This window comes from uncultured Draconibacterium sp. (assembly GCF_913060805.1).
Classification (GTDB): Bacteria; Bacteroidota; Bacteroidia; order Bacteroidales; family Prolixibacteraceae; genus Draconibacterium.
Map to the genome: position 1 here is coordinate 57,672 of NZ_CAJXTC010000005.1, position 57,671 is coordinate 115,342.

A 57,671-nucleotide genomic window follows, 5' to 3' on the forward strand; every position below is an offset into this window, starting at 1 on the left:
TGTATGGAGCGTTGGCACCTGCCGTAGCCAAAATTGGAGCTTCAAGCAACCAGTCTTTTGTGCTTTTGTTGTACCAGTCGAAATTAATACCCAGTTTGCTGTCGATCATTCGGGCATCGAAACCAAGGTTGGTTTGTTCCGATGTTTCCCAGATTAAGCTTGGGTTGGCCAATCGACTTGGATAAGCTCCCGGAGTATTTCCGGCGGCATCGAAATCGGCCGTACCAAAGTAATAGTTGGTATTCGAAGTGGTGATAGGTGCCAAATATTGCCATGCACCAATACTTTGGTTACCCACCTGTCCCCAGCTGGCACGTAGTTTAAAGAAATCGAGCACATTGCTGGTTGATTCCATAAAATCTTCGTTCGACATTACCCAGCCTAACGATACCGAAGGGAAGTTACCCCAGCGGTTGCTTTCTTCGAATTTCGAAGAACCATCGCGACGGAATGTAGCGTTAAAAAGATATTTCTCCTGGTAGTTATAACTTAAACGGCCAAAATACGAGAGTAGCATTGATTCGTCGAATGGCCCGCCACCGTAACCTAATAAAGTAAGGTCGGTATTGGTGGTATTGTCGATATAAGCATGATCAAGGTCTGAAATAATCAGGTCGGAGTTACTGGCATTTACCCACGAACCGCGGTTGCGGTAAGCTGATGTACCAACCATTGCCGAGAATGAATGATCGTTAACACTGTAGTCGTAAGTTAAAATGTTATCCCAGGTTAAAGCTAATCCTTTGCTCATGCTTTGGCTGGCGCCATCGTGCAAGCGGAATGCGTAAACAGATAGTTCATAAATTGGTCGGTAAGAACGACCTTCACTTACGTAGTAATCAAAACCTAATGTGGTTTTATATTTCAGGTTTTTCAGTGGCTGAAATTCGAAATAGATATCACCAAAAACTTTCTGGTTATTGTTTTTGCTTTGGTTATTCAGCATCATTCCTGCATAAGGGTTGCTTTCGCCAATCGCCCATGGTTCCCATACTTCTCCGTTATACATTACATTGGCACCTTCGGTATTGTTAAGGTAGTTGCTATCGTCGTCGTACATTGGTAGGAAAGGACTAACGCCAAATGCGCCGCGCAATGTGTTGTTGTACTGGTTTCCAACGCCAATTCCGTTGCTTTCAACATAACTCATGGTAAGGTGCTGACCAACTTTCAGAAAACCTTCGTACAATTTATGTTCTGAATTGATACGTAAATTATAACGTTCGTAATCCGAAACATCAGGTCCGCCTACAATTCCTTCCTGTTCAGTGTACGACATTGAAACAGAGTAAGTCGAATTATCATTTCCACCGTTTAAACCAAGGTTGTAGTTTTGTGTAACTGCGTTTTCGTAAAACATTTCATCCATCCAGTCGGTACCTTCGCCCATTGCAGCAACCTCGTCGGCAGTGAAATAGGGAACTTTACCCGAGTTAATGGCGGTTTCGTTCATGATTACTGCATATTCCTGCGAATTCAGCAGATCAACTTTACGAGCAGGATTTTGAACTCCATAATAAGCATCGAACGAAATTTGTGCTTTTCCTTTCGATCCCGATTTGGTAGTAATAAGTACAACACCGTTCGCTGCCTGCGAACCGTAAATAGCTGCCGAGGCTGCATCTTTTAATACGTCGATACTTTCGATGTCGGCGTTGTTCAAATACGAAATGTCTCCGGTTTGAACACCGTCAACTACATAAAGAGGTCCTGAATTACCAATGGTACCCAAACCACGAATGGTAACTTTTAAACCCGCACCCGGTTGGCCCGAAGTAGAGGTAATTTGTACCCCCGGAGTTTGTCCCTGCAAGGCTTGCAAAGCACTGGTGGTATTCCTTTTCTGAAGATCTTCACCGTTTACCTGAACGGTAGCACCGGTCAATAATTTCTTTTTCTGTACACCGTAGCCAACCACAACAACTTCTTCCAAACCAACAACGTCGGCTTCTAAAGCAATGGTGAAATTGGTTTTTCCGGCAACCGGAATTTGCTGAGGAACAAATCCTACAAATGATACTTGCAGGACATCGTCTTCTTTAACTGTCAGATTAAAAGTTCCGTCGATTGAAGTAACCGCTCCGTTAGTAGTTCCCTGTACAACAATTGAAACACCGGGAAGAGTTTCGCCGGATTCAGCTTCGGTCACTGTCCCTGAGATTTGTTTCTCATTGGATTGGGCCAGCGCTTGATTTGCAAATAAAATAGCTAAAACCAACAAGCTTGTACTGAGCAGTACTTTTGCTGATTTCGCCACGGAGTTCACTGTAAAACTCCAGTAACTGCATGTCTTGTTCATACGTCTAGATTTAATTTATTAAAGTTTATTGATCGCGATCAGCATTTCAGACTTTCATCGTCGTGCCGATTAAAATTTAGTTCAGCGTAAAAGTAGATTGGAAGAAAAAGTAAAGCCTGCAAAAATGTTTTGGTTGTGTGTTCAATTTGTACATAGCTACTGTGCGGAATGTTAAAAATAGCTGTTGGGTTTGTAAATGGGTGGTTGTAAAAATGGCTTTAATATGTTGTTATGTAGGGTGTTATGATTTGTGATTTTAATGTTGTTCTTCAAGTGTTTTAATAGGGTGGAAGTGAGTAATGTTTTTAACTGATTTACAATGCTGGTGAATAAATGATGAGGTTGGACATGTACTTGAACAGTTTTATTTGGGATTCAAAAGTGAAGATTGAAATCGAGGTATGCGAAAAAAATAAAATTAGCGAAGGTGATTTAAGCTCCGGGCAGGCCAGTGTAGCCTGCCCGAAGTGACTTAAATCTGTAGAAAACATCTAACTAACTAACTAACTAACTAACTTATATCTAACTAAACTATTTTTTAGTCGTGAACGAGGTAAGATCTTCTGTTTCTAGAAATGATCTGCGGCTAAATTCAATCTGTGTTTCGATTCATTAGTCGATCATTTTTTCTTGTCTTACTAATCTGAATGTAAAATTATGTCAATAATTGCAAGGGCCGTTAAAAAATGTATCGGAAGACGATATGACTTGTTAAAGGAATTGTTCGAATGTTAAAAAGAGGTGTTTTGTTTGTTTCATAAAAGTGGTGGCGATTTAGCATCGATTTTAGAAGGAATTTATCAACGAGTTTATTATCAGTATTTTAATTAAGGTGTTTTGACAGATGGCAACAAAACAGTAACATTTTTATTTTTTACGATAGTTCATCAAAAAATTGAAGGACAATTCTTGATTCTATTCGGGCAAAAAAGAAAAACTGATAATAATCACTTTCAATGTGTCGTGATAACATAAAAATTTTATATTTGTAATGAACTACTCATCTATCTAAACTGAATATGAACGTAACGGACGATCATGTACTGGAATTGGTGAACCTCAAAAAGAAAGACGGCTACAAATATTTATACGATTCTTTCTTCCCTTCTTTATGCCGCTTCTCTTATCGAATTACAAAAAACATATCGGAATCTGAAGATTTGATTCAGGAACTATTTGTTCGAATGTGGAAAAGCGATGTAAAGTTTTATTCCAAACGATCGTTGGTTGCCTATCTGTATTTATCGGCAAAAAATGCCAGCTTAAATGCACTTCGAAATAATAAGTTTGACAATAAATCCGAAAATCCTGAATTAAAACAACTGAATGTTGCCAATGGCGATCCGTCAATTCAGCAAATTATGGTGGAAGAAGAAGTGCACCGGCAGGTTTACATGGCCATAAAAGCACTTTCGCCCGAACGCCGAAATATTATTTTAATGAGTATGGAAGGTCTCACTAATTCAGAAATTGCAAAAGTTATCGGTGTTTCAATAAATACGGTAAAAACTTTAAAACTTAAGTCGTACCGCACCCTTCGCGACAGTTTGCGCCCTGCTTTTTACACCTTGTTTTTTTAAATTCCGAAAAAAATTGATGTTGGTGTCACCCGCTTAATTAGGGTTTGGTGTTATACAATTAACAGCTTGCCAAAATAGCAAGTTACTAACTACACTAATCTAATTAAGTTGAGGATGAACGAATTCTTGCAAGGACATACTATTGCCGAAATTATTCTTGCCGAAAAAGAACGACCGCTAACTGAAAAAGAACAGCAGCAGTTGGAGGAATGGTTCAGACAGGATTCCCGCAATTATTTATTATACGAAAAACTCAAATACGGCGAAAATCTCTCACAAAGTTTAAAAGACCTCGGAAGCTATAATACCGAAAAGGCGTTTATCGGATTTCAGAACAAAATTAACCAAACCAAAACCCGGAAATTAAACCATATTTTGGTACGAGTTGCTGCCGCTGCAGTTTTGCTTTTTGGTGTATACTATTTTGCGCATCAGCAGTTTGTTGCCATCGATGAAGAGCCTTTACAGCAGCTGGCCATTAATCCCGGAACAAGCAAAGCCATTTTAAAATTGGCCGACGGAACTGTTGTAAACCTTGAAAACAAAAGAACAGAATTTACAGAGTCGGACGGAACAACCATTTCATCCGATACAAATAAGGTTGTTTACCAACCGAATAAAAAGCGCGTTAAACAACGCCAGCTAAAATATAATACCATTGAAATTCCGCGTGGTGGCGAGTATCAACTCACTTTGTCCGACGGAACCAATGTTTGGCTAAATTCCGAAACAACCATAAAATACCCGGTAGTTTTTGCCGAAAATAAACGCGAGGTATTTATCGAAGGCGAAGCATTTTTTGATGTGGCACACAACGAGGAAGTACCTTTTATTGTAACCACTGCCGATATGACTGTTCAGGTGTTGGGAACAGCTTTCAACATTCGGGGCTACCGCAACGAAGAAACTGCAACTACAACTTTGGTACGCGGAAAAGTAAATGTTACAAGTACCACAACCGATCAGACCTTTTTATTAAAACCCAGCCAGCAATTTATTACCGAAGAAGGAAATTCGGCAGTGCGGCAGGTTGATGTTAACCAGTACATTGCCTGGAAAGAAGGACGTATTTTGTTCGAAGACAACACCTTAAAAGAGATTTTTACAGATGTTGCACGGTGGTATAACATTGATGTGGAATTTGCCAACCCGGCGCTGGAAGAGTTACGCTTTTCGGTTGATGTAAAACGTTACGACGAAATAAACGAAATAACAAAAATTATAGAACTAACTAAAAAAGTAAAATTTGAACTAACCGATGAAACCATTACGATTGTAAACTTTAAAAACTAAAACGGGAAATACGCCAATATCTCCCGTTTTGTAATAGTTACATATTTCTGTTGCTGCAGAAATAAATTTAATAAACTAAAACTGTGTAAACTTATGAAAAAAAGTAACGTAACTGAAATTTTTCGGTACCGCGAAAAGTTTCGAAAATTATTGCTGATTATGCGACTAACCTTGGTGTTAATTTGCTGCATTATTCTTCAGGCAACAGCTAGTTCGTATTCGCAGACTACTCGTTTAAATGTGAATATTGAAAATGGCACACTGCAGGATCTTTTCAAAGACATAAAGGAGCAAAGCGAATTTACTTTCGTATACAATGTCGACGATATTGAAAAGCTGGGAAACATTAATTGCAGTTTTACAGAAACAACAGTCGAAGGAATCCTTAATGAGTGTTTGGAAGGAACAAATATGACTTACGAAGTTCGCGATAAAGTCATCGTTATCGTTCCGGCCGATTCAACAAAAGTAGAACCGGATATTCTTGATGAGCCTGTTCCACAAAAAAAGACCATTAAGGGTAATGTAACCGACGAAAACGGTGAAGGATTACCAGGCGTATCGGTAGTGGTAAAGGGTACTACCGTTGGTATCATAACTGATATCGACGGTAATTATACGCTTGAAGTAGACGAAGATGCTGCGATTTTGCAATTTTCGTTTGTGGGAATGAAGATGCAGGAAGTTCCTATTGGCAACCAAACGGAAATTAATGTGGTTTTGGAAAGTGATGTTGTAGGTATTGAGGAGGTTGTAGCCGTTGGTTATGGCGTTCAGAAGAAGAGCGTTGTAACGGGATCGATCTCAAGTGTTAAAACCGAAGATCTGCAAAATCAATCCATTGCAAGGGCAGAACAGGCGTTGCAGGGAAGAACATCAGGAGTTCAGGTTATCCAAAACTCGGGCGCGCCTGGTGCTGCAATGAATATTAGGATTAGGGGATATGGCTCTAACCGTTCGTCAGAACCTATTTACATTGTTAACGGTACAAAAGTTCCGGATCTGAGCTCGATTGATCCAAATGATATTGAAAATATTGAAGTGTTAAAAGATGCAGCTTCAGCTGCGATATATGGTGCCGAAGGTGCCAACGGTGTTGTTCTGGTAACAACAAAAACCGGACGTGCAGGAAGAGGTCGAATAATGTACGAATTTCAGCACAGCATTCAAACACAGGCTCGTAAAGTTGATGTGTTAAATGCCGCTGACTACAAAACCTATATGACAGAAGCAGGTACATTACCAGAATCGGCATTAAACGATCCGTATGATACCGATTGGCAGGATGAAATTTTTGAACCATCACCAACCGAAAAACATTATTTATCGTTTACCGGTGGTAGCGAAAGAGGTTCGTTTATGCTTTCGGCTTCGTATCTCGATCAGGATGGAGTTGTTGTTGGAGACAAGGATAATTTTAAACGTTACACTTTTACTTTCAACTCTGATTATAAAATTAATGAATGGGTAAAAGTTGGACACAACGTAACATTCTCAAAAACAAGTCTAAAATCGGTTGCAGAAAACAGCGAATACACTTCGGTTATTACCAGTGCATTAATGCTCGATCCGTTAACCCCGGTTGCCTATCAAAGCGAAAGTGAATATCCACCAATTGTACAGGAAAATATTGATAACGGATACAAATTCTTAAAAGATCCTGACGGAAATATTTACGGTGTATCTCAGTATGTTACCAGTACCGCAAACCCGTTTGTTACAAGAGATGCAACTTATCCTTTAACTGAACGTAACAATCTTTTCGGAAACGTTTTTGTTGAGTTTTCGCCCATTGACGGTTTAAACATTACCAGTAGATTTGGTGGAAATGTTACCGGGATACGAACTCATAATTACAGCCCGGTTTATTACTACGATGCACAAACCAATAATTTGATATCGAGCGTAAGCGAAGCTACAATGATGACAACTTACTGGCAGTGGGAAAACTTTGCGATTTATAACAAAAGAATCGACAAGCATAACATGACCGTTCTGGCAGGTATGTCATCCGATCAGAACCGGTTAAATAATTTAAGTGCCAGTGGTAGTCCGCTAACTCAAGACAGTCCGTTATATGATGATCTTGAATTTTTGGCAGCCGATCCAACTGACGATGTAAGCAGTTCAAGAACACTTACCCGTAAAGTATCGTACTTTGGTCGTGTTAATTACGAATACGATGACAAATATTTATTCCAGGCCAGTTTGCGCCGCGACGGAGCAGGATCTGATATTCTTCCAATAGATACCCGCTGGGGTGTTTTCCCTGCATTTTCTGCCGGATGGGTAATCTCCCGAGAAAATTTCTTTCCGGAAGGAACTCCAATAACTTTTGTAAAACTGCGTGGTAGCTGGGGACAAAACGGTAGTTTATCAAACCTTGGAAGTTATCAATATGGTGCACCTCTTTCAACAACAGGATCTTATCCATATTGGGTGAGTACTGAATCTACCAGCATGGGAACCGGAACCGCTCCGGCAAACCTTAGCAACGCCAGCCTGCAATGGGAAACCAGTGAGCAAACCGATATTGGTTTGGAAATACGTGCTGCACAGGATCGTATTTCTTTTTCTGCCGACTATTACATAAAAAAGACCAAAGACCTTTTAACAACCGGAACGCCTCCGCTTATTGCCGGGAATGCTGCAACAACAGTTAATGCAGGTAATGTTGAGAACCGTGGTTTCGAATTCGATTTGAGTTACCGCAACAACTTAGGCGATTTTAATTACAATATCAGTGGTAACCTGTCAACGCTTCATAACGAAGTAACTTACATGAACCCTAACCAACCTTATTTAACAGGAGCTTCGATAAACCTTGAAACAGCTACCCGTTTTGATGTTGGTAACCCGATTTGGTATTTCTATGGATATAAAACAAACGGAATTGATTCGGAAACAGGAAATCCGTTATACATCAACAAAGACGGAGAAACTGTTAAAACAGTTTCGTCAGAAGATAAAACCTACATAGGAAGTGGTATTCCAACTTTAATGTATGGATTGAATCTTGACTTCTCGTACAAAGGATTTGATTTTAAAGCCTTTTTGCAGGGAGCATCAGGACACGACGTAATGTTGGGAATGGTACGAACCGACCGATTGAATTTTAATAAACTTCAGGTTTATTTCGACGATCGTTGGACACCAAGTAACACCGACGCAACAATGCCGGGTGCCGCAACCGAATCGAATGCATGGCATAGCGATTTAATGGTATTTGGAGGAAATTACCTGAAAATAAAACAAGTACAGCTCGGATATACACTGCCTAAAAACCTTGTTAGTAAAGCGTTTATTAACAGTTTAAGGTTGTATGTATCTGTTGAGAATCTACACACTTTTACAAACTATCCGGGAGTTGACCCTGAAGTTGGAGCTTCTACCGTAAATAGTCTTGGTATCGACAGGGGAATGTATCCATTCACCAGAACGTATTTATTCGGTGCAAATATTACATTTTAATTATTCTAAAATTTATGCAAATGAAAACTATGATATATAAATTTTCGAAGATCTTCATTGTACTTGTTCTGTTGTCTTTTGGATGTTCAGAAGATTTTCTGGAATACGATCAAAGAGGAGTACAAACAGTAGAATCATTTTACCAAACCGATGACCAGGTTTTTGAAGCACTTATGGCTGTTTTTGATGAATGGCAAGGAGGAATGGGATTTAACCATATTTATATGCTGAATGCCTTATCAGACGAATCATATGCCGGAGGCGGTGCTCGTGGTGATAATGGAGGAACATTGGAAGAATTAAATGAATATCGCTATACTCCAACAACTTCAGCAATTAGAGGCTATTACGAATGGATGTACAATTGTATAAACCGATCGAATTTGGTTATTAATAATTCGGCGGTTGATACAGAAGAAAAGGCAATGTTTGTAGCAATGGCCAAAGCTTTAAGGGCCTATGCATATTTTTATTTAACCAATTTGTGGGGAGAAGTTCCGCTGGTTTTAACTCAACTGAGTCCTGAAGAATATAATCAGCCACGCACTCCAATGGCAGAAATTAATGCTCAAATTGAAGCCGATCTTACCGAAGCAATTGCCGCATTACCGGTAAGAAGTGCAATGCCTGCACAATACCAGCAGTTGTTGAGTAAAGGATCTGTTCAGGCCATGTTGGGTAAACATTACCTGTTTAAAGAAGATTTTGACAAAGCTGCCGCAACATTCGAACAGGTTATCAGTTCGGGCGAATATGGCCTTTTCCCTGATTATGCAAAGGTATTAAGGAAGGATTCGGAGCACGGCGTTGAGTCTGTTTTTGAACTGAATTATGCCTCCACCTTAAGTTATGCCGATCCGTTTGCCGGTGCTTTTGGTGGAGAAAGTGGTCTGGGTGGCTGGATTGTGATGAATGGTCCGCGTCCGGAGTATTTACCTGCACCTACATTCTTTATGCTTGATCTGTTTCCATTGTCATGGGGATTTATCAACCCGCATAAAGAAACATACGATTGGTTTGTTGAGGAAGGTGATGATGTTCGATTAGCAGCAACAATAATAGGTCCTGATGAATTGGCGGCTATGGGAGCATCTTACGAAACTCCTGCCGGATTTGTTCCTTACGGATCAGATGGTTACCTGGATATGAAATATCTCGGTTTTATGTCGGAAGGTGGTGGCGCTGATCCTTGGTCACAATTTTCGAATGTTGGTACCAACGTAAGAATGATCCGTTATGCTGATGTACTTTTAATGGCTGCAGAAGCACAAAATCGTAAAAGTGGAGCTGACGATGATAAAGCCAGATCTTATGTAAATATGGTGCGCGAAAGAGTAAGTCTTGATCCTGTTTCATCGGGTGGCAGCGCTTTATTTGAAGATATTAAAACTGAAAGAAAACTTGAGTTTTCTTTTGAGATGGTAAGATACATGGACCTTCAGCGCTGGGGTGATGCCTATGAAGCGCTTAAAGATCAGGGTAAAATGGTGCCGAATGGTTCTGGTGGTTACTACGAGCCGCAAGGAGCCGGTTACGAACAAGGTAAAAATGAATTATTACCTATTCCTGAATACGAAATGACCGTGAATACAGCTCTGGAAGGAGCCCAGAATCCGGGGTATTAATAATAGAAAAGAGGATTGATCCTGAAAATGGTTTTGTCGCATTAAAAGGATCAATCCTTTTTCCCTTCTTAAACAAAAGCTCATTTAAACGTAAATGCTTCTGTTCTATTTATTTGTTTCCGGTTAAACATTGACGAAGTGTTGGTGCAAAAAACAACAAAATTTTTGTGTTATTAAAAAGTCTGATTTTTTTGAATATTTTTCAATGTGTCATTTAAACGTATTGACTATTTTTGAGTCAAAAGAACTATTCCAAAAACAAAAATGTCTTGATTGACCAATTTTTTAAAAAACAAAACATGAAAAAACGATTTAATTTGCTTGTGCTGGTGTTTATTTTTACCTGTGTTTCATCGTATGCACAACAAGCCCTGTTCGGAGGACAACCGATTGTTTCACCTGAAATTAATGCCGATAACTCGGTTACTTTTCGCGTACTTGCTCCCAATGCCGAAAAAGTATTGGTAACCGGCGATTTTCTTCCAACAGAAAAAGTGCAATCTCCGATGGGAGAAATGGAAGCTCCGGGAAAAGCGGAAATGACAAAAGATGAAAAAGGCGTGTGGTCATTTACTTCCGAGCCGTTAGAATCAGAATTGTACGATTATTCGTTTGTAATTGATGGTTTTACAACTACCGATCCAAGTAATCCATACGTAATCCGAGATATAGCTTCAATCACCAATTATTTTATTGTTGGCGGCGGCAAAGCTGATTTGTACATGGTACAGGATGTTCCGCACGGAAGTGTAACTCGTCGCTGGTACGATTCGCCGGGATTGAATATGGATCGTTGCGCGGTAATTTATACACCTCCGGGTTACGAAAATTCAACCGAAAAATACCCTGTGCTTTATTTGCTTCATGGTGCCGGTGGCGATGAGGAAGCATGGTTTGCCCACGGAAAAGCAACCCGTATTTTGGATAACCTTATTGCAGAGGGAAAAGTAAAGCCAATGATTGTGGTTATGCCAAACGGAAACGTAATTCAGGATGCTGCACCGGGCGAAGGTCGTGATAACTTTGTAACGCCTGCATTTATGATTCCGAATACCATGGACGGAACTTTTGAAGCCAACTTTATGGATATTCTGAAATTTGTGGAAAGCAACTACCGCGTTAAAGCCGATAAAGCCGACCGTGCTATTGCCGGACTTTCAATGGGTGGATTTCACTCGATGCATATTTCAAGGTATTACCCAAATACATTCGATTATGTAGGGCTGTTCTCGGCAGCATTGTTGCCACGCGAAGATGCCACCGGAAAGGTGTACAGTAACATCGATGAAACCTTGAAACAACAAAAGAAAAACGGCTATAAATTGTATTGGACAGGTATTGGTAAAACCGATTTTCTGTACGATGCAAATAAAGAATTCAGAGCAAAATTAGACAGTATTGGCATGGAGTATACCTACATGGAAACCGACGGTGGCCATATTTGGCGCAACTGGCGGATCTACCTGTCGGAATATTTGCCATTGCTTTTTAAATAACGATTACTTCTCAATCCAGTTGCAACAGTCGGTTAATTAGCGGCTGTTGCAGTTGTATAAACTTAAACGAATGAAGAACCTGATAAAACTGTTTCCGCTTGTATTGCTGATTTTGGTTGGCTCGCGTTTAGCGGCTCAAATGCCGGGAGCGGGGAGAGTGGAATATCTTACTATGCCGTCCGAAATTCTTAATGAGGACCGTGAATACTCCATCTTTTTACCGGCCGGTTACGAACAAAATACCGATAAATCATATCCGATTTTGTATTTACTGCATGGTGGTGGTGGAAGTCATAAAGACTGGCCAACCCAGGGGAATCTTGCTGCTGTTGCCAACCAGTTGATCGCCTCAGATGAAGCAGTTGAAATGATCATTGTTTGCCCTGAAGCAGGGAAAACTTTCATGAATTATTTCAATAATCCGGATTGGCGTTACGAAGATTATTTTTTCGAGGAAATGATTCCGTACATCGAATCAAACTACCGTGTTATTGCCGATAAAAAACACCGTGCTATTGCAGGCCTTTCAATGGGTGGACAAGGTACAGTTGTTTACGCTTCGCATCATCCCGAGTTATTTTGCGCTGCTTATGCCATGAGTGCTTATTTGTACGCCATGGATTTGCCGTTTATCAATCCGGATGATGAGACGATGCAAAAGCTGCAAAAACTGGTAGACAATAACAACTGTATCAACTATTTGGCCAATGCATCAGAGGAAAAGGTTAATGAAATGAAATCGCTGAAATGGTTTATCGATTGTGGCGACGATGATTTTACTTTTCCATTGAATATGGAATATGTTGCAGAGATGCAAAAACGCCAAATCCCTTACCAGTTGCGTGTTCGCGACGGCGGCCACACTTGGGAATACTGGCATTCGGCATTGTACATCGCACTGCCTTTTATCAGTAACTGTTACCGAGATAATTAAAAAACAGAGAGTTATAATTCAAATAAACTAAAACCAAAAAATAAACAAAAAATGAAAAACCTATTCTTATTAATCGCAACAATGCTTGGCTCGTGTGCCATTGCATTTGGGCAAAGTGCCGAAAAAGTAACCCGTCAACCTGTTATCGATATGCACGTGCACGTTTCAAAGGTTCGACCCGGTTCCGGTCCCTTGTGCCCGTGGTTTTTAAGCGATATGCCCGGCGCCGATCCGCACGAAGAATTCGGTATGGGAGATGTTATCAATTCTGATTGTTTGGATCCGCTTCCACCTGCAACCAGCGACGAAGAGTTGAAGATGGAAATTACAGGCCGTATTAAAGATATGAATATGACAATGGTTTGTTTTGGCGATCCCGGAGTTATCCGCAGCTGGATGGCCGAAGTTCCTGAAGGTCGGATCATCCCCGGAATCAGTCCCGGACAACTGACAGTTGAGCAATTCCGCGATTCACTGGAAAGTGGCTTTTATAAATACATGTCGGAAGTGGCACCTCAATACCAGGGAAAATCGCCAAGCGATATGTCGCTCGATCCTTATTTTGCTGTTGCTGAAGAGCTGGGTATTCCTGCCGGAATTCACATGGGAACAGGTGGTAACGGAATGACCAACATTAACAATCCAAATTATCGTGCATCACTCGGTGATCCTTTCCTTTTGGAAGATTTACTAGCACGTCATCCAAAACTGAAAGTTTGTGTTCAGCATGCTGGTTATCCGATGATCGACAACATGCTGGCTTTAATGGGAGCCAACGCGTACGTTTATGTTGATATTTCGGGAATGATCTGGAGTTACCCGCTTGATGATGTGAAAGAATACATCAGAAGATTGGTTCAGGCCGGATTTGGTAAACGAATTATGTACGGAACCGATTTTATGACCTGGCCACGAATGATCGAAACTTCGATGGGCGTGATAGAGCACTCACAGTTTTTATCTGATGATCAGAAACGTGATATTCTGTTTAATAACGCTGCCCGCTTTTTCCGTATGGAAAAAAATGATTTTGACTGGCCGGTTGCCCAGAAATAATTGAGTTAGCTGTGGATATGAAAAAACTGAAGTTCTCGATATTATCACTCATTTGTTTTGCTCTGTTTCCGGTAATTGCCAGTGCCCAGTTTCAGCGCGGGCCGGTAATTATTTCGCCGGAGATATTGCCAAACAATACAGTTACTTTTAAAATTAATGCACCCGAAGCTACCTCGGTAAAACTTGTCGGCAACTGGATGGCAAATCCTTTTGCAGGCGAGAGCATGACCAAAGATGCAGACGGCATCTGGTCAATAACTACAGATCCATTGAAACAGGATTTTTACCAATATTCATTTCAGGTGAATGGTGTAACGGCAATCGATCCGAGCAATGTAAAAGTTTGCCGCGATGGAAGTCGTTTTACCAACTATTTTGTTTTGCCGGGTGATCAGTCGAACTTGTATAAAGTGCAGGATGTGCCACACGGAACGGTTTCAAAAGTTTGGTACGATTCACCCACGTTGGGAATGAAGCGCCGCATGTTTGTGTATACTCCTGCCGGCTACGAAGGCAGCAATGAAAAATACCCGGTTTTGTATCTGTTGCACGGTATGGGGGGCGATGAAGATGCCTGGTCGTCGGTTGGAGCGGCAGAAAATATAATGGACAACATAATTGCAAAAGGACTGACCAAACCAATGATCGTGGTTATGCCCAACGGAAATTACAACCAAAGTGCTGCACAAAATATTCTTTCGCCCAAAACAAATTTTATGGCGAGCTATGATGAAAATGCCGGTAAATTTGAAGAAAGCCTGGTGAAGGATATTATTCCTTTTATCGATGGTAATTACCGCACTTATACCGATTCAAAAAATCGAGCAATTGCAGGCCTTTCAATGGGAGGCGGACAAGCAACTTATGCGGGATTGACGAATGTAGATAAATTCGATTACATCGGCTCTTTCAGCGGTGCCTTTGTTATTTGGCCAAACGTACGGCCGGCTCCCGGAGTTAACGATTTGAATATGGAGGCAGTGGAAAATATTGTTTTCCCCGGTTTGGATTCAGGTGTGAATTCAAAAATGAAACTGATGTACCTGGCAATTGGTACCGAAGATCCTTTGATCGATCCGCAACGCAAATTCAAAGACTGGCTGGACGAGAAAAATATTCAATTTGAAAATATTGAAACACCGGGTTATGCCCATGTTTGGAGCCTTTGGCGAATGAACCTTGTTGAATTTGGTTCGCAGTTATTTCGATAAGCGCTTTAGTTCTTTAAAATCTTGTTACTGAATGAAAAATGCCGGCTTGTTCGGCGAAAATTATAAAACCGACCGTGTGTTACACACGCTATGGTCTGTTTAGTTAGATCGAAGATCCGGCCAATACCCGGATCTTCATATGTATTAAATCTTAAAGTAAACCAATAAACAAAAAAATGAAGAAAAAACTTTTCCTTGCACTATTTTGCTTTCTCGTAGTACTGGGCGCCAACGCTCAGGAATTGGCAAATTTTATGGGACGTGCGCCCGTAATCTCTCCTGAATTTGGAGAAGAGACAGTGACTTTCCGTATTTCAGCACCCGATGCCAAATTGGTGCGCCTTTATGGCTCGTGGATGGAAGCCCGAAATTCGTCTGTTAACATGATGAAAGACACTGCCGGCGTTTGGTCGGTGAGTGTTCCGACTCCATCGCCTGAATTGTATACCTACAATTTTATTGTAGACGGTTTGGTTGTGAATGATGCGCTTAACGTATTTATGCAGCGCGACGGTACCCGCTACTTAAGTGTATTACTTGTTCCGGGCGAATTGACTGAGAATTATTTTGAGGCCAACGAACACGGAAACCTTTCGAAAGTTTGGTACGACTCACCAACATTGGGTATCAACCGCCGCATGTTTGTTTACACGCCGTACGGTTACGAAACCAGTGGCGAAGATTACCCGGTATTATACTTGTTGCACGGTGGTGGTGGCGACGAAGATGCGTGGAGCACAATGGGACGTGCCCGTCAGATTTTGGATAACCTGATTGAAAAAGGGCTGGCAAAACCAATGATCTGTGTTATGCCAAACGGAAATCCTGGTCAGCAGGCAGCAAGAACACAAATGTTGGAGGAAAAGCCATTTGATTACCGCAACGAAGCAACTCGCAATGATTATATCAATAGTTTGGTAAAAGACATTGTTCCTTACATCGAAGGTCATTACCGCGTAATTGCCAAGCCAGAGGCCAGAGCAGTTTCCGGTCTTTCAATGGGTGGTGGACATACAACTTCAGTTACTGTAAATTACCCCGGAGTTTTCGACTACATTCTTCCATTAAGTTCAGGAATGAGAGGCGAACCTGAAGTGATCGATCCTCAACTTCAGAAAATTAAAGAGGCCGGATACAAATTGTACTGGGTTGGTTGTGGAAAAGACGATTTCCTTGCCTACCAAAGCAGTGTTAATTTGGATGCAGCACTTACCCGCAACGGAATGGAACATACATTTTTTGTTACCGAAGGCGGTCATACATGGGCAAACTGGCGAATTTATCTGAATACTTTTGCTCCGCTGCTATTTAAATAAACTTCTAAATCAATCAATTAATAAAGATGAAAAAATATATAATCTCATTAATAGCCCTGCTGCTTTGTGCAGGTGCATTTGCCCAGGAAATAGGCAACTTTATGGGCCGCGAACAGATCGTTTCGCCCGAAATCAAAGATGATGGAATTACATTCCGCTACTCGGCTCCTTATGCCGAGGATGTTAAACTTACCGGTGGTTTTGCGCCAACTGTAAAAAGAGAAACTCCGTTTGGATCTATGGATATGCCGGGAAATATCGATATGGTAAAAGGCGAAAACGGATTGTGGTCGGTAACCGTACCGCTGCCCGAGCCGGAACTTTATACTTACAGTTTTATTGTTGACGGAGTAAGTGTAAACGATCCCAACAATATTTTTATGCAACGAGACGGTACTCGTTATCTGAGTGTGTTGCTGGTTCCGGGAGAATTGACTGAAAACTACTTCGAAGCCAACGAACGCGGTAACCTTAACCAGGTTTGGTACGAATCGCCTACATTGGGAATGACCCGTCGTTTGTTTGTATACACTCCTTATGGTTATGCCGACAGCAAAGACAAATATCCGGTGCTTTACCTGTTACACGGTGCCGGTGGCGACGAAGATGCATGGAGTACCATGGGACGCGCCTGCCAGATTTTGGACAACCTGATTGAAAAAGGATTGGCTAAGCCGATGATTTGTGTAATGCCAAACGGAAACCCAACTCAATATGCTGCACGCACGTTGATGATTGATGAAAAACCAAGAGAAAATAACGGTCCTGGCGCAGGAATGATGAGCAACGATTACCCAAAAAGTATTGTGGAAGACATTGTTCCTTTCATTGAAAAAACTTACCGCGTTGATGCCAAACCAAAATCGCGTGCCATCGCTGGTCTTTCAATGGGGGGCGGACACACTATTGCCACTTCGTTGATGTATCCCGGATTTTTCGATTACATCTGCCCATTGAGTATGGGAATTGGTGGAATGCGTTTTGGCAACAGCGAAGTTGATGAGGAAGAAATGATGAATAATTATAAAAAACAATTTACGGCACTAAACAAGGAAGGCTACAAATTGTACTTCCTGGCTTGTGGCGACTCTGATTTCCTTTTTGAATCAGCAAAAAATCTCGACAAAATGCTTACCGATACCGGTTGTGAGCATACGTTTTTTGTAACTCCGGGTGGACATACCTGGTCGAACTGGCGGATTTACCTGAATACTTTTGCGCCAAAGCTTTTTAAATAATAAACTTTGAAAGACTTCTCAAGACAAATATGAAAAGAATGCCACGATCTGGCTTTCTCGTTCTGCGGGGAAGCACGGTCGTGGCTGATTTTCTTTAACAAATTATTGAAACATAACCTGAATTTTGACAACAATGCTTAATAAACATCTCATCTTATTTTTTCTCCTGCTTGGTGTATTTCAATTGAATGCCCAGCAGGCGCATATAAACCTCGATTGGGCACCACAACGAGCAGGCGGTAGCCTGACACCGTTTATGGCCAATACAATTTCTCCCGAGGTTTCTGACGATCACATGGTCACTTTCCGTTTGAAAGCTCCTGAAGCAAAGGAAGTAACAGTTTCAGGAACCGTAATGCGCGGTTTGAAAAGTAACGATCCAATAAAACTTACCAAAGGAGCCGACGGTTTATGGAGTGCTACCGTTGGGCCGGTAACGCCCGAAATTTACAAATACAACTATGTTGTGGATGGCGTTCGCATTGTTGATCCGGCCAACACCTACGTTGGATTTGCCAACCAGCCGGGTTACAGCGTTTTGGTTGTTCATGGCGACGGACCGGCCTGGTACGATGCCAAAGATGTTCCGCACGGATCGATAACACGTCATATTTATAAATCGGATGTAACCAACGGACAGCGCGAAATGTATGTTTACACGCCTCCGGGCTACGACAAATCGAAAAAATACCCCGTGCTGTATTTATTCGGAGGCTCGGGAGAAGAAGCTTCAACATGGATGTTAACCGGCCGCGTGAATTTTATCATGGACAATATGATCGCTGACGGAACTGCAGTGCCAATGATCATTGCCATGCCGAATAACCAGGTGGTGCACCGCATGGATCCGAAGCACACCGAAATAAGTTTTCCAAGATTTAACGACGAGATGCTGCAGGAAGTAATTCCACTGGTGGAAGCCAATTACAGCGTAAAAGCCGACAAACATAACCGGGCTATTTCCGGTTTGTCGATGGGCGGACGCCATGCACAAATCATCGGTTTAAATAACCTCGATATTTTTGGATCGATCGGAATTTTAAGTGCTGCAGAGTCACTTGATCTTATAAAACCGGGAGTACTCGATGATCCAAAAATCAACGACAAAATCGATTACTTATTTGTTGGTGCCGGAACCCATGAAACGACTCCGGAATCGCGTCAAACGCTAATGCACCAAACATTTGAAGAGAAAAACATTGAGCACGAATTTTATGTGGGTAGTGACGGCGCACACGATTTCATCACCTGGAAACATTTGTTGTACTACAAGTTCCTTCCAAAACTCTTTAAAACGAACTAGATGGAGGACTACTGGAGATAAAACCAGTTGTTTTCATAACGAAGATATTTAAGAGAACTAACACTGAACCTATAAAACCTTAAAATTTAAAAAGATGAAAAAAGTAAACGTTATTCTAAGCCTCCTGTTCGTAATTTTGATTGTATTTAATCCGGAGATTACAAATGGCCAGCGATACAAAGCGGGGCCGCAGGATATGACTTTTTTCTCTTCGGTTGATGAGTCCAATCAACCTTACGCACTTTATATTCCTGAGAATTTTGATGAGACCAAAGAATACCCGCTTGTGGTATTTTTGCACGGTGCGTTGTCGAATCATCGTTTGGGATTACGCCGGGTTTTTGGTAAAGGAAATTTGCAGGGACCTGAATTTGGAACGCCCGGTTTTGTGCCGCCGCAAAACGATTTAGAAGTAACACGTTTTTACCCCGAACTGAAGTCGGTAGATTATATTGTTGTCGCTCCATTTGCACGGGGAACAGCGGGTTATGTCGGAATTCCGGAGCAAGATGTTTTTGATATGCTGGCCGATGTGAAAAGTAAATTCCGCATTGATGAAAACCGCATGTATCTCACCGGTTTGTCGATGGGCGGCGGCGGAACACTTTGGGTCGGATTAAATCATCCCGATATGTGGGCTGCAATTGCACCTGTTTGTCCGGCACCTCCGGCAGGCACCGAAAAACTGGCTATGAACGCCTTTAATTTTCCCGTGCATCTGTTTGTTGGCGATCGCGACGGCTTGATGTCAAATTCGGATGCTTGGAATAAAATGTTCAAAGAAAACGATGTTGATGTTGAATATGTAATTTACCCTGGAATTGCCCATAACAGCTGGGAATATGCTTACGACAAAGGATTTATATTTGATTGGTTTGGTCAGTTCGAACGAAATCTGTTTCCTATAGAGGTTCGTTTTACAACCAGCACTTTCAAATACAACAAATCATACTGGGTGAATGTCGACAAACTTACACCGGGAGTACAGACTTCCATTGTTGCTAAATTCACCGGTAAAAACGAAATCGAAGTTACCACCTCAGAACTTTTAGGATTTACACTAAATCTTGAAGGACATCCACAGTTTGATGCAACTTCAAAAGTTAATGTAACTATAGACGGAAAAACATTTTCAATGAAATCTCCTGATGCCGTTTCGTTCTTGATGGAGGACGGCGAGTGGGTAAATAAAAAATTCACTCCAAACCGATTTTCAAAACAAAAAGGAGCGGAAGGTCCACTTGCTGAGGCTTTAACCGACAACCATATTTATGTGTACGGAACGCAGGGAGAACCTTCGCCGGAAGAGCAGCAGGCAAGAATGGCACTGGCAACTTATGCATCCGACTGGGCATATCAGCGCGCTTTTGGTGGACGGATTATGATTTTTCCGAGAATGGTTGCCGACAACGGTGTGCGCCAAAGCGATTACGAAACATCAAACCTGGTGCTATTTGGCACTGCCGCAACAAACAGTATCATAAAAAAATACGAAGACCGGCTGCCGGTTCAGCTGAACGAAGATGCGGAAGGGTATGGTTTGGTTTTCATTTACCCGATGAATGGACATTATGTAGTGGTGAATTCGGGTTTGCCTTGGTGGACTCCACCAGCACAAGCCGAACAGGCCGGTGGCATGCGGTTATCTTCCGGCAAAGGAAGTTCTCTTGATGCATATCCCGATTTTATCCTGTTTAAAGACACGCCCGATAACGTGATCAGCAAAGGATATTTTGATGAGAATTGGGAAATTCCCGAAGCTGAGAAATCAAAATTAAAAGCATCGGGAGTTGTAACACTGAAATAGATTTTAAACCTAAAATAAATTGAAAATTAGTTAGAATGAAACACAATTTTACAATCAAACAACTGCTTGTACTGGCTTTGGGAGTCTTCTTAATGTCAGCTGTTCAGGCGCAGGAAATACAGCAGCGGAGGGGAGTGCAGGTTGTTTCTCCGGAAATTGGAGGCGACAATACAGTTACTTTTCGGCTTTATGCTGAAGACGCTCATTCGGTAACAGTTAGTGGAAGCTGGCTGGGTATGGGCGAAAACCTTGAAATGAAAAAAGGCAGCGACGGTGTTTGGTCGGCAACAACAAAGGCTTTGGAACCGTCCATGTATCACTACAATTTTATGCTTGATGGTGTAAGCATTCTTGATCCACGAAATCCGAAAGCATTGCGCGACGGAACACGGTACGCCAGTACTTTGATCGTTCCCGGAAAAGCATCGGATGTTTTTGAAGTTCAGGATGTGCCGCACGGTACCATTCATAAAGTTTGGTACGATTCACCAACACTCGGTTTATACCGCCGCATGTTGGTTTACACACCTGCTGGTTATGAAGACAGTAAAGAAAAATATCCTGTTTTATACCTGCTTCACGGTGGTGGCGGCGATGAGGAAGCCTGGTCGTCGCTTGGTCGTGCCAACAATATTCTCGACAATCTGATTGCTGCAGGAAAAGCTAAACCGATGCTGGTTGTAATGACTAATGGTAACGAGCTTCAAACATCGTCGGTAACTGAGTGGCCAACAAATACAAATGTTGTTGATCGTGGCCCGGCTCGTGGCGGTGAAACTCGTGAACAAACTGTTGACCGTGTTACAAAATTCCCCAACAGTTTGGTGAATGATGTAATTCCTTACGTAGAAAAACATTTCCGAGTAATTGCCAACAGCGAAAATCGTGCAATCGCAGGTCTGTCGATGGGATCGATGCAAACGCAGATCACCACTATGACCAATCCCGGATTCTTTGAATACATTGGATGCTTCAGCCTGGGAATTCACTTTAACGATCAGTTTGAGATCGTTTCCAATGAAATCCTGATTCCGGGTTACGACAAGTATCTGGAAACAATGGATAACAAACTGTTTTACACAGGTTGCGGAACAGAAGATTTCTGCTACGAAGGTGTACAAACACTGCGGAAAAAGCTCGATGAGCACAACTTCGAATACGTTTATAACGAAACCGGCGGCGGACATACCTGGGCCAACTGGAGAACCTATTTATCAGATTATGCACCCCGTTTATTCAAATAAAAAACTTTCAAAATTTAACTCATGAAACCGAATTATAAACAAATCGTTTTATCAGTCTTACTGATTTTTGTGATAAATATCTTTAGTCTTAACGCCCAGGAAATTCAACAACGACGCGGTGTGCAGGTTGTTTCTCCCGAGATTAACGGAGATAACAGTGTGACTTTTCGCTTGTATTCTGAAAATGCCCAGTCGGTTGCCGTTAGCGGAAGCTGGATGGGATTTGGCCAAAACCTCGAAATGACAAAAGGTGATGATGGCGTGTGGTCGGCAAAAACGGATGTGTTGGAACCATCGATGTATCATTACAACCTGATCCTCGACGGAGTAAGTATCCTCGATCCACGCAATCCAAAAGCGATGCGCGACGGAACACGTTATGCAAGTACGTTGATTATCCCGGGAGAAGGCTCTGAAGTGTTTGAGGTAAACGATGTTCCTCACGGTTCGATTAACAAGGTTTGGTACGATTCGCCTTCATTGGATCTCACACGCAGAATGTATGTTTACACACCTCCGGGGTACGAAGACAGCAAGGAAAAATATCCTGTTTTATATCTGCTGCACGGTGGTGGTGGCGACGAAGATGCATGGAGCTCGTTAGGACGTGCAAATTATATTCTCGACAACCTGATTGCAGAAGGAAAAGCAAAACCAATGATTGTGGTGATGACCAACGGAAATCCAAATCAAAAAGCGGCTATTACCGAAACGCAGCCTATTCCATCGGATAATCCGCTGATTATTGCTACTGCAAAATTTCCTGAAAGTTTGGTAAATGATGTAATTCCTTACGTGGAAGATCATTACCGCGTAATTGCAAACAGTTCGAATCGCGCCATTGCCGGTTTGTCGATGGGATGTTTGCACACGCAGATCGCCTCGTTAAACAACCCTGAAATGTTTAAATATATGGGACTGTTCAGCCTGGGTTTACATCCAAACGATCCTAACCTGGAAGAAATTATGAAGCCGTTAATTGCAGCTTACGATAAAAATCTGGAGACTTTGAAAAAGAATTACAAGCTTTTCTACATTGGTTGTGGTACTGAGGATTTTGTTTACGACGGCGTTCAAATTCTTCGTAAAAAACTGGACGATAATAATTTTGAATACCTGTATAACGAAACTGGCGGCGGTCATACATGGGCCAACTGGAGAACCTATTTGTCGGATTACGCTCCGCGTCTTTTTAAATAAACCGAATTACATAAATAGAAATGAAGAATTTAAAATCAATAGTACTGCTTGGCTTTTTAGCCGTATTTTTTACTTCGGCCGTTCAGGCCCAATTTAATCGTACGCCAACTCCAAATGATAATTTGCAATCCACAAAAGTTTTGGAAAATGGCGATGTTCAATTTCAGATTTATGCTCCCGACGCGGAAAAAGTGACTTTGGGTGGCGATATTGTTCCGTGGGGGACAGACCTGAAAAGTGAAAAAGCCGAAAATGGCGTTTGGACAATCACCGTTCCGAATGTGAAGGCCGGAACTTATCGTTACAATTTTGTGGTCGATAATGTGAAAGTTTACGATCCAAAAGCTCCGGATGCCTATAAAACATCGGCGCTAGTTGATGTGCTGCCAAACGGTGGGGACGAGTTTTTTGCAGTACGAAAAGATGTTCCTCACGGTGCTGTTTCTGCTATTCAGTATTACTCGGAAACTACCGGAACAATGCGCAACATGCAGGTTTGGACACCTCCGGGTTACAACGCCAAGAACAATAAATTGCCGGTATTCTATTTGATTCATGGTGGTGGCGACAGCGAATTGGCATGGCCGGGAGTTGGACGTGCAGGAATTATTATGGACAACCTGCTGGCTGAAGGAAAATGCAAGGAAATGATCGTTGTAATGCCCGACGGAGGAATTGATGTAAACCTATTCGTTAAAGATTTTGTAAACGACATTATTCCTTACATCGAATCGAATTACAATGTGTACACCGATGCCGATCATCGTGCGCTGGCCGGCCTTTCAATGGGAGGTTTGGAAGTGTTGGAGTCGTTTATGGCACACCCCGATTTGTTTGCTTACATCAACGTGATGAGCTCGGGTTGGTTTGCCAACAATAAGGAAATGTACGAAACAGGTGACAAACGTCTGAAAGAAATTGCACCAACTTTAAAGAAAACGGTAAAACTCCTGAAATTTACTCAGGGAGGACCGGAAGATATAGCTTATGCAAACGGCAAAGAAATGTTGAAGGTATTCGACAAAAACGGGATTGATTATGAATTCAGTGAAATGCCCGGCGGCCACAGTTGGCTGGTTTGGCGGAACGATCTTCATAGTTTTGCTCCTGTATTATTTAAGTAAAACAAGGCTACAAAAAGTACATCATTCGTGGTGTGCTTTTTTTGTTTTTCACGAACTAACAATACTTAAAACCAATAAAATGACCATAAAAAAATACTTGCTTCGATTTTTTAGTTTGGGGTTCATCCTGCTGATCACTTTGAATGTTTTTGCCCAATTCGGGCCGCGAATCAAATCACCGGTGGTAAACGATGATAGCAGCGTTTCTTTTTCGATTAAAGCACCCGATGCAAAGGAAGTTTCGGTGAACATTCAGATGCAGAATTACCCGATGGAAAAGGATGCTGAAGGCGTTTGGAGTGTTACTGTTGGGCCGCTTGAACCGGAAGGTTATACCTACGCTTTTTCGGTTGACGGATTAAAAGTGCTCGATCCTGCAAACCCGGCAATGCAAATCGGCCAGGCGCCGTCGTGGAGTTTGCTTACTGTGCCCGGAAATCCGGCTCGTTTTTATGAACTGCAGGCTGTTCCACACGGCACTATTCACATTCATAAATATTTTTCTACTGCGCAGGACATAAACAGGGAATTGTATGTGTACACACCTCCCGGCTACAATCCGAATAAAAAGTATCCGGTGTTAAATCTGCGTCATGGTGGTGGCGATAACGAAACTGCCTGGTACGTGGTGGGCGATGCGGCCAATATTATGGATAATTTGTTGGCACAGAATAAAATTGTGCCCATGGTTGTGGTAATGACCAATGGCAACGTAGAAAAGCAAACCGAAGGCGGAGCTTATGGTGAAGAAGGTGTGCAAATAATGGCCGATGAGTTGTTTAACGATGTGCTTCCGCTGATTGAAAAAGAATATTCAGTTTATACCGACCCGAAACACCGGGCGATTGCAGGCCTTTCGATGGGAGGCGGACAATCGTATTATATCGGTTTGGCAAATGTGGATAAATTTGATTGGATAGGCTCTTTTAGCTCAGGAATTTTTGGAGGAATTCCCGGTGTGAATTTCGACCCTGAAGAACGAAACCCGGGTATTCTGACAAAATCAGCAGATTTCAATAAAGAATTGGATTTATTCTACTTGTCGTGTGGAGAACAGGATCCGCGCGTTGAGTACACTCAAAAAGTAGTTGATACCTTTAAGGAAAACAACCTAAAAGTGACTTACGAAACTTTTGAAGGAACACACGAGTGGAAAGTGTGGAAGCATTCGCTACGGAATTTCGCACAGATGCTGTTTAAATAGTTGTTTAGTTCGACTTTGAAGCAAAGGGAATATGCTTAACACCGTCCTTCAGGGCGGTGATGGTTAAAAGTTATAGTAGCCCGGATTTTGAAGAATTTTGTAAATTAATAGAAGTCAAAATTTATCAAAATCCTTTCAGTCGAAGAGCGTTTTCCGTCATATAGATAGCAGATCAATAAACGTAGTACTGCAAAATTTTTAAAACCTAAAATAAACCAGGATATGAAAACGAACCGAAGAAATTTTTTCCAGACATTAGGAGCGGGAGCTGCCGGGATTGGCATCTCTTCATCTTTCCCAAAAACAGCGATGTCAACTCCTTCAGAACAAGCTGCTGAAAATGATGAGCAGGTCCTTTTTGTTGGCGACGATATTGCACTTGCCGATACGGAGTACGGAAAAGTTAAAGGATACATTCTGCGTGGTATTAATTATTTTCTGGGTATTCCATACGGTGCGCCAACATCGGGGAAGAATCGTTTTATGCCTCCGCAAAAGCCGGAGCCGTGGGATGATGTTTTTCCTGCAGTTTGGTGGGGAAATTCTACCCCTCAAAATATCGAAGGGCAATATTCCAATTCCTATTCGGCCTTTGTCGATCACTGGAATTACGACGATATCAGCGAAGACTGCCTGCGTTTGAATGTGTTTACACCGGGAATTGCAGATGGGAAAAAACGGCCTGTTTTGGTTTGGTTTCATGGAGGTGGTTTTACTGCCGGAAACGGTATTGAGCAAGATGGCTACAATGGCGAGAACATTAGTCGAAAAGGCGATATCGTATTTGTTTCGTTGAATCATAGATTAGGCCCGATGGGATTTTCAAATCTGGCCGGAGTGGGCGGAGATAAATTTGCTGATTCTGGTAACGTTGGTATTCTCGATTTGGTTGCTGCGTTGGAATGGGTACGTGACAATATCGAAAACTTTGGAGGTGACCCCGGCAATGTAACCATCATGGGACAGTCGGGTGGTGGCGGAAAAGTTAAAGCCATTACCGGAACTCCAAAAGCAAAAGGTTTATTCCACAAAGCAGTTGTTTTAAGCGGTTTCATTCGCTTGTGGGGCGAAAAAGATACCACCGAAAAAGTGGGTGAATACATTCTGAAAGAAGCAGGATTAACAAAGAACGAAATAACCAAACTGCAGGAAATGCCCTGGAAGGAATATTATGCGCTGGCTAATCGTGCTGCTGCAAAATTCGCACAGGAAACCGGTGAAGAAATTGGTATGGGAGGCTTTGTACCTGTGGTAGGAACTGATGTTATTCCGGCAGAACCTTATTTCCCGGAAGCTACTCCGCTAATTGAAGATATCCCAATGATTTTCAGTTCTACTACCGAAGAAATGTCGCCAAGCAGAACAAATCCGGAGCTGGAAAATATCACGCTCGAAGAGGTGATTGAACAGCTAAAAGTGCGGGCAGGTTTTGAAGCCGGTTTGGGCGACAAAGCAGAGGAAGTTGTTAAGGCGTATGCAAAAGCATTTCCAGATAAACGCCCGGTTGAAATTTGGGCCTTGGTAAGTGCAAGCCGAAAGGGAAATGTTGCGTTGGCCGACTCGAAAGTGAAACAAAAAGCACCTGTTTATATGGCGTGGTTCGGATGGCAACCACCGTTGTTTAACAACCGGATGCGGGCTTTCCACTGCCTCGATATTTGTTTTTGGTTCGATAACACCGATGTGATGTACACGCACACCGGAGGAGGAAAACGTCCGCGTGCACTTGCTGAAAAATTATCAGGATCACTGATTCAATTTATGAAAACCGGAGACCCGAATGGTGGCGGTTTACCCGAATGGCCGAAATACACCTCTGAAAAGGGTGAAGTAATGGTTCTGAATGATGTTTGCGAAGTGAAAAACGATCCGGACAGGGAAGCCAGAGAGGCCATGTCTTAAATCTAAATTGATAAATCTTAAAAATTGAAATATGAAAAAAACAGTTCTTACAATAATCACACTGATTTTTACAACAAGTCTTTTTGCTCAGTTCGGTGGACCTCCACGATTGGTGTCACCGGAGATTGATGGCAATAATATTACCATCCGTATTCGTGCCCCAAAAGCTATAAAAGTGGAACTGAACGGTGCTTTTTTACCGGTTCAGGTGGTTGAAACACCAATGGGACGAATGCCGAGAACAATGCCGGTGGAAATGAAGGAAGGCGAAGACGGTGTTTGGGAATATACCGCCAAAGATGTAGTGCCCGATTTTTACACGTATACCGTTTCTGTTGATGGCATTCAGATGCTTGATCCGAATAACCTGAAGGTAATTCGCAACGGGCGGAATATGAGCAATTACCTGATTGTGCCGGGCGAGAAAAGTAATGTATTTCTGGAAGCCAAAGAGCACAAAGGAACGCTGTCGAAAGTATGGTATCCTTCTGCTGCCTACGGTGCCGAATGCCGAATGTATGTGTACACCCCATACGGCTATGGTGAAACCAACAAAAAATACCCGGTATTGTATCTGCAACACGGTGGCGGCGGCGATGAGGATGCATGGTCTTCTTTGGGCAGAGCTTCACAAATTATGGATAATTTGATTGCCCAGGGCAAAGCAGAACCTATGATTGTGGTTATGCCAAATGCAACTCCTAACCAACTGGCTTCGCCGGATGTTTTGGATCCAATTGAAGGTTCAACTGACTTGTTCAGCATGGATATGGAATCGGATGAATTTCATTCCGGTGGCGTATATACCAAAAGCCTGGTTGAAGATATCATTCCTTATGTGGAATCGCATTATAGTGTAATTGCCAAAAAAGAAGGACGTGCACTTGTCGGTCTTTCAATGGGTGGAATTTACACGCTTTATACCACTGCCCGAAATCCCGAATTATTCGATTATATTGGTGTTTTGAGTATGGGATTTACTCCCGGTCGCGATGCAAAAGCAGAATTAACGCCAATAAAAGAGGCCGGTTACAAATTGTACTGGGTGGGTTGTGGCGAAACCGACATGGCGTATGATAACGCTGAAAGGTTGCTAAATGAGCTGGATGAACTGAATATGGAATACACCTATTTCGACAAAGTTGGCGGTCACACCTGGGACACGTGGCGTGTTTGTTTAAAAGAAATGGCGCCCTTATTATTCAAATAAACTAAACTTTAAAACTTATAACAATGAAAACTAATCGAAGAGACTTTTTTCAAACGATGGGAGCCGGAGCAGCCGGATTTGGATTGGCTACAACACTTCCTCTTGCTTCATGTGCCGCTCCGGCAGAATCGGCAGCAGCTGAAGATGACGAGCAAATACTTTTTATTGGCGACGATATTGCCATTGCAGATACTGCTTACGGTAAAGTGAAAGGATTTATCCTGCGTGGAATTACGCAGTTCAGAGGCATTCCTTATGGTGCCGACACCAGTGGCAAAAACCGCTTTATGCCACCTCAAAAACCTGAACCATGGAGCGATATTAAGCCTGCAGTTTGGTGGGGAAATACAGCTCCGCAGTTAATGGATGGCCGTTATGCTAATGCCTATTCTTCGTTTGTTGATCATTGGAATTACGACGATGTAAGCGAAGATTGTTTGAAGTTGAATGTATGGACACCTGCCATCGATAGCAATAAACGTCCGGTTTTGGTTTGGCTGCATGGTGGCGGTTTTACCAATGGAAATGGTATTGAGCAAGACGGTTATATGGGCGAGAACCTGAGCCGCAAAGGAGATGTGGTATTTGTTTCTATTAATCACCGCTTGGGGCCGATCGGCTTTTCTGATCTGTCGGGTGTTGGTGGAGAAAAATACAAAGATTCCGGCAACGTTGGAGCGCTCGATATGGTTGCTGCCTTGGAGTGGGTGAACGAGAATATTGCCAATTTTGGTGGCGATCCTGATAATGTTACAATCATGGGGCAATCAGGTGGCGGTGCCAAAGTTTGCACAGTGGCTGCCATGCCGGCTGCAAAAGGATTAGTTCATAAAGCTGTTCCTTTAAGCGGTTCTACAACTCAGGCTATGGATCAGGCTTATGCACAAAAACTGGGCGAGTATGTGCTGAACGAAGCAGGTTTAAAACCTTCAGAAATTGATAAACTACAGGAAATCCCCTGGAAAGAATACATTTTAATTGCAAACAAAGCCAGTCAGAAAATGCGTGAAGAGCAAGGCGGAAGCGGATTGATGCGTATGGGTTTTGCCCCGGTTGCTGATGGTGTGAATATTCCAAAAGGTACTTTTTATTCTGAGTCCGGCGGCATTTCATCCGATGTGCCGATGATGTTGTCGACAACTTTCCACGAGTGGGGAATGTCGCGCACCAATCCTGAATTGGAAGCAATTACTGAAGAGGGAGCCAAGGAAATGATGAAGGACAGAGCCGGTATCAGAGGCGGTTTTGGAGATAAAGCCGCTGAAATTTATGATGCTTATGCAAAAGTTTTTCCAGATGCTAAACCCATTGAAATCCTCACTTTGGCAGGAAGTAACCGTAAAAGTGTGGTTGAAACAGCCACCGCTAAAATCAATCAGCCGGCACCAGTTTATGTGGCCTGGTTTGGTTGGGAACCACCAATGTTTAACGGACGAATGCGGGCTTTCCACTGTTCCGATATCTGTTTCTGGTTTTACAATACTGACTTAATGCTGACGCACACCGGAGGCGGCGCCCGTCCGCGTAAGCTTTCCGAAAAAATGTCGGATGCATTACTGTCATTTATGAAAACCGGTAATCCGAATTGCGAAACCTTACCTGAATGGCCACAATTCTCGGCCGAAAATGGCGAGGTAATGATTTTAAACGACGTTTGCGAAGCGAAAAATGATCCCGACCGAGAAGCACGACAATTACTGTAAAGCTAAATTATAACAGGATAGAAATTAGAGCAGAAGGGAACTTTGTTTCCTTTTGCTCTATAAAATTACTGCACTTTAAAACCTGAAAAGAACCAAAAAATAAACTGCTATGCCACCAAGAGTTTGCTTGAAACTTATCCTCGTACTTTTTCTATTTCCCGGATTTTCCGAAATCAGTGCACAGGAAACAATCGATGTTGGAAAAACCGGTTGGGATGTTAAAAGGCCCGTAGTTGCAGGTGCTTGTGAAGCCAGTTGTCCGTGGGGCGAACTGGCCGATTTTGTTCAGCAGGCGATGGAGCCAATGGGATATTCGGTAATTATTTGTCGCAACTGCAACCGTATGCATGGCCCGCGATTGGTTTCCGAGGCCAGCTATCCGCCACCACTTGATGAGGCGAATTTAGAAGACGGCACTATTTACCGTATCAATGCAAAAGTTGATTTTGGAATTACGTCGAGTGCTTTTTTGGCCAACGCTTACAAAGAGAGTTTTTTTGGTGGCGGGCCGTATAAAAATCTGCGACTGATTGCCAAAGTGGAAGATCCGTTTTATTTTCTGATCGCTACAAAAAAGGAGAGCGGAATAGAAAGTCTGGAACAGGTTCGTGAAGAAGGACTGCCGGTGCGTATTTTTGATACTGACGGAAGTATGGCGACAATTCTGGATTATTACGGAATTACTTCGGACGAAATTGAAGGTTGGGGAGGCAAAAGACGGGTGTCGTACGACGAAGCGTTAAAAGGCGAGTTTGATATAATTGCCGGCTTTTTAGCTACGCCGAGTAATAACATCGAATCGTCGTACTGGACTGCGCTGAGTGAAAAATTCGATTTGCATTTTATGGAACTTCCTAAAGATTGTCTGGATAGAATTGCCGAACAAAATGTGGACGCTGAACCTGTTGTTGTGCAGAATGGTTTTCTTCGCGGACTCAACCGCAGAATCAAAACATTGGGACGATCGGGTGAGGCATTTTTTGCCCGCGACGATACACCCGAGCAGGCTGCTTACGACATTGCAAAAGCAATTGATAAAAACCGGGGAGGATTAAAATGGTTTATCCGGATTTATTCCTACGATTCCAACACGGTTTGGAGTAATTTCGGCGTTCCCTTGCATCCCGGTGCCGAACGCTATTACCGCGAAGTTGGCTACATAAAATAGAATATAAGAGGGATTTAAAATTTTACCATATATCATTATTTATAGAAAGAAGCTTCGGCTTCTTTTTGTTTTTATTACAATAAGTTATTCCGTTTGGTTGATCTAATTTTTATCTTTGGGCTTAATTTAATCAAAACGCTTGTTTTGGTGAGTTGAAAGGAATCAAAAACATAAACGTATAAATCAAACCAAATGAAGAAGTTAATACTGCTTTTTTCGCTATGTATTTTTGTTTTGGGCGTAACCAATGCTCAGACCAGTTCAATCAAAAAATCGCATAAGTTAGAGGAGATGGCACCCGCAAGTGCCGGCATTTCTTCTGAACGATTGGCACGCATCGATAAAATGTGCGAAGAAGAAGTTGCCAAAGGAAATCTTCCGGGAATTGTGTCGCTGGTCGCAAGAAACGGAAAAATCGTGCATTGGAAAGCCTACGGAGTAGCCAACGAAGCCGGCGACAAAATGGAGCGAGATGCTATTTTTAGAATTGCATCACAATCAAAAGCGATTACTTCAACAGCGGTAATGATGCTGTGGGAAGAAGGTAAGTTTCAGTTGGATGATCCCATTTCAAAATATATTCCTGAGTTTAAAGGTCAGCAGGTTCTTACAAATTTCAGATACAGCGATACTACCTGGACAGGAGTGCCTGTAAAAAATGAAATTACTATTCGTAACCTGTTGTCGCATACTTCAGGCATTGGTTATGGTGCAATTGATGGAGACGAGCGTTTTCAGCTATTGTACAAAAAAGCCGGAGTTACCGACCTGTTCACAACCAAAAATATTACCATTGAAGAGAGTGTGAAAAGGCTGGCTAAAATGCCGCTGCATCATGAACCTGGAACACAGTTTACCTACAGCGAAGGATTGGATGTGTTGGGTTATTTCATCGAGATCGTTTCGGGAATGCCGTTTGATCAATACCTGAAAACACATATTTTCGATCCGCTGGGAATGGAGGATACCTGGTTTTACCAACCTGCAAAAAATATCGATCGTGTGGTTGAGGTTCAACATCCTGTAAATGGCGGCTGGGAAAAATACCCTGTAACTTTTTACGATACCGACTACCCGATAAAAGGAGCCAAAACATTTTTCTCGGGAGGCGCCGGTTTGTCGAGCACAGCAAAAGACTATGCCATTTTTCTGCAAATGTACCTGAACGGCGGAGAATACAACGGAGTTCGCCTGTTGAGCCGCAAAACGGTTGATGTAATTTTATCGAATCAGATTGGAGAAATTCACGGAGATTCGGATACCAAATTTGGTTTGGCCTTTGAGCTGGTAACAGAAAAAGGTCAGATTAAAGGTGGTTTAGGAAGTGAGGGAACTTTCAATTGGGGTGGTTATTTTAATACCCAGTATTTTGCCGATCCTGAGGAAAACGTGATCGGTATAATCATGAAACAAACACAAGGTCCGGTTAACGATGTTACCGGTTGGAAATTCCGCCAGATGGTGTTTCAAACCATCGATGACTAGAGCTTAAAACAAGGCTGAAAATATTAATTGAAGAAGCAGTAAGTTGATCTTGATTGAGGTCTTTTTACTGCTTTTTTTATTATTCGAAGGAATGTGCAAAGAAGATTCAAATTTGTTACCTGTTAAATGGGTGTTAATACTTCTTAAGTTGTATTTATTGTTCAATTAAAATAGTACTTTTAAAAACAAAACAACCGAAATTAACTGTAATTCAGTTCCTTATGAAACAAATGTTCAAAATTTTAAGGAGTATGTCTCCTTTATTTGTATTACTATTTATCCTGTCGGCCTGTTCTACCAATGAGTGGCCACAATTATTTGGTCCTAACTCAAATATGGTCATCCAGGCAAAGGATTTACCAAGCGAGTGGAATGATAGTTTAAACATCAGGTGGACAGCCAATTTGGAAGGTGAGGGATGGTCGTCGCCAATTGTACTGGGCGATAAAATTTTTATCACATCATCGGTATTGGTGAAGGAAGCTGAAAAGCCGGAGCCAAAAGAAGAAACCGAGCAACAGGGAGATCAACTGGCGGAGGAAGACAAAAGTTTTGAAACCGCTGTTTATCGCTGGCAACTCTCGTGCCTTGATGCGAAAACCGGGAAAGAACTATGGAAACAGGTTTCTTTTGAAGGCAATCCTCGAATTAACAAACATGTTGGAAGTACCTATGCCTGTGAAACACCTGTAACCGATGGAAAATATGTTTACGCCTATTATGGTATGGTTGGTGTATATTGTTACGATCTGGCCGGAAACCTGATTTGGGAAAAAGACCTTGGCGCATACCCAATGCTTAACGGCTGGGGAACCGGATCATCGCCGCTGGTTTACAATGGAAATTTATACGTTCAGGTGGATAATGAAGAGAATTCATTTTTGTTTGCACTGGATGCTGCGACGGGTGATGAAAAATGGAAGGTTAACCGCGATGAAAAAACGAACTACTCTACTCCTGTTATCTGGAAAAATGTAAATGGTGACGAGTTGATCGTGATGGGATTAACAATTCGTTCCTATAATCCGGAAACAGGAGATTTGATCTGGCAGTTAAAAGCCGGAGGAAATTATGGAGTTCCTTCTCCTGTATTTGATGCTGAATACATTTATTTGGGAACTGCAGCAGGTCCTGGCGAATCAACATCGTTATTTGCAGTTAAAGCCGGTGCCAACGGTGACATTTCTTTAGCCGAGGGCGAGACATCGAACGAGTGGGTAGTTTGGAGTAATCCGAACACCGGTCTAACAAATTCGTCACCGGTATTATACAACGGCCTGATTTACGTTGTTGCCAGCCGAGGAGGTTTGGTAAGCTGTGTTGATGCTGCAACCGGCGAGCTGTATTACCAGGAAAAGATGAGCAAAGTTGGCGCGTGCTGGGCATCGCCGTGGATTTACAACGATCAGTTGTATTTTTACGATGAGCGCGGCGTAACGCGTATCCTAAAAACAGGAAAAGAGTTTGAACTGTTAAGCGAAAATTCGCTGGATGATAAATTCTGGGCATCAGTTGCGCCAACTTCGGATGCTTATATCTTTAAAGGAGTGAAGAAAATATATTGTGTAGGTAAATAGTCTGCACACAAAAACGAAAAAAGCCTCGCAATTTTGCGAGGCTTTTTTGTTAATTCATTTTTGATTTTTATGCCAGGAATGATTCCAGCATCCAAATTTCTTTTTCAGTATGTCCGATCCAGTCGCTCATCATTGCGGCTGTGCCTTCATCGTTGTTTTCTCCTGCAACTTCAAGAATTTCGTTAAAGCTTTTCAGGAAATAACGCTGGCTTTCCAATACACTTTCAACAGCCGGTTTAGCCTCCGAAACATTGGCTACTACACCCAGTTGTGCAGTTTTTGTGTAGTCTTCGAAAGTATGTAACGGCTGACCACCCAACATTAAAATACGCTCTGCAATTTCGTCTACAACTTCGGCTGCCTGGTTGTAATACTCTTCGAAACGGGCGTGTAATGCAAAGAATAACTGGCCTTTAATGTTCCAGTGCAAACCGCGCAGGTTTTGATAATGAATTTGGTAATCTGCTAATAACTGATTCAATTTCTCTACTGTAATTTGATTTTTTGCTTTCATAATATCTAATTTTTAAAGTTTTAATTATTTCTCTTTTGTTTCAACACTTCAAAGATACTATTAGTGGTATTTATTATATTTATAGCATTATTAGTAATACTTATGCTATGAATATTGCACAACTGGAGTATCTGAAAGAAATTTATGTATGTGGTTCGTTTTCTCTGGCTGCCGACAGGCTGGGAGTTACGCAGCCCGCATTAAGTCTGCAAATACAGAAACTGGAGGAAGAGCTGGAGTTTAAATTAATCGACCGTACCAAACGACCCTTTCAATTCACGGATGAAGGAAAGGTGTTTTACGAAAAATCGCTGGAAATTTTAAAGCAGATCGAAGCGTTGAAACAGATTTCGGTCAACATTAGCGAAGAAGTGAGTGGTAATCTGAAAGTAGGGATAATACCAACCCTCGCACCTTATCTCGTTCCGCTTTTTATTCATCAGTTGGGTAAGGATTATCCGGCTTTGCAGCTGGAAATATACGAGCTAAAAACCGAGGAGATCATTGATGAAATAAAAATGGGTGATATTGATTGCGGCATTATTTCCACTCCGGTTTCCGCTACAAATATTACTATAACGCCACTTTTCTACGAACGTTTTTATGCCTATCTCTCCGAAGATCACCGTTTGTTCGAACAGGATTCCATCGATATCAAATCAATTGAAGAGGGTGAAATCTGGTATCTTGAAGAGGGGAATTGTTTTCAGAACCAGGTGAATTCCATCTGTCAGCTAAATCCGCAAAAGAAGAACAAACAACGGCTGGTGTATCACAGTAATTCTATTGAATCATTAAGGCGTATTGTGGAGTACAAAAGTGGCCTGACTTTTATTCCCGAGTTGGCTACCATTAATATTCCGGCCGAGCAGGAAGAGCTGATAAAAGAAATTGTGCCGAATGAACCGGTTCGCGAGATTAGCCTGATAACTGCCAAACGATTTGCCAAAGAGCGTCAGGTTGATGCTTTGCAGAAGGTCATAAAAAGCAGTATTCCGGCCCGCATGCTTAAACAACCCGAAAAGGGAATTGTGGATACGCTCTTATAAATTGTAGTGATACTCTCACTCAAAGTGAGGGTATCACTACTTTTAAATCACCACTTATTGGGATTGATTTGTATTTCGCAACGGGCTTACTTTGTGTTGTATCAAAAAAAGCTCAGAAAATGGAAATACTTATAGAAACCCAAAATGGAAAGATTTTTAAATGCGCAAAATGCGATGCCGTGCATGTTGAGTACAAGAATCTGAACTTCAATTTTAAATAACAAGACTTCCGGAAATTTGCCGATTATATTCAAAATCTGGATGGCGAAGAGTGGACATTGCGAAACAAAACATCAAATTTTAAGCGAAAAATTATTATTCCGGTTGGCAGCCAGATCTTAAATGCTTTGTTGGATGCAAAGGAATTGAACGAACTGAGAAGCCTTCTAAATTTTAAGAAAGACAACGCTTATTTTCAGCAAACGATAAAAGCGGGAGGTCTGGAATTTACCTCGCATTTAAACTAGTTTGAATACGGACCTAGCGAGAAGCTTTGATGTTACTATTTCTCTTTTGCATAGGCATACCAGTATAAGGTGCCAACAAAAAAGCCACCTCCAACAATATTTCCAAGTGTTGCCGGAATCAGGTTTTTAACCACAAAGGTTGCCCAGCTAATATCAGCTCCTTCGAAAATGGCCAGCGGAATAAAGAACATGTTGGCAATACTGTGCTCAAAACCCATGGTAACAAATGCCATAACCGGCCACCAGATACCTAAAATCTTTCCGCTGGTGTGTTGTGCCGACATGCCCATCCAAAGCGCTAAACAAACCAGCCAGTTGGCACCAATACCTTTTAAAAATGTGGTGAAAAAAGGATTGGAAGTTTTCCCCACCGCAATCTTTTCAACTGTATTTATCCAAGGCTCAGCGTTTACCAAATGCGTGAGGTGAACTAAAAAATAGGCAACAAACACAGCACCAACAAAGTTGCCCACATAAACCAACGACCAGTTACGAAGCGGAGCAGTCCAGCGTTGTTTGCCTCCCAGTACATTGGGCATAAAATAGGCACTGTTACCGGTAAAAAGTTCTGCTCCGGCCATAACTACAATCATCAGTCCAACGGGGAACATGGCACCCATAAGAAACTTCGGGATGCCGGGATTTTCAGCGCCAATTCCCGGAACACCTCCGCCAACCAAAATGGCCAGCAAACCACCAAAAGCAATGTAGGCGCCGGCCAAAAATGCCAGTGTCAATATCTTTTTTGCGGAGTAACTGTCTTTTGCAATGGCCAGCTTCCCGGCTTCGTTAATTATTTCTTTTGGTGAATATAAACTCATTGTTATTCTTTTTGTGATACTAGATACTTGATGTTTGATACTAGATACTTGCAACTCGAAGCTATTTACTTCACAATTATGTCTTTAAAATGCGGTTTCAGCATTTCAAAAGCACGGTCGATCTGTTCGGGAGTGTTTTCCTTTACGTCCTTAAACTGGTAGTCCATTCCCAATGATTCCCATTTGTAAGTTCCCAGTTTGTGGTAGGGGAGTATTTCAAACTTTTCGAGGTAGCTATTTTCTGAGAAAGTTTCGATCAACCACGTTAACGATTCATCGCTATCTGTGTAACCCGGTACCAGCACATAACGCAGCCAATACGGTTTTTGATTTTGCTCGCGAAGTTGAATATTCTCCAACAAACGATCAAGTCCTTTTGCTCCTGTAATCGACTTGAAACCCTCTTCTGTGGTTGCCTTTACGTCGAACATCACCAGGTCGGATAATGCCGAAATTAAATGTTGTGCTTCTGGTGTTCGAATCAACCCGTTAGTATCAATATTTGTATGAATACCTTCTTCTTTCAAAGCTTCAAAAAAGGGAATCAGTGCTTTACTTTGCAACATCGGTTCTCCACCTGAAACTGTAACTCCGCCATCATCACCAAAATATGTTTTCATATTTCCGGCGCGTTTTACCAGGCTCTCAATGTCGGTTGGTGTTCCGCCTTTTAAAGCAATGGTATCTGCATTCTGACAGTATTTACACTGCAGGTTGCAGCCCTGTAAAAACACGACCAAACGAATTCCGGGACCATCGTGTGTGCCAAATGATTCGATGGAATGGACGATTAATTTATTTTCAGTTGGAGACATATTGTTTAACAAAAAAGCATGCCAGCCAGTTTAGACCGACCGGCATGCAAAAGTAGTATAATGTATGATTACATTGTTTCGTGGAAGGATCGCGTAAGCACTTCCTGCTGCTGTTCGCGTGTTAAACGAACAAAATTTACGGCGTATCCCGATACCCGAATTGTTAACTGCGGGTGATCTTCAGGATGCTCCATAGCATGAAGAAGCGTGTCGCGGTCGAGCACATTTACATTTAAGTGCTGTGCGTTGCAACCGAAATATCCGTCGAGTGTGCGAACCAAGTTTTCAATTCGCATTTCAGGTGTTGCACCCAACGATTTTGGAACTACCGAAAGTGTATTTGAAATACCGTCTTTCGAGTCTTTATAATCGATTTTAGCCACCGAATTCAACGACGCAATTACACCGTGTGTATCACGTCCGTGCATCGGGTTGGCGCCCGGTGCGAAAGCAACTCCTTTGGCTCGCCCGTCGGGAGTAGCTCCAGTTTTCTTTCCGTAAACCACATTCGAAGTAATGGTTAACACCGACATAGTTGGCATGGCATTTTTGTACACCGGAAGTTTTTCCAGCTCCATATTAAAATGCTCCACCACATCGCGCGCAATGTGGTCAACACGGTCGTCGTCGTTTCCATATTTTGGAAAATCGCCTTCGATCTGGAAATCAACGGTCAGGCCATTTTCATCACGAATTGGTTTTACTTTGGCGTGTTTAATGGCCGAAAGCGAGTCGGCAACAATCGATAATCCTGCAATACCGTATGCGATATTAATTTTTGGATTGGTATCGATAAGCGCCATTTGAGCTTTTTCGTAGTAATATTTGTCGTGCATAAAGTGGATGATGTTCATCGCTTCGTTGTATACACGCGCCACTTCTTTCATGGCTATTTTAAAGTTGTCAATTACTTTGTCGTAATCCAGGTATTCCTCTTCAATGAAGGGAATTCCATCCACCATTTGTGTTCCTGTATTTTCGCATCGACCGCTGTTAATAGCCAAAAGCAGTGTTTTTGCCAGGTTGGTACGTGCACCAAAAAACTGGATGTGTTTACCCAACTCCTGCATCGATACACAACATGCAATTCCATAGTCGTCGCAATTTGAGCTGGTACGCATCAAATCATCATTTTCGTACTGAATTGATGAGGTTTCGATAGATACTTTCGCGCAATAATCTTTAAAACCTTTTGGCAGGTTTTTCGACCAAAGAATGGTAATATTTGGCTCTGGCGAAGGCCCTAAATTGTATAGTGTATTCAGGAAACGGAACGAAGTTTTGGTTACTTTGCTGCGTCCGTCGATCAAAAGACCACCAATACTTTCGGTTACCCATGTTGGATCGCCGGCGAAGATCTGGTCGTAAGCCTCCATACGCAGGTGGCGAACCATTCGTAGTTTCATAACAAACTGGTCGATGTATTCCTGAGCGTCGGTTTCAGTAATTTTTCCATCCTGAATATCTTTTTCAATAAAAATATCGAGGAACGAAGAAACACTTCCCAACGACATGGCAGCACCATCTTGTTCTTTAACCGCTGCAAGGTAGGCCATGTAAGTCCATTGAACCGCTTCGCGGGCATTTTGTGCCGGGCGCGAAAGGTCAAGACCGTAAATGGTTCCCATTTCAATCATGTCGCTCAAAGCACGGATCTGCTCCGAAACTTCTTCGCGCAAACGAATGGTAGCATCACTCATCGGACCGGTGATTTTTTGCAGGTCTTCTTTTTTACCTTCAATCAGACGGTTGATACCATACAAAGCTACACGGCGGTAGTCGCCAATAATTCGTCCACGGGCATAATTATCGGGTAATCCGGTAAGAAATCCCAGCGAGCGGAATTTCCGGATCTCATCGGTGTAAGCATCAAAAACACCATCGTTGTGGGTTTTGGTGTACTTACTAAAACTCTCGTGAACAACCGGATTGGGTTTTAAACCGTGTTCCGATAAAGCTTTTTTTACCACATTGTAACCTCCGTAAGGTTTCATGGCACGTTTTAGTAACTTGTCGGTTTGTAAGCCAACAATCACTTCGTTTTCCTTGTCGATGAACCCGGCCTCGAAAGCCGTCATTCCCGAAACGATATTTACATCAACATCGCGTAAACCGTTGTTCTGGCGCTCTTCTTTCAGGGCCTCTTTACAAAGGTCCCATAATTTGCTGGTGCGCGCTGTCGGGCCTTCCAGAAATTTGTGATCGCCGGTGTACGGGGTGATATTTAAAGTCACAAAATCTTTCACTTCAATGGCTTTGCACCATCGTCCTGTTTTGAAAGTGTTTTCTAAATCCATAAACTTTTACCTTTTTCTAAATAAACTCTTACTAAACCAATTTGTTTGCAAAAGTAGTTCTAAATAACAATTCTTTAAATCCCTATTTATGGGGATTTTTATTAAACTATAAATGCAGATATTTGTATTAATTGAAAACTGAAGAATAATGGCAGATCATCATCACGATCATGGGCATCATCACGATCATGGGCATCATCACCATCATCATCACGAAATACGAGGGAAGAAATTACTGTGGGTAACGGTTCTGAATCTTTCCATTACCATTGTGCAGATTATCGGTGGAATTATTTCGAATAGTTTGTCGTTACTGTCTGATGCACTGCATAACCTCGGCGATTCGTCGGCAATTTTTATCGCATTTTTGGCGGGTAAACGAAGCCGCAAACCTTCGGATGAACAAAAGACCTTTGGCTATAAACGTGTTGAAATTCTGGCTGCCCTTTTTAACGGAGTGGTGCTGATCGGGATTTGTTTGTACCTGTTTTTTGAGGCCTACGAACGTTTTGTAAATCCTGAGCCCATTAAAGGAAAGATCATGTTTATTGTGGCAACATTTGGTTTGCTGGCCAATCTGATTTCGGTTTTTGTGCTGAATAAAGATAAAAACCACAACCTGAATGTGCGTGCTGCTTACCTGCATTTACTGGGTGATACATTTTCGTCGGTAGCCGTGATTATTGGTGGTATTGCCATTTGGAAATTCGAGGTTTTCTGGATCGATCCGCTGATTACTGTTTTGGTAGGTATGTACATTATTTACCATACCTGGGGAGTTGTAAAAGAAACTGTTGATATTTTAATGCAATCGACACCAGATGATATCGACCTTAACGCAATAAAAGAAGAAGTGGAGAAGATTCCGGAGATCGATAATATTCATCACATTCATGTTTGGAAACTGGATGATACACAAATTCATTTGGAGGCGCATATAAACATGGAAGCCAATATTAGCATGTTGGAATTGATGGGAGTTCGTGCGAAAGCCGAAAAACTGCTTCACGATAAATTTGGCATCGAGCACATAACGTTGCAGGCCGGTTACGATTGTTGCGACAACAATTCCGAACTGCTTGCGCATTAAGAGACCGAATTGTCTGAATTCCCCTTTTCATGGGAGTACCCTGAAATAAAATCATCATTTTACGCGATTGTCAGCCCGGTAAAAAACACGGAATTTTACACTGGTAATTTTAAATGACAAGCGTATGATTTTTTCATTTATTTCATCACTCACCGTTAGCTCATCGCAAAATGAACTGGTGTCGTCGGTTTTTATCGACTTTTCATTTTATCTCATCATCGCCGGATTGATCGGCTGGGTTTTATTCCGAAAAGAAAAAGGAAAATACATTAGCAAGGCCTTAATGACCTTAATGATCGTGGCGCCTTTACTGTTTCTTATTTTAAAACTTGGAAAATAATGTGGCTGCTATTCGGTAAAGCTATCAACATCGATTAAACCGTTGGCCACGGCATAAATAACAAGCGCGGCTGTCGATTTCACACCAATTTTGTTACTGATGTTTTTGCGGTGCGAAATAACCGTGTGGATACTGATAAAAAGTTCTTCAGCAATTTCCTTATTCGATTTTCCGGAGGCCAGCAGTTTCAATACATCAATTTCTCGTTCGCTCAAAGTATTATCGATGTCGTTGGTTGCGGCAGGCGTGGTATTAAAGTGTTTCGAGATGATCTGTGTAATGGTTTCGTGCCTGTCGGTAACAAAAATATTATCGGCAAAATTATCTGAAAGATTTCGATCATAATGATTCGAAATTAGCCCAACAACATTGGTTTTATTATAAAGTGTGAGCAGGTTGTTCAGGTTCTTTTTCGAGTTGTTTAGCGTAACCGGGTTAATGATTACAATCTTGAAAAGCTCGGATTGCCCAAACTTCAAGGCCTCTTCAAGCGTGTCGGCAAACGACAGTTCAACGCCGTCTTTCATTTGTTGCAAAATGGCAGCAATTCCTTCGCGAATAATTACCGAAGGTTCGATGATCAGTATTTTACAGCGCGTTCCCAATTATACGAGGCCTTGTTTTTCAAATTGTTCCACCTGCGGAATTAAAATCTCATTCTCGATTTTCGAATGCGTTTGCAGATCCGCATCCAAATCGAACAGCGCAAATAATATCTTACGCCTCAGGTTATTGTCTGCTTTTTGCGGAAGATGCTCGATGAGCAGTTTTTTTACATCGTCGAGTTTTTCCTGAATATCGTCGTGATGCTCGCGGTAATCGATCACCGAATAATTTTCGGCAGCGTTGGCATCAATCAGGTTTAAAATGTACGGGAAAACGGTGTGGTTCTCGTAATCAAAATGCTGGTCTACTTCGTGTTTGTAACCATTGAAAAAACGCTCAACCAACTGCATTTCGGGCTTTTGGCTGAATTCGCTCATCAGGTGAATGTTCTGGATGATTTCCGGAAAAACCTCTGCCGAATAATAAGCGTGCGATTTCATCAGGTAATTTACGATCTGTTTTATTTCCTGAGCACTAAAATCCAAATCCTGGTGATACGAACTGTCGATGTTAAGATTGGCGACCATTAAAAATACCTTGGGGCTGATATTATTTTCAAGGCAAATCTCCTCAATTGTTTTTTCGCGAACGCCCAACTTTATTCCAAACCGCTCCAGCACAAGAATTAACTGCGGGTGGCTGAAAAGCAGTTTCGACATTTTTATGGTTTTCTGAACTTGTTCCTGCTTTGATCCCATGGATAATAATTTGAGGGCAAAATTATAAATTTTATTTAGAAGGAATCAAAATAAGACGCTTTTCGATCATAAAGCGTTTATAATCTTTACATACAAAAGATTGTAATCGGGGTACGAAGCAGGTATTTATTCCGCCGGTGGCGTTTTTTACAGGCTGAATTTGTACGAAAGGCCAACAATATTCCGGTTGCTTTTGTCGCTGTTCAGGTAGTGGTTTACGCGGAAGTAGGCCCCAATTTTATGGTGTTTGTTCACTTTATACTCAAGGCCTCCCTCGTAGCGCGACTTGCTAAAATCTTTGGCATCCAGATCGTGATACAATTCGGTTAAGACGTACGGTTCCAGGTCGAGCTTTTTAATTTTATACTCCAGCTCGAAACGGTAACGGAGGTAATTGGTGATTTCGTTGTCTTCCGAAAAATCGTCGGAATTGGTAAAACGTAACCTGAATTTTGGCGTGAAATTGTTCCATTTTATGCCGGTTTTTGCATCCACATGAAAACGCCCGAACGATTCGTGCTCATCGTCGCCATTAATGTTGTAGCCAAAACGATAACCCGCACCCAACGAAAAATATTTGCAGAATTTGTATTCCAGCCCCGATTGCAGAAAGTACTCTTTCATCTCAAAATTTTCTTTAAAACGAACGTTTGGCGATACGGAAAATTCCAGGTCTTTTACAATTTCGCCGGTAAGTTCGGCATCAAACCACGTGCGTTGCGAGTAAGCTTGTTGACATGCAAATACGATTGCAATTAGTAGAAGTAATTTTCTCATTTTAAAAAGTGTTATTCTCGCCGTTATTATCGTTTATATCGTGGTAAACCTTAATTCGTGCCACATCGCGCAAATAGTTAATCTCTTCAATTTCAATGCGTTTTACTTTTATCCCGGTGCGCTCCTGAATATCGGCATACAATTCCTCTTTCCGTTTAATGTTAATGTTCTCGATGTTTTCGTAATTGATAACCAGACAGATTTCCTGTTTTAACAGCAGAATTTTCTCCAAAACCCACATGGTAAGAATTATTGCCGCGTTGGTAAAAAGTAGCTCAAAATGACTTACTTTTTGATTGGATAGCGCGTTGATTACCGAAATTCCGATGATAACGAAAAGGTAGGTCATTTCTTTAATGGGGATGGGGTCGGTGCGGTAACGTATAATACCAAAAATGGCAAACAAACCAAAGGCAAAACCTAATTCCAGTTTTACGCTTTCGAGCAGCGAGCAAAGTACAAAAATGGTAATGCTTATCGAGAAGTAGCTGAAGTAGAAGTCTTTACGGTTGCTGTTTTTCGAGTAGATATAATTTACTACAATAAAAATAACCAGCAGGTTAAGTAAAAAAGTGGCAATTAAGCGGGTAAAGTCATCCGGATTAATGACGTTAATACCCAGCCATTTTAGCGGTTCGTTTATGATTGTATCTTGAATCTGATCCATGTTTTTTGTCTTGGTTAAATGTTGATGTTGAGTTGTTTACAGGTGAAATTGCAATTTGGCCGTTAAACTGTTTTTTTAGCCAGATCAATTTTTCCTTAAAAAGGTTTTGTTTTAACCGGGGCTCCAGAAATGCGCGTCCAATGCAATATTTACTAAATCCGGTTTGTTTTATTTCACATTTTTCGAGCTGTTGCGCCAGTACCGTTTTTTCGTTTAAACTGCTTTGTTTTAGTTCAATAACGGCCATGTTTCTCATTGCCACTTTTTTGTTGCTGGAATAAGAAACCAGCTTGCGGTCGATGGTGCATCGCTCCGAAAGGTCTTTGTTCACCAATGTGATACGCTCGAACGAATTGGTATTTTTTACGGGCAACGTTTGTTTCGAGAGGCGGAACCCAAAATCGGTATTCTCCGATAAAAACTCCAATTCTTTTCCCGTAAAACCAGCGCCGTTATTTTCTGCGATCATCCGAAGTTTCCTGGTCTTGCTTTTGTTGTTTTTGTGCTTTATTTCCAGAAATGCAAGATCCTGGTCGGCATAAATACGCTTCCTTATTTTTATGCGGTTTAGTTTGCCGTTATGATGTTTTTTGTACAATTCATCTTCGCGCGTATCGTAATAAATGGTGTTGTAATTATGTGTTCTGGATTGTTTTATTTCTAAAATATAATAGTCGTTTTTAATGGCATTTAACACCTGAATAAGGTTGTCTTCGTCGAGTTGATATTTTAAATCAAAGCGGTTGAGAAGCGCCACTTCATCCATCTGACTTAGTGAAATCGAATCAAATTGTTCTAATACAGATGAAATTTGTGACATAAATAAAGGCAGTGTTTATATTCGTAATAAGAGTGGCAAAATAGAAATCAAGTAGACTTTGTTCTATAACTATTGTTTGCATTCTTATAAAACATGTGTATGATTATTACGAAATGTTGATTATGTGTAGCAATTCTACCGCACAACCAAAATTGTGATTACAAAAGGTGCGAATGCGCCTATTTACAATAAAGAAAGAGGTGTTTCAATGATTTAGTAGAAACCTGCTAAAGGAAATTGTTCTTTACAAAATTGTTGAAAACTTCTTTGTACTGCTCGCTAACCGGAATGTAAACTTTGCCAAAAACAATTCGGCTGCGTTCGATGGTATCGATTTTTTCGAGGTTTACGATAAACGAACGGTGAACGCGCATAAATTTCTCTTCAGGAAGTTTGGCTTCAAGCGCTTTTAACGAACTTAACGACATAATCGGTTTTGGCTCGTCTTTCAGAAAAACCTTTACGTAGTCTTTTAATCCTTCAATGTAAATAATATCATTAAAATTGATGCGGCGGATTTTGTATTCTGATTTCAGGAACAGAAATTCGTGGTTCGAATCCACTTCGTCGCCTTTTTTCTCGGCACGTTCGTAACCGATCTGTTTTTTTGCTTTTTCGGTGGCTTTGTAAAACTCTTCGTAGCTGAATGGTTTTAACAGGTAATCGATGGCATCGAGTTTAAAACCCTGCAGTGCATATTTCTCGTAGGCTGTTGTAAAAATTATTTTGGGTTTGTTGGTCAGAATTCGCGTGAATTCAAGCCCGTTTAAATCGGGCATTTCAATATCCAGAAAAATTAGATCTACCTCATTCTGGTCCAGAAATTCCATGGCATCGATCGGGTTATCAAAAGCACCTGCTAACTCTAAAATTGGAGTTTTATTCACATATGAAGTTACCAACTGAAGTGCAAGAGGTTCGTCGTCGATGGCAATGGTTCGTATCATTTGGCAGTATCAATTTCAAGTTTTACGCTAAATATTTCCGGTGTCGATTCGATGTTCAGATCATATTTTCCGGCAAACAACAAGTTGAGTCTCTTTTTTACATTTTCAAGTCCGATGCCCGAATGGTTCTCATCGCGTTTTTCTACTTTTTCTTTGGCCACGCTGTTCTCGCACATGAAAAATACCTTTTCAGCCTCAGTTTTCATTTCCACCTTAATAAACGATTTGTCGCGGTAGCTGATGCCGTGTTTAAAAGCATTTTCAATAAACGGGATAAACAGTAAAGGTGGTATTTTAAGGTCGTTCTGGTTGTCAGGTAAATCAATCTGAATATCTACTTTTTGAGAAACACGAAGTTGCATTAAATCAATGTAATTCCGCATAAATTCAACTTCGGCCGAAAGTATTGTTTCGCCGTGCTCCGATTCGTATAAAAGGTAACGCATCAATTTCGATAGTTTCAGAATAGAGGCCTGTGCATCGTCGGTATTAATGGCCACCATTGAATAAATATTATTCAGCGTATTAAAAAAGAAATGCGGACTCACCTGGTTTTTCAAAAATGCGAGTTCCGAATTTAGTTTCTCTTTTTCCAGCTCCTTTTGACGTTTCTCGCTGGCCGTGTATTGTTCAATGGCCCGCAATCCAATTGAAAAACCAACAATAACGACAGAGAGAAGTGTGTAGCCATATATTTGCATCAGCTTAAAAGGTGGGCGTCGAAACCGTGGCTCGCGCGCTTCTCGTTCGATTTCTTCTGCAACTCTTCTTCCGCGATCCGGACTATGAAAAATCTCGTTGGAGTAATCAAGTACAAAATAGAAGCAGATAACCACAACCACGGCAAGAAGAAAGAACAATGCCTTTTTGTTGTTCATGTAAAACTTTGGTACCAGCCAGAAATAATTGATGTAAAAAATTACGCCGATTATAAAAGCATTCACATAAAATCCCCAGGCAATAAAATTGTTATTTCCTGAATAACGGCTGATTATAATTTGTGGTAAAATAATTAAGACCAGCCATACCAAGAGGTGCATTATAATTGGAAGTCTGTGTCGTTTTGCCCGAAGTTTGTTCATTCTTAGTGGTTTTTAACAAAGTTAAATCATTTGTTATATAAAATGCCGCAAAAGCAAATTTTATATTTACAATGATTAATGCCGATGTTACAACAAAGGAGTAAAGGAACGGAGTGAAATTTGCGACATTTTGTTGTTTAATCGGTATTAAAATTAAAAACCAAAACTCACTAATAGTTTGTGAATTTTGGTTATCTGTTTATTCATGTCGTACTGCATCAATTGGATCGAGGTTTGCTGCTTTTCGTGCCGGATACCAGCCGAAAAATATACCGATTACACTACAAACCAGGAAGGATAATCCAACAGCCTGAGTATCGACAACAAATGGCATATCTAATGCGAACGATGCCAGATACGAGAGTGCTGTTCCGAAAATTATTCCGATAATACCTCCCAAAATACTTAGCATTACTGCTTCAATCAGGAATTGCATCATAATGTCAAATCCACGTCCGCCAACTGACATGCGCAGCCCTATTTCTTTGGTTCGTTCGGTTACCGACACAAACATGATATTCATAATTCCGATACCACCAACAAGCAATGAAATTCCTGCAACTGCTCCTAAAAGTAAGGTTAGCATATCAGTTACCGATGAAACCATTTCCACCATTTCGGCTTGCGACCGTACCTGGAAATCATCGTCGTCGCCTTCTTTTAATTTGTGCTGCCGGCGTAAAATCGTTTCAATTTCTTCGATGGCTGCATCCGACTGTTCTTCGCTTACTGCCGAAGCATAAATCGATTGAATATGAGTAATTGCCAACATGCGTCGCTGAACAGATGTGTACGGTGCAAGTATCATATCATCCTGGTCCATTCCCATGCCGTTTTCGCCTTTTTCTTTCAGCACGCCAATTACTTTTAGCGGAATGCCTCCAAAACGGATGGTTTGTCCGATCGGATCAACATTGTCGTTGAAAACATTCTCAACAACTGTTTGTCCGACTATGCAGACTTTTGCCAGCGACTTTATTTCCTTGTCGGTAAAAATCCGGCCATCTTCCAGTTCATATTTTCGGATATCAAGATACGGGGCATCAACACCATAAATTGTTGTTGGCCAGTTGTTGTTGCCGTTAACCGCCTGTCCGCTGGTGCTCACTTGTGGTGATACTTCGGTAATATTTTTTGCTTCTTTTCTTAGTGCTTCAATGTCTTTTAATGTCAGTGTTTTTGTATTGGAATTACCCATCATAACGCCGCCACGACGTTGCTGCCCGGGCATTACAAAGATCATATTGGTTCCCATATCCGACATTTCTTCACGGATACTTTGTTTTGATGATTCGCCGATGGAAAGCATCGCGATTACCGAACCAACACCGATAATAATACCAAGCATGGTAAGTATCGCTCTGAACTTGTTACGTTTCAGGGCAGTGGTTGCTATTTTTGTGAGATTTGCGTAGTTCATTTTTCGCTGCTTTTAAGATTCATAATCTTCATCTACCGGAAGTGCTTCGATCAATTGTGTTGCATTAAATCGATCGCTTACTGCCGATTCTTTTTGTATTCTGCCGTCGCGGAAAACGATATTGCGTTTCATAAAACGGGCAATGTCCGATTCGTGTGTTACAAATACAATGGTTTTGCCGTTGTCGTTTAACCGCTGGAAGAGTTCCATAATTTCGTAAGAAGTCCGGGTGTCGAGGTTTCCGGTTGCTTCGTCGGCAAGAATAACCACCGGATCGTTCACCAGCGAGCGGGCGATGGCCACACGTTGTTGTTGTCCACCCGATAACTGGTTCGGCATGTGGTCCATGCGGTCGGCTAATCCAACCTGCTCCAAGGCGTGCATGGCACGTTCTTTTCTTTCTTTGGTCTTTACTTTCGAATTGTAGAAAAGCGGCAGTTCCACATTTTCCAGGGCGGTTGTGCGAGGCAGCAGGTTATACGACTGAAATATAAATCCCAGTTTGTTATTTCGCAGTCCTGCCAGTTGGTTCTTGTTCATTGTTCCCATGTTCACACCATCCAACTGGTATTCGCCGTAAGTCGGTTTATCGAGGCAGCCAAGGATATTTAGCATGGTGGATTTCCCCGATCCGCTGGTTCCCATAATTGCTGCAAAGTCTCCTTCGTATATTTCCATATCAACTCCGCGAAGCGCATGCACGGTCATTTCCCCCACATGGTAGTCTTTTCGCAGTTCTGATACTTTTATAATTGCTTTACTCATTTTTTTCTTTTTTAGATACTGGATTCTGGATACTTGTTTCTGGTTGCTTGATACTGGATGCTCGATCCTTGTTCCTCGTCGAGATGACAGTAACTTTTACCTTTAAACTTTTGCCTTTTTCCCTGGAATACTATCTTCTTCCCGGAGGGCCTGGCATAAATGGATTGCTGCCTGCTCTGGCTGCAGTTTCATTTGCTCCTTTTTGTTCCATGCTGAGTACAACTTCCTGTCCGCTTTTAACTCCCGAAAGGATTTCAGCGTTAATGTCGTCGTTCATTCCTATTTTAACCGGAACAGGATGAATGTTGGTGCCTTCTTTGACCCAAACCATTGTTGCATCGCTTGAAGCTTGCTGTGGCATACTTCCCATTTCAGGAGGAGTTTGTCCTGCCGGCATTTCAGGTTTAGCCTGTTGGCTCATGTAGCTCATCAGTAATTTTTGGTCGGGAGTAAAACGTAGTGCTTTACTTGGAACTACCAGGATATCGTTTTTCTCCAACACGTAAACCTGAATCGTGGCTGTCATTCCCGGCATCAGTTTGTAATCCGGGTTTGGCGCGTCAATAATAATGGTATAGGTTACCACATTGTTGGTAACAGTTGGCTCCCAACGCAATTGTGTAACTTTTCCTTCAAAAGTTGTTTCAGGATAAGCGTCAACTGTAAATTCAACACGTTGTCCTTCTTTAATATGGCCTATGTCGGCTTCGTCAATGTCGGCCTCAACCTGCATTTGCGTAAGGTCGTTGGCAATGGTGAAAAGGGTTGGCGTGTTAAAACTTGCTGCAACAGTTTGTCCTTCTTCCACTTCTTTGTTCAATACAACTCCATCGATAGGCGAGTAGATCAACGCATAATCAAGGTTGATCTTGTTGCGTTTGTGTTGCGCCATAGCATTGTTGTAACTGGCTTTTGCTTTGTTTAAATTGTAAACCAACTGGTCGAAATCAGTTTGCGAGATCAATTGTTTGTCGTTCAACGGTGCCATGCGGTTGTAGGTAGCCTGCTGATAATCGAGTTCTGCTTTTGCATTGTCTAACGTTGCCTGGCTTTGCTCCAGTTGTGCCGCCAGGTTGGTAGTGTCGATTTTTGCCAGCAACTGGCCTTTTTTTACATACGAGTTGTAATCAACAAATAGCTCATCTACAATTCCCGAAACCTGTGTTCCCACTTCAACTGTTGTAATGGCTTCCAACGTTCCGGTTGATTCCACAATAGTACTGATATTTCCTTGTCCGGCTTTTGCGGTTTGAATATCGATCTGACTTACATCAACCTTATTAGGTTTAAGAACCAGTGCTGCTGATACCAGAACGATAAGCAGTAATGCGATAATGATGATTGTTTTTTTCTTCATGATATTTCGTTTTAATTTTTTCGGTTTATAAAGTGATTGGATTGCCCTGATAGAAATCGAGGATTTTATAGCTGAATATCAGGTTGAATTTTGATTGTAACAGCTGACTTTCTGCAGTGATCAGGTTGTTGCGCTCGAAAAGGAAATCAACAGAGTTGATCAGTCCGTTATTGAACTTTTCCTGTGCCAGTTGATATGATTCCTCGTAAGAAGAGTAGCTTTCCTGGTTGGCTTCAAATTCAATCTGTGCCGAAAGCACATCAACACAAGCTTGTTCAATCTCTTTGCGCAATTGGTTTTTGGTATCAATTTCCTGTAATTCGGCATTGCTGTAACCAATTTTTGCCTGTGCTACACTTGTTTTAATTTGCTTCTTCTGGAAAATTGGAATCGATACTGAAACTCCAACTGATGGTGTGAACTGATCGCCCAATTGTCCGAAGTAATTGGATGTATTGTAGCTCGAGTATCCGGTTGATAAACCTGCATCGGCACTGATGGTTGGATAAAAACCGGCCGCTGCAATTTTTTCATTCAGCGCAGCACTTTCTTTTTGGTACTCGGCACTTTTAATTTGCGGTTTAATGGCCAGTGCAGTGGCATATACATCTGATGCAACCGGAGTAAGATTTTCATTAGCTAATTCCTCCAGGTTCGGACGAAGCACTTCAAAGTTTTCATCAACAGGTAGCTCCATTAACTGCATCAAACTTACTTTTGAAATGGCAAAGTTGCTCTGCGCGTTGGCTAAACTCAGTTTCTCGTTGGCCAGTTGCGATTTTACCTGCAGGTAATCGGAGCGTGAAATAATGCCGGACTGTAACCTAGCTTCCGATAAGTTGAGTTGCTCGGTGGTAGCGTCCAACTGGTTTTGTGCATTTTTTACATTCTCCTCTAAAAATACAACCTGCAAAAAGGCATTTAAAATGCTCAGCGAAATTGACTCTTTTATGGTTTCCGAGTCGTAAATTCCGCTTTGCATATCCAGCTCGGCCTGTTTAATCAGGTTATTTAAACGTTTTGCATTGTAAACGGTAATGCTCGAATTCAAGCCGTAACTGGTGTTGTTGTTTCCTGAAAAATCAGAATCGCCGGTAAGCAGATCTTCCGATTTCGACCAGCTAAAATTCTGGCGTGCAGAAGCACTTAACGAGGGAAGTTTGTTGGCTTCCGCCTGATTTTTGTTGAGTTCGTTCGACGCATTAGCCAAAATGCTCTGGCGCACCGAAACGTTTTGCGTTAATGCGTAATCGATACAATCGTTAAGGCTCCAGGTCTTATTTGTTGTATCGTTTTGTGCAAACAATAAAGTCGGAAGACTTACTGCGATTACGACGAAAATTGTTTTTATTCGATTCATAGCTTTTCATTATTATTTCCGGGAATAAAGCTACTGGAGATGAATCGCTTAAAAGAATAAAATAGAAGAACCGGGCGATTTTACCGACGGATTGGGAAAGTTTACGTAAGGCGGTTTTTGCTTTTGAGGTTCGGAGCTGGTTTTTATGAAATCAAAGGTGTACTACATTTAAGCAAAAATCCTTGATTTTGCCTCAAATCCTAAACGAAGCTCAAGGATTTTCTTCCTTTCCTCTTTCAGGATTGAGGTAAAAAAGGGAGAAAATCATGACTTCACAAAAATATATTCATGCCTTGATTCGCATTATTTCCGTGTTTTTAACAGGTAAAAAATGCCCTGAGTTGAATTTGTGATCTTTTTTGCTGAAAAACTAACATCGCCAGCTATCGAATATTTGTAATTTCGTTGCGACCTTAAAATTTCTACGGTTTATCGTAGTCCATTTACAGCCTTTTTGCGTCATTATATTAGAAGAAATACTAAAACCAAAAATAGATGAAGTTTAGAGCGATTATTTTTCTGTTGGCCATTTGGAGCCAGAGTTTATTTGCCCAAAAGAATTTTGAAGTTGATGTGACCAAACCCGGAGCAACCGTTCAGCCCGATATGTACGGTGTGTTTTTCGAGGACATAAATTTTGGTGCCGATGGCGGTCTCTATGCCGAATTAATAAAAAACCGTTCGTTCGAGTTCGATCAGCCTTTTGTGGGGTGGTTGCCTTTCGGAAATGTGGAGGTGAAAAACGAAGCTCCTTGTTTCGATCGAAATCCAAATTACGTTCGTTTAAACGAAACCGGTTTACGTCGTGGCACAGGATTAGAAAATAATGGGTTCAGAGGAATTGGATATAAAAAGAACGATTCGTATCGTTTTTCGTTTTATGCCCGCTCGTTGGATGGTGGCGAAAAGAAGTTCGGAATTGAGCTGGTAAGTTCCGGTGAAGAAGTTATCGGAAGGGGAGAGATACTTGTTTCGGGTAATAGCTGGGAAAAATACCAGTGTATTATAAAATCGAATGCCACCGATGCAAAAGGTAAAGTTCGTGTGGTTTTGAGAACAGCGGGAGAAGTTGATCTGGATCACATTTCGATGTTCCCAACCGAAACCTGGCAGAACCGTGAGAACGGTTTGCGCAAAGATTTGGCAGAAGCGCTTTATGAATTAAATCCCGGAGTATTTCGTTTCCCCGGTGGATGTATCATCGAAGGAAATACGCTGGAAACCCGCTACCAATGGAAAAACAGTGTTGGCCCGGTTGAAAATCGCCCGTTGAATGAAAACCGCTGGAACTATACGTTTAAACACCGCTTTTTCCCCGATTATTACCAAACTTACGGAATGGGTTTTTATGAATACTTTTTGTTGAGTGAAGACCTGGGAGCCGAGCCGCTTCCTGTTATTAGTTGTGGTTTGGCGTGTCAGTACGAAAGCGAAGAATGTGTGGCGGTACATGATTTGGAACCTTACATTGAAGATGCAGTTGACCTGATAGAGTTTGCCAACGGACCGGTTGACTCAGAGTGGGGAAAAGTACGTGCTGAAATGGGGCATCCTGAGCCTTTTAACCTGAAATACCTTGCCATCGGAAACGAACAGTGGGGTGAAGGTTATGTGGAGCGATTGATTCCGTTTATGGAAGTATTGCGTGAAAAACATCCGGAGATAAAAATCATTGGTACTTCAGGACCGACTCCTGACGGAGAGAATTTCGATTACCTGTGGCCAAAAATGACAGAACTGAAAGTTGATTTGGTGGACGAACATTATTACCGCAGTCCGGAGTGGTTTTTTGCAAACGCCGAACGTTACGACAGTTACGACCGCAACGGGCCAAAAGTATTTGCCGGCGAATTTGCATCGCACCACGAAACCCGCGATAACAACCTGCGCGCTGCCATCTCTGAAGCTGCTTTTATGACCGGTTTGGAGCGCAATGCGGATATCGTACAGCTGGCAACTTACGCACCTCTTTTTGCGCATTACGATGCGTGGCAGTGGAAACCCGATATGATTTGGTTTGATAACCTACAGGTGGTGCGCACACCGAATTACTATGTGCAGCAAATGTATGCGCACAACACCGGAACGAACGTATTAAATATTACTGCTGACGGTGCAAATATCACTGGACAGGATAGTCTTTACGCCAGTGCCGTAATCGATAAAAACACTTCTGAAGTGATTGTGAAAGTGGTAAATGCGTCGGATGAAGTTCAGGATATTGATATCGATTTGAAAGGACTGAAACGCTCGATTGAAAAAGCTGAAGTGAAAATTACCTGTTTGCACAGCAATCAACCCGGCGCAATTAATACACGCGAAGCGCCGAATACTTTGGTGCCTGCACATTCAGCGGTTTGGGCTGACGAAAGTGGCTTTAAACTGAAAGTTCAGGGAAATGCATTTTATGTGTGCCGCGTAAAAATTGGGAAATAAAACGACTTAAATACAATACATTAATTTGATGAAATACAACAGAAATCTGCTACTCTCAGCATTACTTTTTTTGATAATCTTTTCCGCGTGCAACACTTCTGAAAAGAACGAAGCCTATTTGTTTACCTACTTTACCGGCAACGGACCGGGCGAAGAATCAATTCGATTTGCGGTAAGTGAGGATGGTTATAATTACCGGGCTTTAAACAACAATCAGCCGGTTTTGGATAACGATGATATTTGCACAACCGGCGGTGTGCGCGATCCGCATATCCTGCGCGGCGAAGATGGTAACTTTTACATGGTGGTTACCGATTTGTACGTAACCGACATGGGCTGGAAAAATTATGCTATGGTTTTACTGAAATCGGAGGATTTGATTAACTGGCAATCGTCGGAGGTGAATATTCCTGAGGCTTTTCCTGACGAGTTTGGCGATGTTTGGCGCGTGTGGGCACCACAAACCATTTACGATGAGGAAGCCGGAAAATACATGGTTTACTTTTCGATGAAGCAGGGCGACGATCCGGATATTATCTATTACGCATACGCCAACAAGGATTTTACCGCTTTGGAAGCGGCACCAAAACAATTGTTATTCAGCCCGACTAACAATGCTTGTATCGATGCCGATATCATCAAAAAAGACGGGAAATTCTACATGTTCCATAAATCGGAAAGTGGTGAGCCGGGAATTAAACTGGCCATTTCCGATAAACTGATAGAAGGCTATGAATACCCCAGTTTAGCGCGCGTGGACAAGGAAACAGAGGCCGTGGAAGGATCAGGTGTTTTCAAACTGAACAATTCCAACGAATGGATTCTGATGTACGATGTTTACGGACTGGGCCGATACCAGTTCACAAAAAGTGCCGACTTGCAGCATTTTGAAGTGATTGACGAAGCCATTTCAATGAATTTTCATCCGCGGCACGGAACGGTGTTACCGATTACAAAAACAGAGTTGAAACGCTTGATCGCCAAATGGGGAAAAATGAATGATCCGCTTCTGGAGGCTACTGCCGAAGGACTGAAAAAGCAAAATGTAAATATCGACAGCGAGAAAAGAACGATACGTTTTCCGGTGAAAAAGGGAGTTGATATTACTGCTTTTGACCCGGAGTTTAAAAGTTTCTCAGGGGTAACAGTAACGCCAACCGGACCGCAGGATTTTTCTGATGGTCCTGTTCAATATACCATCGAAATGGAAGGCGTTAGCAAACAGGCTTACAGTGCCATTGTTTCGGAGGATCATAATCCGGTGCTGGATGGTTTTTATGCCGATCCTGATGTGTTGTATTCCGAAAAAACAGGCAAATATTACATCTATCCAACCAGCGACGGTTTTCATAACTGGGGCGGTTATTATTTTAAAACCTTCTCGTCAGAAAATTTAGTTGACTGGACGGATGAGGGGATCATTCTTAATCTGCGCGAAGATGTAAGCTGGGCCGATCACAACGCATGGGCACCGTGTATTATCGAAAAGAAAATTAAAGGCCAATACAAATACTTTTTCTATTTCTGCGGAAGACAAAAGATTGGTGTTGCCGTGGCTGATAATCCGGAAGGCCCGTTTGTTGACAGTGGCGAGCCGTTGATCAATTGGAAACCTGAAGGCATTAACAGGGGGCAGGAAATTGACCCGGATGTGTTTACCGATCCGGAAACAGGGAAAAGCTACCTGTACTGGGGAAATGGTTATCTGTCTGCTGCTGAGCTGAACGACGATATGGTTTCGATTAAAAAGGAAACACTAAAAGTAATGACGCCGGATGAGACTTTTCGTGAGGGGATTTACGTGATTTACCGCCAGGGAACCTACTATTTTATGTGGGCCGAAGACGATACCCGCAGCCCGAATTACAAAGTGCGTTACGCAACCAGTGATTCTCCACTCGGAGAACTTACCATTCCCGAGAATAACATCGTGATACAAAAGGACCTTGAAAAAGGAATACTGGCAACCGGTCATAATTCGGCCATTCAGGTTCCCGGAAAAGACGAGTGGTATTTGGTGTATCACCGTTTTACTTATCCAAAAGGAAAAGATATGGGCTACCGTGCAGGTTTCAATCGCGAGGTTTGTATCGATAAACTGGAGTTTGATGCCGATGGAAATATCATTGAAGTAAAACCTACGTTGGAAGGAATTACGAGGTAGTTATTTCTTTCGAAATAGTGAAAAGCAGAATTTGGTATACTACCGGGTTCTGCTTTTTTATTGAATCGAACTGCGATTTTGTTGTCTTCTCAAATCAAAAGCACATTTGTGTAAAATTACTCCCGAAAAACTTCATTTAACGTGACTAAAAGAAGCGTTCTACGGCGCAATAATTTTGCGGGGCTGTAAAGGCTAACAATCGTCAGTATTATAAAGTGCGACTATACATATGTGATACTTTGCTACACATATGTGATAGTTGAATCATGCACGAAAGACTTCTTTTGGTATCGAAAACGACGCGTTTAAGGACTTGCTGTTCAGTAGTTAAGATGGCTATTTTGCTGCTGTTGTTGTGTTTTCGGGGCATCCGGAAACGATGATGAGCAAAAACCTTGAACAAACGGACAAACTAAACTGAAAACTGACGAACTTTATGAATCAAACTAGAAAACGCCCTCCTTTGCAATCCCTCAAAGCAGTATTCTTCACCCCGTAGGAAATTCCATTTATATAACTGAGAAATAAACATCAAATGACGATGTCAGAGCATCGTTATGTAATTTTTAAACTTAAAACATGTGAAATGAAATCGAATCTAACGAGAAAAACACAAGTACTTTTCTATGTTTTATTATTGGCGTTGTGTCCAATGATTGTATTGGCACAAACATCAAAAATAACAGGAACTGTTACTGATTCTGACGGGAACACCATTCCCGGAGCAACTGTT

The 57,671-nt window shown here is 41.8% G+C and carries 44 protein-coding genes and 1 pseudogene (2 of these 45 cut by a window edge); 29 read left to right on the forward strand and 16 right to left on the reverse strand.

What is annotated here, in order from left to right; genetic code table 11:
- On the reverse strand, window positions 1-2,299 hold the 5' portion of the coding sequence (locus QZ576_RS04455) for a TonB-dependent receptor (RefSeq protein WP_297094491.1). Its footprint begins 881 nt before the window's first position; the window shows 2,299 of its 3,180 coding nt (coding positions 1-2,299); its start codon is at window positions 2,297-2,299; its stop codon lies off the left edge, out of view.
- 1,019 nt (window positions 2,300-3,318) lie between these two features.
- On the opposite strand from QZ576_RS04455, the gene QZ576_RS04460 reads away from it, so the two are divergent.
- The 22 genes from QZ576_RS04460 to QZ576_RS04565 all read left to right on the forward strand — a co-directional run bounded on the left by QZ576_RS04460 (window position 3,319) and on the right by QZ576_RS04565 (window position 34,446).
- Window positions 3,319-3,879, forward strand: a complete 561-nt coding sequence (locus tag QZ576_RS04460) for a sigma-70 family RNA polymerase sigma factor (protein ID WP_297094493.1) — start codon at window positions 3,319-3,321, stop codon at window positions 3,877-3,879.
- A 114-nt stretch (window positions 3,880-3,993) separates the two neighbouring features.
- Window positions 3,994-5,172, forward strand: a complete 1,179-nt coding sequence (locus QZ576_RS04465) for a FecR family protein (protein WP_297094495.1) — start codon at window positions 3,994-3,996, stop codon at window positions 5,170-5,172.
- A 93-nt stretch (window positions 5,173-5,265) separates the two neighbouring features.
- Window positions 5,266-8,643 carry a TonB-dependent receptor gene (locus tag QZ576_RS04470; protein WP_297094497.1) on the forward strand — a complete coding sequence of 1,126 codons (3,378 nt, stop codon included), beginning with the start codon at window positions 5,266-5,268 and terminating at the stop codon, window positions 8,641-8,643.
- A gap of 20 nt (window positions 8,644-8,663) precedes the next feature.
- Window positions 8,664-10,268, forward strand: coding sequence for a RagB/SusD family nutrient uptake outer membrane protein (locus tag QZ576_RS04475; RefSeq protein WP_297094499.1), 1,605 nt, complete (start codon window positions 8,664-8,666; stop codon window positions 10,266-10,268).
- Between the two features lie 299 nt (window positions 10,269-10,567).
- Window positions 10,568-11,764 (forward strand): esterase, encoded by a 1,197-nt coding sequence (locus QZ576_RS04480; protein ID WP_297094501.1) that lies wholly within the window; start codon window positions 10,568-10,570, stop codon window positions 11,762-11,764.
- Between the two features lie 70 nt (window positions 11,765-11,834).
- On the forward strand, window positions 11,835-12,698 hold the full coding sequence (locus QZ576_RS04485) for an alpha/beta hydrolase-fold protein (RefSeq protein WP_297094502.1): 864 nt from the start codon (window positions 11,835-11,837) through the stop codon (window positions 12,696-12,698).
- Between the two features lie 51 nt (window positions 12,699-12,749).
- The gene (locus QZ576_RS04490) at window positions 12,750-13,754 is read left to right on the forward strand and encodes an amidohydrolase family protein (protein WP_297094505.1); all 1,005 of its coding nucleotides are present in this window, start codon (window positions 12,750-12,752) and stop codon (window positions 13,752-13,754) included.
- Between the two features lie 17 nt (window positions 13,755-13,771).
- Entirely contained in the window at window positions 13,772-14,965 is a 1,194-nt protein-coding gene (locus tag QZ576_RS04495) for an esterase family protein (RefSeq protein ID WP_297094507.1), read from the forward strand.
- A gap of 176 nt (window positions 14,966-15,141) precedes the next feature.
- Window positions 15,142-16,281: an esterase gene (locus tag QZ576_RS04500; RefSeq protein ID WP_297094509.1), complete on the forward strand. Its 1,140-nt coding sequence runs from the start codon at window positions 15,142-15,144 to the stop codon at window positions 16,279-16,281.
- A 26-nt stretch (window positions 16,282-16,307) separates the two neighbouring features.
- Window positions 16,308-17,519, forward strand: coding sequence for an esterase (locus QZ576_RS04505; protein WP_297094511.1), 1,212 nt, complete (start codon window positions 16,308-16,310; stop codon window positions 17,517-17,519).
- 133 nt (window positions 17,520-17,652) lie between these two features.
- Entirely contained in the window at window positions 17,653-18,822 is a 1,170-nt protein-coding gene (locus tag QZ576_RS04510; RefSeq protein WP_297094513.1) for an esterase family protein, read from the forward strand.
- A gap of 94 nt (window positions 18,823-18,916) precedes the next feature.
- Window positions 18,917-20,629: a phospholipase gene (locus QZ576_RS04515; protein WP_297094515.1), complete on the forward strand. Its 1,713-nt coding sequence runs from the start codon at window positions 18,917-18,919 to the stop codon at window positions 20,627-20,629.
- Between the two features lie 35 nt (window positions 20,630-20,664).
- A complete protein-coding gene (locus QZ576_RS04520) occupies window positions 20,665-21,873 on the forward strand; it encodes an esterase (protein WP_297094517.1) in 1,209 nt (402 codons plus the stop codon).
- A 21-nt stretch (window positions 21,874-21,894) separates the two neighbouring features.
- A complete protein-coding gene (locus QZ576_RS04525) occupies window positions 21,895-23,073 on the forward strand; it encodes an esterase (protein WP_297094519.1) in 1,179 nt (392 codons plus the stop codon).
- Between the two features lie 20 nt (window positions 23,074-23,093).
- Window positions 23,094-24,197, forward strand: a complete 1,104-nt coding sequence (locus tag QZ576_RS04530) for an alpha/beta hydrolase-fold protein (protein WP_297094521.1) — start codon at window positions 23,094-23,096, stop codon at window positions 24,195-24,197.
- Between the two features lie 79 nt (window positions 24,198-24,276).
- Window positions 24,277-25,401, forward strand: coding sequence for an alpha/beta hydrolase-fold protein (locus tag QZ576_RS04535; protein WP_297094523.1), 1,125 nt, complete (start codon window positions 24,277-24,279; stop codon window positions 25,399-25,401).
- 222 nt (window positions 25,402-25,623) lie between these two features.
- Window positions 25,624-27,303 (forward strand): carboxylesterase family protein, encoded by a 1,680-nt coding sequence (locus QZ576_RS04540; RefSeq protein WP_297094525.1) that lies wholly within the window; start codon window positions 25,624-25,626, stop codon window positions 27,301-27,303.
- Window positions 27,304-27,334: 31 nt separating this feature from the next.
- Complete coding sequence (locus QZ576_RS04545) at window positions 27,335-28,513, forward strand: esterase (protein ID WP_297094527.1); 1,179 nt, start codon at window positions 27,335-27,337, stop codon at window positions 28,511-28,513.
- Between the two features lie 23 nt (window positions 28,514-28,536).
- Window positions 28,537-30,216 carry a carboxylesterase family protein gene (locus QZ576_RS04550; RefSeq protein ID WP_297094528.1) on the forward strand — a complete coding sequence of 560 codons (1,680 nt, stop codon included), beginning with the start codon at window positions 28,537-28,539 and terminating at the stop codon, window positions 30,214-30,216.
- 109 nt (window positions 30,217-30,325) lie between these two features.
- Window positions 30,326-31,384: a TAXI family TRAP transporter solute-binding subunit gene (locus QZ576_RS04555; RefSeq protein WP_297094529.1), complete on the forward strand. Its 1,059-nt coding sequence runs from the start codon at window positions 30,326-30,328 to the stop codon at window positions 31,382-31,384.
- A 192-nt stretch (window positions 31,385-31,576) separates the two neighbouring features.
- Window positions 31,577-32,869, forward strand: a complete 1,293-nt coding sequence (locus tag QZ576_RS04560) for a serine hydrolase (protein ID WP_297094531.1) — start codon at window positions 31,577-31,579, stop codon at window positions 32,867-32,869.
- 251 nt (window positions 32,870-33,120) lie between these two features.
- On the forward strand, window positions 33,121-34,446 hold the full coding sequence (locus QZ576_RS04565) for a PQQ-binding-like beta-propeller repeat protein (RefSeq protein ID WP_297094533.1): 1,326 nt from the start codon (window positions 33,121-33,123) through the stop codon (window positions 34,444-34,446).
- Between the two features lie 67 nt (window positions 34,447-34,513).
- On the opposite strand, the gene QZ576_RS04570 is transcribed toward QZ576_RS04565, so the two are convergent.
- Window positions 34,514-34,960: a Dps family protein gene (locus tag QZ576_RS04570; protein ID WP_297094535.1), complete on the reverse strand. Its 447-nt coding sequence runs from the start codon at window positions 34,958-34,960 to the stop codon at window positions 34,514-34,516.
- A 107-nt stretch (window positions 34,961-35,067) separates the two neighbouring features.
- Here QZ576_RS04570 and QZ576_RS04575 point away from each other — a divergent pair, with 107 nt between their 5' ends.
- Both QZ576_RS04575 and QZ576_RS22535 read left to right on the forward strand, forming a co-directional pair.
- Window positions 35,068-36,009: a hydrogen peroxide-inducible genes activator gene (locus tag QZ576_RS04575; RefSeq protein ID WP_297094537.1), complete on the forward strand. Its 942-nt coding sequence runs from the start codon at window positions 35,068-35,070 to the stop codon at window positions 36,007-36,009.
- A 119-nt stretch (window positions 36,010-36,128) separates the two neighbouring features.
- A pseudogene (locus QZ576_RS22535) lies at window positions 36,129-36,476 on the forward strand (DUF6686 family protein).
- A 35-nt stretch (window positions 36,477-36,511) separates the two neighbouring features.
- Here the strand turns inward: QZ576_RS22535 and QZ576_RS04580 are convergent.
- From QZ576_RS04580 to pflB, 3 genes are all read right to left on the reverse strand, one after another.
- Complete coding sequence (locus tag QZ576_RS04580; RefSeq protein ID WP_297094540.1) at window positions 36,512-37,297, reverse strand: formate/nitrite transporter family protein; 786 nt, start codon at window positions 37,295-37,297, stop codon at window positions 36,512-36,514.
- Between the two features lie 65 nt (window positions 37,298-37,362).
- A complete protein-coding gene (gene pflA, locus QZ576_RS04585; RefSeq protein WP_297094542.1) occupies window positions 37,363-38,112 on the reverse strand; it encodes a pyruvate formate-lyase-activating protein in 750 nt (249 codons plus the stop codon).
- A gap of 68 nt (window positions 38,113-38,180) precedes the next feature.
- Window positions 38,181-40,409 (reverse strand): formate C-acetyltransferase, encoded by a 2,229-nt coding sequence (gene pflB, locus QZ576_RS04590; protein WP_297094544.1) that lies wholly within the window; start codon window positions 40,407-40,409, stop codon window positions 38,181-38,183.
- A gap of 148 nt (window positions 40,410-40,557) precedes the next feature.
- Here pflB and QZ576_RS04595 point away from each other — a divergent pair, with 148 nt between their 5' ends.
- A complete protein-coding gene (locus QZ576_RS04595) occupies window positions 40,558-41,499 on the forward strand; it encodes a cation diffusion facilitator family transporter (RefSeq protein ID WP_297094546.1) in 942 nt (313 codons plus the stop codon).
- Between the two features lie 124 nt (window positions 41,500-41,623).
- Complete coding sequence (locus QZ576_RS04600) at window positions 41,624-41,839, forward strand: hypothetical protein (protein ID WP_297094548.1); 216 nt, start codon at window positions 41,624-41,626, stop codon at window positions 41,837-41,839.
- An 8-nt stretch (window positions 41,840-41,847) separates the two neighbouring features.
- Here QZ576_RS04600 and QZ576_RS04605 read toward each other — a convergent pair whose 3' ends face one another.
- From QZ576_RS04605 to QZ576_RS04655, 11 genes are all read right to left on the reverse strand, one after another.
- Window positions 41,848-42,444: a response regulator transcription factor gene (locus tag QZ576_RS04605; RefSeq protein WP_297094550.1), complete on the reverse strand. Its 597-nt coding sequence runs from the start codon at window positions 42,442-42,444 to the stop codon at window positions 41,848-41,850.
- Window positions 42,445-43,143 carry a hemerythrin domain-containing protein gene (locus QZ576_RS04610; protein WP_297094552.1) on the reverse strand — a complete coding sequence of 233 codons (699 nt, stop codon included), beginning with the start codon at window positions 43,141-43,143 and terminating at the stop codon, window positions 42,445-42,447.
- Window positions 43,144-43,290: 147 nt separating this feature from the next.
- Window positions 43,291-43,920 (reverse strand): DUF2490 domain-containing protein, encoded by a 630-nt coding sequence (locus tag QZ576_RS04615; protein ID WP_297094554.1) that lies wholly within the window; start codon window positions 43,918-43,920, stop codon window positions 43,291-43,293.
- A gap of 1 nt (window position 43,921) precedes the next feature.
- Window positions 43,922-44,587, reverse strand: coding sequence for a DUF4956 domain-containing protein (locus QZ576_RS04620; RefSeq protein ID WP_297094556.1), 666 nt, complete (start codon window positions 44,585-44,587; stop codon window positions 43,922-43,924).
- Window positions 44,532-45,407, reverse strand: coding sequence for a polyphosphate polymerase domain-containing protein (locus QZ576_RS04625; protein WP_297094558.1), 876 nt, complete (start codon window positions 45,405-45,407; stop codon window positions 44,532-44,534). Before QZ576_RS04625 ends, QZ576_RS04620 begins: the two co-directional genes overlap by 56 nt.
- Window positions 45,408-45,634: 227 nt before the next feature.
- Window positions 45,635-46,354 carry a LytTR family DNA-binding domain-containing protein gene (locus QZ576_RS04630; protein WP_297094560.1) on the reverse strand — a complete coding sequence of 240 codons (720 nt, stop codon included), beginning with the start codon at window positions 46,352-46,354 and terminating at the stop codon, window positions 45,635-45,637.
- Window positions 46,351-47,436, reverse strand: coding sequence for a sensor histidine kinase (locus QZ576_RS04635; RefSeq protein ID WP_297094562.1), 1,086 nt, complete (start codon window positions 47,434-47,436; stop codon window positions 46,351-46,353). Before QZ576_RS04635 ends, QZ576_RS04630 begins: the two co-directional genes overlap by 4 nt.
- Window positions 47,437-47,635: 199 nt before the next feature.
- Complete coding sequence (locus QZ576_RS04640) at window positions 47,636-48,856, reverse strand: ABC transporter permease (protein ID WP_297094564.1); 1,221 nt, start codon at window positions 48,854-48,856, stop codon at window positions 47,636-47,638.
- A 12-nt stretch (window positions 48,857-48,868) separates the two neighbouring features.
- Window positions 48,869-49,621, reverse strand: coding sequence for an ABC transporter ATP-binding protein (locus QZ576_RS04645; protein WP_297094566.1), 753 nt, complete (start codon window positions 49,619-49,621; stop codon window positions 48,869-48,871).
- 130 nt (window positions 49,622-49,751) lie between these two features.
- Window positions 49,752-50,978 (reverse strand): efflux RND transporter periplasmic adaptor subunit, encoded by a 1,227-nt coding sequence (locus QZ576_RS04650; protein WP_297094568.1) that lies wholly within the window; start codon window positions 50,976-50,978, stop codon window positions 49,752-49,754.
- A 25-nt stretch (window positions 50,979-51,003) separates the two neighbouring features.
- Window positions 51,004-52,338, reverse strand: a complete 1,335-nt coding sequence (locus QZ576_RS04655; protein ID WP_297094570.1) for a TolC family protein — start codon at window positions 52,336-52,338, stop codon at window positions 51,004-51,006.
- Between the two features lie 495 nt (window positions 52,339-52,833).
- Between QZ576_RS04655 and QZ576_RS04660 the strand changes: the two genes are divergently transcribed.
- From QZ576_RS04660 to QZ576_RS04670, 3 genes are all read left to right on the forward strand, one after another.
- On the forward strand, window positions 52,834-54,774 hold the full coding sequence (locus QZ576_RS04660) for an alpha-L-arabinofuranosidase C-terminal domain-containing protein (protein ID WP_297094572.1): 1,941 nt from the start codon (window positions 52,834-52,836) through the stop codon (window positions 54,772-54,774).
- A gap of 28 nt (window positions 54,775-54,802) precedes the next feature.
- Window positions 54,803-56,938, forward strand: coding sequence for a family 43 glycosylhydrolase (locus QZ576_RS04665; protein ID WP_297094574.1), 2,136 nt, complete (start codon window positions 54,803-54,805; stop codon window positions 56,936-56,938).
- Window positions 56,939-57,524: 586 nt separating this feature from the next.
- A protein-coding gene (locus QZ576_RS04670) for a TonB-dependent receptor (RefSeq protein WP_297094576.1) crosses the window boundary here: on the forward strand, window positions 57,525-57,671 show its 5' end (the start). 2,823 nt of this gene lie beyond the right edge of the window; only the first 147 of its 2,970 coding nucleotides appear in the window; it begins with the start codon at window positions 57,525-57,527; its stop codon lies beyond the right edge, outside the window.

Excerpts from the sequence above, each read along its gene's own strand:
- QZ576_RS04530 (WP_297094521.1), top strand. The coding sequence starts at position 23,094 with ATGAAGAATTTAAAATCAATAGTACTGCTTGGCTTTTTAGCCGTATTT.
- QZ576_RS04485 (WP_297094502.1), top strand. The coding sequence starts at position 11,835 with ATGAAGAACCTGATAAAACTGTTTCCGCTTGTATTGCTGATTTTGGTT.
- QZ576_RS04610 (WP_297094552.1), bottom strand. The coding sequence starts at position 43,143 with ATGGGATCAAAGCAGGAACAAGTTCAGAAAACCATAAAAATGTCGAAA.
- QZ576_RS04500 (WP_297094509.1), top strand. The coding sequence starts at position 15,142 with ATGAAGAAAAAACTTTTCCTTGCACTATTTTGCTTTCTCGTAGTACTG.
- QZ576_RS04550 (WP_297094528.1), top strand. The coding sequence starts at position 28,537 with ATGAAAACTAATCGAAGAGACTTTTTTCAAACGATGGGAGCCGGAGCA.
- QZ576_RS04595 (WP_297094546.1), top strand. The coding sequence starts at position 40,558 with ATGGCAGATCATCATCACGATCATGGGCATCATCACGATCATGGGCAT.
- QZ576_RS04505 (WP_297094511.1), top strand. The coding sequence starts at position 16,308 with ATGAAAAAATATATAATCTCATTAATAGCCCTGCTGCTTTGTGCAGGT.
- QZ576_RS04630 (WP_297094560.1), bottom strand. The coding sequence starts at position 46,354 with ATGATACGAACCATTGCCATCGACGACGAACCTCTTGCACTTCAGTTG.
- QZ576_RS04555 (WP_297094529.1), top strand. The coding sequence starts at position 30,326 with ATGCCACCAAGAGTTTGCTTGAAACTTATCCTCGTACTTTTTCTATTT.
- QZ576_RS04580 (WP_297094540.1), bottom strand. The coding sequence starts at position 37,297 with ATGAGTTTATATTCACCAAAAGAAATAATTAACGAAGCCGGGAAGCTG.
- QZ576_RS04625 (WP_297094558.1), bottom strand. The coding sequence starts at position 45,407 with ATGTCACAAATTTCATCTGTATTAGAACAATTTGATTCGATTTCACTA.
- QZ576_RS04460 (WP_297094493.1), top strand. The coding sequence starts at position 3,319 with ATGAACGTAACGGACGATCATGTACTGGAATTGGTGAACCTCAAAAAG.
- QZ576_RS04640 (WP_297094564.1), bottom strand. The coding sequence starts at position 48,856 with ATGAACTACGCAAATCTCACAAAAATAGCAACCACTGCCCTGAAACGT.
- QZ576_RS04470 (WP_297094497.1), top strand. The coding sequence starts at position 5,266 with ATGAAAAAAAGTAACGTAACTGAAATTTTTCGGTACCGCGAAAAGTTT.
- QZ576_RS04560 (WP_297094531.1), top strand. The coding sequence starts at position 31,577 with ATGAAGAAGTTAATACTGCTTTTTTCGCTATGTATTTTTGTTTTGGGC.
- QZ576_RS04495 (WP_297094507.1), top strand. The coding sequence starts at position 13,772 with ATGAAAAAACTGAAGTTCTCGATATTATCACTCATTTGTTTTGCTCTG.
- QZ576_RS04575 (WP_297094537.1), top strand. The coding sequence starts at position 35,068 with ATGAATATTGCACAACTGGAGTATCTGAAAGAAATTTATGTATGTGGT.
- QZ576_RS04650 (WP_297094568.1), bottom strand. The coding sequence starts at position 50,978 with ATGAAGAAAAAAACAATCATCATTATCGCATTACTGCTTATCGTTCTG.
- QZ576_RS04615 (WP_297094554.1), bottom strand. The coding sequence starts at position 43,920 with ATGAGAAAATTACTTCTACTAATTGCAATCGTATTTGCATGTCAACAA.
- QZ576_RS04565 (WP_297094533.1), top strand. The coding sequence starts at position 33,121 with ATGTCTCCTTTATTTGTATTACTATTTATCCTGTCGGCCTGTTCTACC.
- QZ576_RS04475 (WP_297094499.1), top strand. The coding sequence starts at position 8,664 with ATGAAAACTATGATATATAAATTTTCGAAGATCTTCATTGTACTTGTT.
- QZ576_RS04525 (WP_297094519.1), top strand. The coding sequence starts at position 21,895 with ATGAAACCGAATTATAAACAAATCGTTTTATCAGTCTTACTGATTTTT.
- QZ576_RS04645 (WP_297094566.1), bottom strand. The coding sequence starts at position 49,621 with ATGAGTAAAGCAATTATAAAAGTATCAGAACTGCGAAAAGACTACCAT.
- QZ576_RS04620 (WP_297094556.1), bottom strand. The coding sequence starts at position 44,587 with ATGGATCAGATTCAAGATACAATCATAAACGAACCGCTAAAATGGCTG.
- QZ576_RS04520 (WP_297094517.1), top strand. The coding sequence starts at position 20,665 with ATGAAACACAATTTTACAATCAAACAACTGCTTGTACTGGCTTTGGGA.
- QZ576_RS04510 (WP_297094513.1), top strand. The coding sequence starts at position 17,653 with ATGCTTAATAAACATCTCATCTTATTTTTTCTCCTGCTTGGTGTATTT.
- QZ576_RS04600 (WP_297094548.1), top strand. The coding sequence starts at position 41,624 with ATGATTTTTTCATTTATTTCATCACTCACCGTTAGCTCATCGCAAAAT.
- QZ576_RS04480 (WP_297094501.1), top strand. The coding sequence starts at position 10,568 with ATGAAAAAACGATTTAATTTGCTTGTGCTGGTGTTTATTTTTACCTGT.
- QZ576_RS04535 (WP_297094523.1), top strand. The coding sequence starts at position 24,277 with ATGACCATAAAAAAATACTTGCTTCGATTTTTTAGTTTGGGGTTCATC.
- QZ576_RS04655 (WP_297094570.1), bottom strand. The coding sequence starts at position 52,338 with ATGAATCGAATAAAAACAATTTTCGTCGTAATCGCAGTAAGTCTTCCG.
- pflA (WP_297094542.1), bottom strand. The coding sequence starts at position 38,112 with ATGTCTCCAACTGAAAATAAATTAATCGTCCATTCCATCGAATCATTT.
- QZ576_RS04465 (WP_297094495.1), top strand. The coding sequence starts at position 3,994 with ATGAACGAATTCTTGCAAGGACATACTATTGCCGAAATTATTCTTGCC.
- QZ576_RS04490 (WP_297094505.1), top strand. The coding sequence starts at position 12,750 with ATGAAAAACCTATTCTTATTAATCGCAACAATGCTTGGCTCGTGTGCC.
- pflB (WP_297094544.1), bottom strand. The coding sequence starts at position 40,409 with ATGGATTTAGAAAACACTTTCAAAACAGGACGATGGTGCAAAGCCATT.
- QZ576_RS04660 (WP_297094572.1), top strand. The coding sequence starts at position 52,834 with ATGAAGTTTAGAGCGATTATTTTTCTGTTGGCCATTTGGAGCCAGAGT.
- QZ576_RS04665 (WP_297094574.1), top strand. The coding sequence starts at position 54,803 with ATGAAATACAACAGAAATCTGCTACTCTCAGCATTACTTTTTTTGATA.
- QZ576_RS04515 (WP_297094515.1), top strand. The coding sequence starts at position 18,917 with ATGAAAAAAGTAAACGTTATTCTAAGCCTCCTGTTCGTAATTTTGATT.
- QZ576_RS04540 (WP_297094525.1), top strand. The coding sequence starts at position 25,624 with ATGAAAACGAACCGAAGAAATTTTTTCCAGACATTAGGAGCGGGAGCT.
- QZ576_RS04635 (WP_297094562.1), bottom strand. The coding sequence starts at position 47,436 with ATGAACAAACTTCGGGCAAAACGACACAGACTTCCAATTATAATGCAC.
- QZ576_RS04545 (WP_297094527.1), top strand. The coding sequence starts at position 27,335 with ATGAAAAAAACAGTTCTTACAATAATCACACTGATTTTTACAACAAGT.
- QZ576_RS04570 (WP_297094535.1), bottom strand. The coding sequence starts at position 34,960 with ATGAAAGCAAAAAATCAAATTACAGTAGAGAAATTGAATCAGTTATTA.